This is a genomic window from Streptomyces sp. SLBN-31, assembly GCF_006715395.1.
Classification (GTDB): domain Bacteria; phylum Actinomycetota; class Actinomycetes; order Streptomycetales; family Streptomycetaceae; genus Streptomyces.
The window spans coordinates 678,854-734,399 of sequence record NZ_VFNC01000001.1; the positions used below are offsets into that span (position 1 = coordinate 678,854).

At 70.9% G+C, this 55,546-nt stretch carries 55 protein-coding genes (2 of these 55 cut by a window edge); 29 read left to right on the top strand and 26 right to left on the bottom strand.

Features of this window, described 5'->3' with window-relative positions; translation table 11 throughout:
• Both FBY22_RS03260 and FBY22_RS03265 read right to left on the bottom strand, forming a co-directional pair.
• Positions 1-1,606, bottom strand: the 5' portion of a protein-coding gene (locus FBY22_RS03260; protein WP_142142386.1) for a carbon starvation CstA family protein. It extends 539 nt beyond the left edge of the window; 1,606 of the gene's 2,145 nt are visible here — the first part of the coding sequence; the start codon lies at positions 1,604-1,606; its stop codon lies beyond the left edge, outside the window.
• A 74-nt stretch (positions 1,607-1,680) separates the two neighbouring features.
• Entirely contained in the window at positions 1,681-2,445 is a 765-nt protein-coding gene (locus tag FBY22_RS03265) for a GntR family transcriptional regulator (RefSeq protein WP_142142387.1), read from the bottom strand.
• A 308-nt stretch (positions 2,446-2,753) separates the two neighbouring features.
• Here FBY22_RS03265 and FBY22_RS03270 point away from each other — a divergent pair, with 308 nt between their 5' ends.
• The 4 genes from FBY22_RS03270 (at position 2,754) to FBY22_RS03285 (ending at position 7,438) form a co-directional block, all read left to right on the top strand.
• Positions 2,754-4,034, top strand: coding sequence for an extracellular solute-binding protein (locus FBY22_RS03270; protein WP_142142388.1), 1,281 nt, complete (start codon positions 2,754-2,756; stop codon positions 4,032-4,034).
• Positions 4,035-4,106: 72 nt separating this feature from the next.
• Positions 4,107-5,096, top strand: coding sequence for a carbohydrate ABC transporter permease (locus FBY22_RS03275; protein ID WP_142142389.1), 990 nt, complete (start codon positions 4,107-4,109; stop codon positions 5,094-5,096).
• The gene (locus FBY22_RS03280) at positions 5,093-5,941 is read left to right on the top strand and encodes a carbohydrate ABC transporter permease (RefSeq protein WP_142142390.1); all 849 of its coding nucleotides are present in this window, start codon (positions 5,093-5,095) and stop codon (positions 5,939-5,941) included. Before FBY22_RS03275 ends, FBY22_RS03280 begins: the two co-directional genes overlap by 4 nt.
• A gap of 9 nt (positions 5,942-5,950) precedes the next feature.
• The gene (locus FBY22_RS03285) at positions 5,951-7,438 is read left to right on the top strand and encodes a glycoside hydrolase family 3 protein (protein WP_142142391.1); all 1,488 of its coding nucleotides are present in this window, start codon (positions 5,951-5,953) and stop codon (positions 7,436-7,438) included.
• Positions 7,439-7,580: 142 nt separating this feature from the next.
• Here FBY22_RS03285 and nagB read toward each other — a convergent pair whose 3' ends face one another.
• Positions 7,581-8,366 (bottom strand): glucosamine-6-phosphate deaminase, encoded by a 786-nt coding sequence (gene nagB, locus FBY22_RS03290; protein ID WP_142142392.1) that lies wholly within the window; start codon positions 8,364-8,366, stop codon positions 7,581-7,583.
• Between the two features lie 196 nt (positions 8,367-8,562).
• Between nagB and FBY22_RS03295 the strand changes: the two genes are divergently transcribed.
• Both FBY22_RS03295 and FBY22_RS03300 read left to right on the top strand, forming a co-directional pair.
• Positions 8,563-9,633, top strand: coding sequence for an SIS domain-containing protein (locus FBY22_RS03295; RefSeq protein WP_142142393.1), 1,071 nt, complete (start codon positions 8,563-8,565; stop codon positions 9,631-9,633).
• A gap of 406 nt (positions 9,634-10,039) precedes the next feature.
• A complete protein-coding gene (locus tag FBY22_RS03300; RefSeq protein ID WP_142147320.1) occupies positions 10,040-11,506 on the top strand; it encodes a sensor histidine kinase in 1,467 nt (488 codons plus the stop codon).
• A gap of 188 nt (positions 11,507-11,694) precedes the next feature.
• On the opposite strand, the gene FBY22_RS03305 is transcribed toward FBY22_RS03300, so the two are convergent.
• Positions 11,695-11,952 carry a WhiB family transcriptional regulator gene (locus tag FBY22_RS03305; RefSeq protein WP_006142322.1) on the bottom strand — a complete coding sequence of 86 codons (258 nt, stop codon included), beginning with the start codon at positions 11,950-11,952 and terminating at the stop codon, positions 11,695-11,697.
• A 319-nt stretch (positions 11,953-12,271) separates the two neighbouring features.
• Entirely contained in the window at positions 12,272-13,240 is a 969-nt protein-coding gene (locus FBY22_RS03310) for a diacylglycerol kinase family protein (RefSeq protein ID WP_142142394.1), read from the bottom strand.
• A gap of 140 nt (positions 13,241-13,380) precedes the next feature.
• Here FBY22_RS03310 and FBY22_RS03315 point away from each other — a divergent pair, with 140 nt between their 5' ends.
• A complete protein-coding gene (locus tag FBY22_RS03315) occupies positions 13,381-13,830 on the top strand; it encodes a hypothetical protein (protein ID WP_142142395.1) in 450 nt (149 codons plus the stop codon).
• Between the two features lie 27 nt (positions 13,831-13,857).
• Here the strand turns inward: FBY22_RS03315 and FBY22_RS03320 are convergent, their stop codons facing one another.
• From FBY22_RS03320 to FBY22_RS03330, 3 genes are all read right to left on the bottom strand, one after another.
• Positions 13,858-15,006 carry an RNA polymerase sigma factor SigF gene (locus FBY22_RS03320; RefSeq protein ID WP_142142396.1) on the bottom strand — a complete coding sequence of 383 codons (1,149 nt, stop codon included), beginning with the start codon at positions 15,004-15,006 and terminating at the stop codon, positions 13,858-13,860.
• Positions 15,003-15,416, bottom strand: a complete 414-nt coding sequence (locus FBY22_RS03325) for an anti-sigma regulatory factor (RefSeq protein ID WP_004925829.1) — start codon at positions 15,414-15,416, stop codon at positions 15,003-15,005. The genes FBY22_RS03320 and FBY22_RS03325 overlap by 4 nt, the downstream gene beginning before the upstream one ends.
• Positions 15,417-15,685: 269 nt before the next feature.
• On the bottom strand, positions 15,686-15,946 hold the full coding sequence (locus FBY22_RS03330; protein ID WP_142142397.1) for a UBP-type zinc finger domain-containing protein: 261 nt from the start codon (positions 15,944-15,946) through the stop codon (positions 15,686-15,688).
• Positions 15,947-16,032: 86 nt separating this feature from the next.
• Here FBY22_RS03330 and FBY22_RS03335 point away from each other — a divergent pair, with 86 nt between their 5' ends.
• A complete protein-coding gene (locus FBY22_RS03335; protein ID WP_142142398.1) occupies positions 16,033-17,637 on the top strand; it encodes a Na+/H+ antiporter in 1,605 nt (534 codons plus the stop codon).
• 161 nt (positions 17,638-17,798) lie between these two features.
• Here the strand turns inward: FBY22_RS03335 and FBY22_RS03340 are convergent, their stop codons facing one another.
• Together FBY22_RS03340 and FBY22_RS03345 are read right to left on the bottom strand one after the other, a co-directional pair.
• Positions 17,799-18,692, bottom strand: coding sequence for a 1-aminocyclopropane-1-carboxylate deaminase/D-cysteine desulfhydrase (locus tag FBY22_RS03340; protein WP_142142399.1), 894 nt, complete (start codon positions 18,690-18,692; stop codon positions 17,799-17,801).
• A 22-nt stretch (positions 18,693-18,714) separates the two neighbouring features.
• Positions 18,715-19,305, bottom strand: a complete 591-nt coding sequence (locus tag FBY22_RS03345; protein WP_142142400.1) for an N-acetylmuramoyl-L-alanine amidase — start codon at positions 19,303-19,305, stop codon at positions 18,715-18,717.
• A gap of 296 nt (positions 19,306-19,601) precedes the next feature.
• On the opposite strand from FBY22_RS03345, the gene FBY22_RS03350 reads away from it, so the two are divergent.
• From FBY22_RS03350 to FBY22_RS03390, 9 genes are all read left to right on the top strand, one after another.
• Positions 19,602-21,008 carry a family 2B encapsulin nanocompartment shell protein gene (locus FBY22_RS03350; RefSeq protein WP_142142401.1) on the top strand — a complete coding sequence of 469 codons (1,407 nt, stop codon included), beginning with the start codon at positions 19,602-19,604 and terminating at the stop codon, positions 21,006-21,008.
• 113 nt (positions 21,009-21,121) lie between these two features.
• Positions 21,122-22,243, top strand: a complete 1,122-nt coding sequence (locus tag FBY22_RS03355) for a family 2 encapsulin nanocompartment cargo protein polyprenyl transferase (protein ID WP_142142402.1) — start codon at positions 21,122-21,124, stop codon at positions 22,241-22,243.
• A 215-nt stretch (positions 22,244-22,458) separates the two neighbouring features.
• Complete coding sequence (locus tag FBY22_RS03360) at positions 22,459-23,055, top strand: GNAT family N-acetyltransferase (RefSeq protein WP_142142403.1); 597 nt, start codon at positions 22,459-22,461, stop codon at positions 23,053-23,055.
• A gap of 24 nt (positions 23,056-23,079) precedes the next feature.
• A complete protein-coding gene (locus tag FBY22_RS03365) occupies positions 23,080-23,664 on the top strand; it encodes a dihydrofolate reductase family protein (protein ID WP_142142404.1) in 585 nt (194 codons plus the stop codon).
• Between the two features lie 18 nt (positions 23,665-23,682).
• Positions 23,683-23,877, top strand: a complete 195-nt coding sequence (locus FBY22_RS03370; RefSeq protein WP_142142405.1) for a hypothetical protein — start codon at positions 23,683-23,685, stop codon at positions 23,875-23,877.
• 87 nt (positions 23,878-23,964) lie between these two features.
• Positions 23,965-24,378 carry a YciI family protein gene (locus tag FBY22_RS03375; RefSeq protein WP_142142406.1) on the top strand — a complete coding sequence of 138 codons (414 nt, stop codon included), beginning with the start codon at positions 23,965-23,967 and terminating at the stop codon, positions 24,376-24,378.
• Between the two features lie 5 nt (positions 24,379-24,383).
• Entirely contained in the window at positions 24,384-25,586 is a 1,203-nt protein-coding gene (locus tag FBY22_RS03380; RefSeq protein WP_142142407.1) for an RNA polymerase sigma factor, read from the top strand.
• A gap of 9 nt (positions 25,587-25,595) precedes the next feature.
• Positions 25,596-25,913 carry a DUF952 domain-containing protein gene (locus FBY22_RS03385; RefSeq protein WP_142142408.1) on the top strand — a complete coding sequence of 106 codons (318 nt, stop codon included), beginning with the start codon at positions 25,596-25,598 and terminating at the stop codon, positions 25,911-25,913.
• Positions 25,910-26,137 (top strand): hypothetical protein, encoded by a 228-nt coding sequence (locus FBY22_RS03390; RefSeq protein ID WP_142142409.1) that lies wholly within the window; start codon positions 25,910-25,912, stop codon positions 26,135-26,137. The genes FBY22_RS03385 and FBY22_RS03390 overlap by 4 nt, the downstream gene beginning before the upstream one ends.
• On the opposite strand, the gene FBY22_RS03395 is transcribed toward FBY22_RS03390, so the two are convergent.
• The 3 genes from FBY22_RS03395 to sodN all read right to left on the bottom strand — a co-directional run bounded on the left by FBY22_RS03395 (position 26,134) and on the right by sodN (position 27,502).
• Positions 26,134-26,547 (bottom strand): VOC family protein, encoded by a 414-nt coding sequence (locus FBY22_RS03395; RefSeq protein WP_142142410.1) that lies wholly within the window; start codon positions 26,545-26,547, stop codon positions 26,134-26,136. The genes FBY22_RS03390 and FBY22_RS03395 overlap by 4 nt on opposite strands.
• Before the next feature lie 27 nt (positions 26,548-26,574).
• A complete protein-coding gene (locus FBY22_RS03400) occupies positions 26,575-26,967 on the bottom strand; it encodes a helix-turn-helix transcriptional regulator (protein WP_142142411.1) in 393 nt (130 codons plus the stop codon).
• A 139-nt stretch (positions 26,968-27,106) separates the two neighbouring features.
• A complete protein-coding gene (sodN, locus tag FBY22_RS03405; protein ID WP_004983535.1) occupies positions 27,107-27,502 on the bottom strand; it encodes a superoxide dismutase, Ni in 396 nt (131 codons plus the stop codon).
• Between the two features lie 145 nt (positions 27,503-27,647).
• Between sodN and sodX the strand changes: the two genes are divergently transcribed.
• The gene (sodX, locus tag FBY22_RS03410; protein ID WP_142147322.1) at positions 27,648-28,082 is read left to right on the top strand and encodes a nickel-type superoxide dismutase maturation protease; all 435 of its coding nucleotides are present in this window, start codon (positions 27,648-27,650) and stop codon (positions 28,080-28,082) included.
• On the opposite strand, the gene FBY22_RS03415 is transcribed toward sodX, so the two are convergent.
• A complete protein-coding gene (locus FBY22_RS03415; protein ID WP_142142412.1) occupies positions 27,986-28,615 on the bottom strand; it encodes a CGNR zinc finger domain-containing protein in 630 nt (209 codons plus the stop codon). The two genes, sodX and FBY22_RS03415, sit on opposite strands and share 97 nt — an antisense overlap.
• 122 nt (positions 28,616-28,737) lie before the next feature.
• Between FBY22_RS03415 and FBY22_RS03420 the strand changes: the two genes are divergently transcribed.
• A complete protein-coding gene (locus FBY22_RS03420) occupies positions 28,738-29,505 on the top strand; it encodes a trans-aconitate 2-methyltransferase (protein WP_174267183.1) in 768 nt (255 codons plus the stop codon).
• 34 nt (positions 29,506-29,539) lie between these two features.
• On the opposite strand, the gene murJ is transcribed toward FBY22_RS03420, so the two are convergent.
• Positions 29,540-31,294, bottom strand: coding sequence for a murein biosynthesis integral membrane protein MurJ (gene murJ, locus FBY22_RS03425; protein WP_399211427.1), 1,755 nt, complete (start codon positions 31,292-31,294; stop codon positions 29,540-29,542).
• Positions 31,295-31,539: 245 nt separating this feature from the next.
• On the opposite strand from murJ, the gene FBY22_RS03430 reads away from it, so the two are divergent.
• Positions 31,540-31,866, top strand: coding sequence for a hypothetical protein (locus FBY22_RS03430; protein ID WP_142142415.1), 327 nt, complete (start codon positions 31,540-31,542; stop codon positions 31,864-31,866).
• Positions 31,867-31,930: 64 nt separating this feature from the next.
• Here FBY22_RS03430 and FBY22_RS03435 read toward each other — a convergent pair whose 3' ends face one another.
• From FBY22_RS03435 to FBY22_RS03445, 3 genes are read right to left on the bottom strand one after another with little or no spacing between them, the layout of a single operon-like run.
• Positions 31,931-32,683 carry an amino acid ABC transporter ATP-binding protein gene (locus FBY22_RS03435; protein WP_142147324.1) on the bottom strand — a complete coding sequence of 251 codons (753 nt, stop codon included), beginning with the start codon at positions 32,681-32,683 and terminating at the stop codon, positions 31,931-31,933.
• Positions 32,684-32,727: 44 nt separating this feature from the next.
• Entirely contained in the window at positions 32,728-33,657 is a 930-nt protein-coding gene (locus FBY22_RS03440; RefSeq protein WP_399210427.1) for an amino acid ABC transporter permease, read from the bottom strand.
• 32 nt (positions 33,658-33,689) lie between these two features.
• Complete coding sequence (locus FBY22_RS03445; protein ID WP_142142416.1) at positions 33,690-34,652, bottom strand: ABC transporter substrate-binding protein; 963 nt, start codon at positions 34,650-34,652, stop codon at positions 33,690-33,692.
• A 572-nt stretch (positions 34,653-35,224) separates the two neighbouring features.
• On the opposite strand from FBY22_RS03445, the gene FBY22_RS03455 reads away from it, so the two are divergent.
• From FBY22_RS03455 to FBY22_RS03470, 4 genes are all read left to right on the top strand, one after another.
• A complete protein-coding gene (locus FBY22_RS03455; protein WP_142142417.1) occupies positions 35,225-36,448 on the top strand; it encodes an NADP-dependent malic enzyme in 1,224 nt (407 codons plus the stop codon).
• A 196-nt stretch (positions 36,449-36,644) separates the two neighbouring features.
• Complete coding sequence (locus FBY22_RS03460) at positions 36,645-37,610, top strand: zinc-binding dehydrogenase (RefSeq protein WP_142142418.1); 966 nt, start codon at positions 36,645-36,647, stop codon at positions 37,608-37,610.
• A gap of 110 nt (positions 37,611-37,720) precedes the next feature.
• Complete coding sequence (locus tag FBY22_RS03465; RefSeq protein WP_016437953.1) at positions 37,721-37,930, top strand: helix-turn-helix domain-containing protein; 210 nt, start codon at positions 37,721-37,723, stop codon at positions 37,928-37,930.
• The gene (locus tag FBY22_RS03470; RefSeq protein ID WP_142142419.1) at positions 37,930-38,502 is read left to right on the top strand and encodes a Clp protease N-terminal domain-containing protein; all 573 of its coding nucleotides are present in this window, start codon (positions 37,930-37,932) and stop codon (positions 38,500-38,502) included. Before FBY22_RS03465 ends, FBY22_RS03470 begins: the two co-directional genes overlap by 1 nt.
• Positions 38,503-38,712: 210 nt before the next feature.
• On the opposite strand, the gene FBY22_RS03475 is transcribed toward FBY22_RS03470, so the two are convergent.
• Positions 38,713-39,771, bottom strand: coding sequence for a PadR family transcriptional regulator (locus FBY22_RS03475; protein WP_142142420.1), 1,059 nt, complete (start codon positions 39,769-39,771; stop codon positions 38,713-38,715).
• Between the two features lies 1 nt (position 39,772).
• The gene (locus tag FBY22_RS03480) at positions 39,773-40,840 is read right to left on the bottom strand and encodes a DUF4097 family beta strand repeat-containing protein (protein ID WP_160159854.1); all 1,068 of its coding nucleotides are present in this window, start codon (positions 40,838-40,840) and stop codon (positions 39,773-39,775) included.
• Positions 40,841-40,986: 146 nt separating this feature from the next.
• Between FBY22_RS03480 and FBY22_RS03485 the strand changes: the two genes are divergently transcribed.
• Positions 40,987-41,823 (top strand): hypothetical protein, encoded by an 837-nt coding sequence (locus FBY22_RS03485; RefSeq protein WP_142142422.1) that lies wholly within the window; start codon positions 40,987-40,989, stop codon positions 41,821-41,823.
• Positions 41,824-42,457: 634 nt separating this feature from the next.
• Here FBY22_RS03485 and FBY22_RS03490 read toward each other — a convergent pair.
• The 5 genes from FBY22_RS03490 to FBY22_RS03510 form a co-directional block, all read right to left on the bottom strand.
• A complete protein-coding gene (locus FBY22_RS03490) occupies positions 42,458-42,637 on the bottom strand; it encodes a DUF6104 family protein (RefSeq protein WP_003992906.1) in 180 nt (59 codons plus the stop codon).
• Positions 42,638-42,842: 205 nt separating this feature from the next.
• A complete protein-coding gene (locus tag FBY22_RS03495) occupies positions 42,843-46,643 on the bottom strand; it encodes a multifunctional oxoglutarate decarboxylase/oxoglutarate dehydrogenase thiamine pyrophosphate-binding subunit/dihydrolipoyllysine-residue succinyltransferase subunit (protein WP_142142423.1) in 3,801 nt (1,266 codons plus the stop codon).
• A 302-nt stretch (positions 46,644-46,945) separates the two neighbouring features.
• Entirely contained in the window at positions 46,946-48,061 is a 1,116-nt protein-coding gene (locus FBY22_RS03500) for an ATP-binding protein (protein ID WP_142142424.1), read from the bottom strand.
• Positions 48,058-48,795 carry a response regulator transcription factor gene (locus FBY22_RS03505; RefSeq protein WP_058923261.1) on the bottom strand — a complete coding sequence of 246 codons (738 nt, stop codon included), beginning with the start codon at positions 48,793-48,795 and terminating at the stop codon, positions 48,058-48,060. The genes FBY22_RS03500 and FBY22_RS03505 overlap by 4 nt, the downstream gene beginning before the upstream one ends.
• Before the next feature lie 134 nt (positions 48,796-48,929).
• Complete coding sequence (locus FBY22_RS03510) at positions 48,930-49,607, bottom strand: spermidine synthase (protein ID WP_142142425.1); 678 nt, start codon at positions 49,605-49,607, stop codon at positions 48,930-48,932.
• Between the two features lie 174 nt (positions 49,608-49,781).
• Between FBY22_RS03510 and FBY22_RS44400 the strand changes: the two genes are divergently transcribed.
• The 4 genes from FBY22_RS44400 (at position 49,782) to FBY22_RS03530 (ending at position 55,545) form a co-directional block, all read left to right on the top strand.
• Positions 49,782-53,792 carry an AAA family ATPase gene (locus tag FBY22_RS44400; protein WP_142142426.1) on the top strand — a complete coding sequence of 1,337 codons (4,011 nt, stop codon included), beginning with the start codon at positions 49,782-49,784 and terminating at the stop codon, positions 53,790-53,792.
• Between the two features lie 76 nt (positions 53,793-53,868).
• Positions 53,869-54,243, top strand: coding sequence for a cupin domain-containing protein (locus FBY22_RS03520; protein ID WP_142142427.1), 375 nt, complete (start codon positions 53,869-53,871; stop codon positions 54,241-54,243).
• Positions 54,240-54,671 carry a hypothetical protein gene (locus tag FBY22_RS03525; RefSeq protein ID WP_142142428.1) on the top strand — a complete coding sequence of 144 codons (432 nt, stop codon included), beginning with the start codon at positions 54,240-54,242 and terminating at the stop codon, positions 54,669-54,671. Before FBY22_RS03520 ends, FBY22_RS03525 begins: the two co-directional genes overlap by 4 nt.
• Positions 54,672-54,777: 106 nt before the next feature.
• Positions 54,778-55,545 (top strand): rhomboid-like protein, encoded by a 768-nt coding sequence (locus tag FBY22_RS03530; RefSeq protein ID WP_142142429.1) that lies wholly within the window; start codon positions 54,778-54,780, stop codon positions 55,543-55,545.
• On the opposite strand, the gene FBY22_RS03535 is transcribed toward FBY22_RS03530, so the two are convergent.
• On the bottom strand, positions 55,542-55,546 hold the 3' end of the coding sequence (locus tag FBY22_RS03535) for an SMP-30/gluconolactonase/LRE family protein (protein WP_142142430.1). The gene runs 913 nt beyond the window's last position; only the last 5 of its 918 coding nucleotides appear in the window; its start codon lies beyond the right edge, outside the window; the stop codon is at positions 55,542-55,544. The genes FBY22_RS03530 and FBY22_RS03535 overlap by 4 nt on opposite strands.

Consider the following 55,546-nt stretch of genomic DNA (forward strand, 5'->3'; position numbering starts at 1 on the left):
GCTCGTGGACGCCTACCCAGAGGAAGTAGCCCCACAGCGCGCACACGACGCCGCTGGTGAGGACCAGTCCGGGCTTCCAGCCGATGTTCCTGAACGGCCGCACGACATTGCCCAGCATGTCCTGCAGCATGAACCGGCCCACCCGGGTGCCGGCGTCCAGCGCGGTCAGGATGAACAGTGCCTCGAACATGATCGCGAAGTGGTACCAGAAGGCCCGCAGGCTTCCGCCGGTGACCTTGGAGAAGATCTCCGAGACGCCGACGGCGAGGGTGGGCGCACCCCCGGTGCGGGAGAGCAGGGACGACTCCTGGACGCTCTTCGCGGCCTGCGCGAGGTCGGCGGGGGTGATGTGGTAGCCCCAGCCGCTCACCACCTGCGAGGCGTTCTGCACCGTCGTGCCGATGGCGCCGGCCGGCGCGTTCATCGCGAAGTACAGCCCCGGGTCGATGATGCTCGCCGCGACCAGCGCCATGACCGCCACCGACGACTCCATCAGCATGGAGCCGTAGCCGATCATGCGGACCTGCGTCTCCTTCTGGATCATCTTCGGCGTCGTGCCGGACGAGATGAGCGAGTGGAACCCCGACAAGGCGCCGCAGGCGATCGTGATGAACACGAACGGGAAGAGGGAGCCGGCGAAGACCGGGCCGTCGCCGCGGGTGGCGAAGCCGGTCACCGCGTCCATCTTCAGCGTCGGCAGGGCGATCACCACGCCCAGAGCGAGCAGCGCGATCGTGCCGATCTTCATGAAGGTGGAGAGGTAGTCGCGGGGCGCCAGCAGCATCCAGACCGGCAGGATCGAGGCGATGAAGCCGTACGCCACCAGCCAGATCACCAGCGTCGAGGGCGCGAGCGTGAAGGTGTCCGCCCACGACGACTCCGCGACCCAGCGGCCGGCGACGAGCGCGAGCAGCAGCAGCGCGACGCCGATGAGCGAGACCTCGGCGACCCGGCCGGGCCGCAGGACGCGCAGATAGAAGCCCATCAGCAGGGCGATGGGGATGGTCATCGCGATGGAGAAGGTGCCCCACGGCGAGGCGGCGAGGGCGTTGACGACGACCAGGGCCAGCACGCCCAGCAGGATGATCATGATGGCGAAGGCGGCGATCAGGGCCGCCGCGCCGCCGAAGGGGCCGATCTCCTCGCGGGCCATCTGGCCCAGCGAACGGCCGTCCCGGCGGGTGGAGAAGAACAGCACCACCATGTCCTGCACCGCCCCGGCGAAGATCACCCCCGTGATGATCCAGACGGTGCCGGGCAGATATCCCATCTGCGCGGCCAGAACGGGCCCGACCAGCGGACCGGCGCCCGCGATCGCGGCGAAGTGGTGGCCGAGCAGGACCCGGCGGTCGGTGGGGTGGAAGTCGATGCCGTTGTCGAGGCGTTCGGCCGGGGTCGCCCGGGTGCCGTCGACCTTCAGGACCCGGTGCGCGATGAACTTCGCGTAGAAGCGGTAGCCGATCGCGTAACTGCCCAGGGCGGCCGCGACCATCCAGGCGGCGGAGACGTTCTCGCCCCGGGCGAGCGCGAGGACGGACCAGCCCGCAGCGCCGACCAGCGCAACGAGGGTCCAGACGACGATGGTTCGGACGTTCGCGGTACGCACGAGGCGGTCCTCCCGTCCATACGGAGTCGGGAGGACCGTAGAACAGCGGCCGCGGTTGCGCTACACCACGTGCACTACTCCATCGGCCTCTTCAGCCTCGCCACGAACTTGTACCGGTCGCCCCGGTACACCGAGCGCACCCACTCCACCGGTTCACCGTCCTTGTCGTAGGAGTGCCGGGAGAGCATCAGCATCGGCAGGCCGACGTCGGTGCCGAGCAGGCCCGCCTCGCGCGGGGTGGCCAGCGAGGTCTCGATGGTCTCCTCGGCCTCGGCGAGATGGACGTCGTAGACCTCGGCCAACGCCGTGTACAGGGACGTGTACTTGACGAGCGACCTGCGCAGGGCGGGGAAGCGCTTGGCGCTGAGGTGGGTGGTCTCGATGGCCATCGGCTCGCCGTTGGCCATGCGCAGCCGCTCGATGCGCAGCACCCGGCCGCCGGCGGTGATGTCGAGCAGCTCGGCGAGGCGGTCGTCGGCGGTGATGTACCCGAGGTCCAGCAGCTGCGAGGTCGGCTCCAGGCCCTGGGCCCGCATGTCCTCGGTGTACGAGGTGAGCTGGAGGGCCTGGGAGACCTTCGGCTTGGCGACGAACGTGCCCTTGCCCTGGATGCGCTCCAGGCGGCCCTCGACCACCAGCTCCTGCAGCGCCTGGCGCACGGTCGTGCGGGAGGTGTCGAACTCGGCGGCGAGGGTGCGCTCGGGCGGTACCGGGGTGCCGGGCGACTGCGTCTCCGTCATGTCGAGCAGGTGCTTCTTGAGGCGGTAGTACTTGGGCACGCGCGCGGTGCGGACGCCTGCCCCGCCGTCGGTCTCCGCACTGCTGACGTCGCTGCTCATGCTCTGCCTTCCCGGCTGACGGATGCGGGTCACTTCGTGATCCCTTCTGTATACCGTCGCCGTCCTTGTTGGTCTAGTCCACAGGGCCAAGTGGTCTAGCGGACGAGATTACTCCGCCGACGCTGTTTTCGCTGGCTTCTTACTTAAAGGTTCCTGCATATGTAGGTCGCATAACGGCTGGTCAGGGCGGTTTCGAGCACCCTTGACAGGCTTCCTGGTCTGGTCCAAGCTCCCGGTACTGGTCTACACCATTGGTTCAGGTCCCGGCGCATGGGCGGGGAGGTGTGGGCATCCCTGAGGAGGGTGGCGTGAAGCGCAAGCTGGCAGCCGCGATCGGTATCGCGGGCATGATGGTCTCGGTCGCTGCGTGTGGGGGCGGCGACGACAAGAGCTCGACGTCCGGCACCGACGCCAAGGAGCTGACGGTCTGGCTCACCGTCGATGCCCAGAACAACTGGCCGAACCTGGTGAAGGCGGCCGACGCGGCCGTGCAGAAGAAGCACCCCGGCATCAAGATCAAGCACGAGTACTACGGCTGGCCGGACAAGAACACCAAGCTCGACGCGGTCCTCGCCACCGACAAGGCGCCGGACGTGGTCGAGATGGGCAACACCGAGATGCTCGGCTACATGGTCAAGGGCGCCTTCGCCCCTGTGGACGCGTCGAAGTTCGCGGGCTCCTCCGCCTGGCTCGACGGCCTCAAGGCCTCGGTGACGTACGAGGGCAAGACCTACGGTGTGCCGTACTACGCCGGCGGCCGCGTCGCCAACTGGCGCAAGGACCTCTTCGCCTCGGTCGGCGTGAAGTCCGCGCCGAAGACGTACGCCGAACTGACCGCCGCCCTCGACAAGGTGCAGAAGAAGGAGGGGAACAAGTTCTCCGCCTGGTACCAGCCCACCCGTGACTGGTACGCGGCCATGTCCTTCGTCTACGACGCCGGCGGCTCCATAGCCAAGGAGGAGGGCGGCCAGTGGAAGGCCAACCTCTCCTCGCCCGAGTCGATCAAGGGCCTGACCGAGTTCAAGAACGTCGTCGACAAGTACATGCACGGCGACAAGACCAAGGACGAGTCCGACCGTTACATCGTCTACGGCCAGGGCAAGTCGGGCATGATCTTCGGCGCGGCGTGGGAGGGCGCGACCTCCGCCGACCCGAAGAACGACAAGACCGGCAAGCTCAAGGACAACCTCGAGAACTTCGTGATGCCCGGTCCGTCCGGCAAGAACATGCCCGTCTTCCTGGGCGGTTCGGACCTCGCCATCCCGGTCAAGTCCAAGGCGCAGGGCGTCGCCGCCGAGTGGATCAACGCCTTCACCGGCCCCTCCGGCCAGAAGGGCCTGATGGCCAAGGGCAACCTGCCCAACAACAAGACCGACCTCGCGACACTCAAGAACGACCCCGCGACGGCGGTCCCGGCCACCGCGGCCGAGTCCAACTGGTTCGTCCCGATGGCGCCCGGCTGGGGTCAGGTCGAGAAGGCCCAGGTCCTGCAGACGATGCTGCAGAGCATCGGCACCGGCAAGAAGTCGGTCGAGGCCGCCGCGAAGGATGCGGACACCGCGATCGACAAGGTCATCAACACCAAGTGACCTGCAAGCGGGGTTCCGTCTCGGCGGAACCCCGCTGTCCGTACGACCTGAGGGACCGCTGAGGAGCGCGCGATGAGTGCCGCAGACACCACCACCCCTGCCAAGGTGCCGCCGCCGCGGCAGGCGCCGCCACCACCGCCGGTCGCCAAAACCCCCCGCAGAGGCGGGACTTCGGGCGGCACGACCACGCCCTGGCTGCTGCTCGCGCCCTGTCTGCTGATCCTGGCGCTGGTCCTCGGCTATCCGCTGGTCCGCCTGGTCACCCTGTCCTTCCAGAAGTTCGGCCAGTCCCAGCTGTGGGGCTTCCAGCCGGCCGACTGGGTCGGGTTCCACAACTTCAGCGGGGTGCTGAGCGACGGCGAGTTCTGGCAGGTCGTGCTGCGCACGATCGTCTTCGCGGCCGGCTCGGTCGTGTTCACGATGGTGCTGGGCATGTTGATCGCCCTGCTCCTGCAGCGGGTTTCCGGCTGGGTGAAGACGCTGGTCAACATCGCGCTGGTGGCCAGCTGGGGCATGCCGATCATCGTCGCCACCACGGTCTTCAAGTGGCTGTTCGACGCCGACTACGGCATCCTCAACGCGCTGCTGAGCAAGCTCCCCGGCATGGACCTGATCGGGCACAACTGGTTCGCCAGCGGCCCGCAGGGGCTCGCCGTGATCATGCTGCTGGTGGTGTGGGGAGCGGTCCCGTTCGTCGTCATCACCCTCAGCGCCGGCCTCACCCAGGTCCCGGCCGAACTGGAGGAGGCCGCCCGCCTCGACGGCGCGGGTTCCTGGGGCGTCTTCCGGTACGTCACCCTGCCCATCCTCAAGCCGATCATCGTGATGCTCACGACCCTGTCGGTCATCTGGGACATGGGCGTCTTCCCCCAGGTCTTCGTGATGCGCAACGGCCATCCCGAGCAGGAGTTCCAGCTGCTGACCACCTACTCCTACGACCGGGCCTTCGTGGTCAACGACTACGCGCAGGGCTCGGCGATCGCCCTGATCACCGTGGTGCTGCTGCTCGGCGTGGTCGCGGTGTACATGCGCCAGATGCTGAAGATCGGAGAGGTCGAATGAGTGGCACGATCGCTACGGGGCGGCGGCCCCGCAGGTCCAGGGCCGGCTGGAACCTCCTCGGTCTGCTGGTCTTCGTCACCGCCGGCTTCCCCGTCTACTGGATGCTCAACACGGCGATCAAGCCGGCCAAGGACACCATCGACCCCGATCCGAGCCTGTTCCCCACCGGCTTCACGCTCTCCAACTTCAGCCGGGCACTGGACATCGCGGACTTCTGGGGCCCGGTCGGCCGCAGCCTGCTCGTCTCCCTGTCCGTGGTGGCGATCGGCATCGTCGTCGGCATGCTGGCCGCGCTCGCCATCTCCCGGTTCGCCTTCCGCGGCCGCAAGATCGTCATCGTCGGCATCCTCGCCGTCCAGATGGTCCCGCTGGTCGCCATGATCATCCCGGTCTTCCTGCTCCTGAACGACCTGCATCAGTACGACAAGCTCACCGGACTGATCATCACTTACCTGACCTTCATCCTCCCCTTCACGGTGTGGACGCTGCGCGGCTTCATCGTCAACATCCCCCGGGAACTGGAGGAGGCGGCCATGGTCGACGGCTGCTCCCGCACCGCCGCCTTCGTCCGCGTGGTCTTCCCGCTCCTCGCCCCCGGCATGGTCGCCACCTCGGTCTACGGCTTCATCCAGGCCTGGAACGAGTACCTCTACGCCCTGATGCTGCTCAGCCAGGAGCACCAGACGGCGACCGTGTGGCTCGGCAACTTCACCACCAAGCACGGCACCGAATACGCCCCGATGATGGCCGGAGCCACGATGATGGCCGTGCCGATCGTCGTGCTGTTCCTCCTCGTCCAGCGCAAGATGGCCGCGGGCCTGACCGCGGGCGCAGTGAAGGGATAACGCCCCCCGATGACGACATTCGCCAGCGGCACAGACACCCTGACGCGCGACGCCCTGACGGTCCTTCAACCCGGTTTCACCGGCACCACGGCCCCCGACTGGCTGCTGCGGCGCCTCGGGGAGGGCCTCGCCTCCGTCGGTCTGTTCGGCCGCAACATCGCCTCCGCCGAGCAACTGTCGGTGCTGACCGCCCAGTTGCGGGCCGAGCGGGACGACGTCCTCGTCGCCATCGACGAGGAGGGCGGCGACGTGACCCGGCTGGAGGTGCGGACCGGGTCGTCCTTCCCCGGCAACCACGCCCTGGGTGCGGTGGACGACGTCGACCTCACGCGCGACGTGGCCGCCGAACTGGGCCGCCGCCTCGCCGCCTGCGGCGTCAACCTCAACTGGGCCCCGTCCGCCGACGTCAACTCCAACGCCGCCAACCCGGTGATCGGCGTCCGCTCCTTCGGTGCCGAGCCGAGCCTGGTCGCCCGCCACACCGCCGCCTACGTCGCCGGCCTGCAGTCGGCCGGAGTGGCGGCCTGCACCAAGCACTTCCCGGGCCACGGCGACACGGCCGTCGACTCCCACCACGCGCTCCCGCGCATCGACGTGCCCGCCGAGGTCCTGTCCGAACGCGAACTGGCCCCCTTCCGCGCGGCGATCGCCGCCGGCACCCGCGCCGTCATGAGCGCCCACATCCTGGTCCCCGCCCTGGACCCGGGCCGCCCGGCGACCCTCTCCCACCGCATCCTCACGGATCTCCTGCGCCGCGAACTCGGCTACGACGGCCTGATCGTCACCGACGGCATGGAGATGCGGGCGATCGCAGACACCTACGGCATCGAACGCGGCAGCGTCCTCGCGATCGCCGCCGGCGCCGACGCGATCTGCGTGGGCGGCGGCCTCGCCGACGACGAGACGGTACGGCGCCTGCGGGACGCCCTGGTCTCGGCGGTCCGCTCCGGCGAACTCCCCGAGGCCCGCCTGGCGGAGGCGGCCGACCGGGTCAGGTCCCTGGCGCGCTGGACGGCCACCACGAAGGAGGCCCGGCCGCAGCCCGGCCCCGACACCGAGGTGGGCCTGCGCGCGGCCCGCCGGGCGCTGCGCCTGACCGGCGCGGACACCTTCACCCCGCTCACCGACCCGCCCTACGTCGCCGCCCTCACCCCGGTGGCCAACATCGCGGTCGGCGACGAGACCCCCTGGGGGGTGGCGGCGGAGCTGTTCCACCTCCTGCCGGGCACGGAGACGGGCACGTTCTCCGGCGAGGACGCGGGCCTGGCCACACTGGCCGCCGCGGGCCCCCGCCGTATCGTCGCCGTGGTCCGCGACGAACACCGCCACCCCTGGATGGCCGCGGCCCTGGACTCGATCCTGAGGTCCCGCCCCGACACGGTCGTGATCGAGATGGGCCTGCCCCAGGCACCCCCGCGCGGCGCCCTGCACATCGCCACCCACGGCGCGGCCAGAGTCTGCGGCCGAGCGGCAGCGGAGATCATCGCAGGCGCCTAGCCGTTACGACGCCGAAGGCGCCGGTCCCTCGAAAGAGAACCGGCGCCTTTGCCGCGCCCCAAGGGGCGCGGGAAACTGCGCGAGCAACCCCCGCCTCCCGCAGCCCGAAAACCACGGCCACCCGGCAGACGAAACCGCTGAATCAAATCCCCTGCCAGTCAGGCTTGTTGACGTACGTGTGCCGGAAATAGTGCGCCAGCTTCAACTTGGACGCGGCGTCCTCGTCGACCACGACCGTCGCATGCGGGTGCAGCTGCAGTGCCGACGCCGGGCACACCGATGCCAGCGGCCCCTCCACACTCGCGGCGACCGCGTCGGCCTTGCCCTCGCCCGTGGCGAGGAGCACGACGTGCCGGGCGTCGAGGATCGTCCCGATGCCCTGGGTGATGACGTGGTGCGGCACCTGCTCGATGTCACCCTCGAAGAACCGCGCGTTGTCGATCCGCGTCTGCTCGGTCAGCGTCTTGATGCGCGTCCGGGAGGCGAGCGAGGAACACGGTTCGTTGAAGCCGATGTGCCCGTCCGTACCGATCCCGAGCAGCTGCAGATCCACGCCGCCCGCCTCGGCCAGCGCCGTGTCGTACGCCTCGCAGGCGCCCAGAACGTCCTCGGCCGTCCCGTCGGGTCCCATGAACGCGTCCACCGCGATGCCCAGCGGCTCCAGCACCTCGCGCCGCAGCACGGACCGGTACGACTCGGGATGGTCGGCCGGCAGCCCCACGTACTCGTCGAGCTGCGCCACCCGGGCCCGCGAGGTGTCCACGGCCCCGGCGGCCACCTTGGCGGCCAGCGCCTGATAGACGGGCAGCGGGGTCGAGCCGGTGGCCACGCCGAGCAGCGCGTCCGGCTTGCGCCGCAGAAGCCGCGCCATGGCCTCGGCGACGATCTCGCCGCCCGCCTTGGCGTCCGGGACGATGACAACTTCCACGCTGGGCCTGCCGATCTGAAAGAGGGGGACTCAACCGGTACCTGGAAGGGTCAGGTGGTTTAGACCAATCTAACAGAGGTGACCCCTGGGGCCCAGGGGAACCGACGCCTCCCGGTTCCACCCCGCGGGCGGGCATCATTCGCCCCGGGGGAGTGGAATGGGTGCTGCCCCGCGGACCGAGCCAGGAGGAACGACCATGACCGCCACGACACCGGAGCCCCGGACCGACGTCCCGGGCCGGACCATGGCCCGGGAGATGGCCGAGCAGCCGGCCGTGCTGCGCCGCCTCCTGGACGAGGGAGCCCCCGCCATCACGCAGGTGGCCCGGGCGATCGCCGCCCGCCGGCCCCGCTTCGTCCTGCTGACCGCCCGTGGCACCTCCGACAACGCCGCGCTCTACGCCAAGTACCTCCTCGAGATCCGCCTCGGCCTGCCCTGCGGCCTCACCTCGATGTCCACCACCACGGCCTACGGCGCCCGGCCGGACCTCACCGACGTCCTCGTCGTCACCGTCAGCCAGTCCGGCGGCTCCCCGGACCTGGTCGCCTCGACCAGGGCCGCCCGTGAGGCCGGCGCGATCACCCTCGCCGTCACCAACAACCCCGACTCCCCGCTGGCCGGCGTCTCCGAGTACCACGTCGACGTCATGGCGGGACCGGAGAAGGCCCTCCCCGCGACCAAGACCTACACGGCCTCCCTCCTCGCCCTCTACCTCTTCGTCGAAGGCCTGCGCGGCGGCGACGGCGCCGCCGCCAAGCCGCTGCCCGACCTCGCCGAGCAGCTGCTCGCCCGCCAGGACGAGGTCCGTGCCCTCGCCGCCCGCTACCGCTTCGCCGAACGCATGGTCATCACCTCGCGCGGCTACGGCTATCCCACGGCCAAGGAAGCCGCCCTGAAGCTGATGGAGACCAGCTACATCCCGGCGCTCTCCTACTCCGGCGCCGACCTCCTGCACGGTCCGCTCGCCATGGTCGACAACGTCTCCCCGGTGATCGCGGTCGTGACGGACGGCAAGGGCGGGGAGGCCCTCCAGCCCGTGCTCGACCGGCTGCGCGGCCGGGGCGCCGACCTCTTCGTCGTCGGTCCCGCCCATCAGGTCGAGCAGGCCTCCGCCGGCTTCGTGCTGCCCACCGAGGGCGTGGCCGAGGAGGTCCAGCCGATCCTGGAGATCATCCCCCTGCAACTGCTGGCCTACGAGGTCACCATCGCCCGCGGCCAGGACCCGGACGCACCCCGCGCCCTGGCCAAGGTCACCGAGACCCACTGAGGAAATTGCATGGCCGTCTGGCCCCGCACATGAACCCACACAGGCTAGGCTGCGTGGTGGATGTCAGGGCGTCCGGCCAGTTGGAGCCGTTCGGGAAAATACCAACAACGAACAGCCTCCAACGCATGGACACCCCGAGTGGTCTAGTCCACAATTGAAACAGTGCGCAGCAGCACGAACAGGCTTCCGTCTTCCCCGCACAGGAAGACGGACCGAGGAACCGGAGCTCTCTGCCCTGACTGCCCCGGCTCCTCAACCTTCGGCCGATACCGGGACCGCACACCCCGCGGCCGATACTGCTCCGGGCTGCGGTGCCGGGAGGGTTGAGGGTCCCTCTCAGGCGCCGCGGCCCGCGGGTGTTTCTGGGCCACACATACCCCCAGGTACGCTCGCACACGTGCCCTCCATGAACGAACTGGTCCGCCAGCACACCGCCCTCGACGACTCCGACCTCGAGTGGCTCCATCTGCTGGTCTCGGAGTGGCAGCTGCTCTCCGACCTCTCCTTCGCCGACCTCGTCCTGTGGGTCCCCACCAGCGACGGCACCCGGTACGTGTCCGTGGCGCAGATGCGGCCCAACACCGGCCCCACCTCCTACCAGGACGACATGGTCGGCCACCTCGTCCCGCGCGGCCGCCGCCCGATGCTGGACGCGGCCCTGGACGAGGGCCGGATCGTGCGCGAGGGCGATCCGGAGTGGCGCGAGGAGGTCCCGGTCCGGGTCGAGTCGATTCCGGTCCGCCGCGACGGGCGCGTCCTCGGTGTCATCGCCCGCAACACCAACCTGCTGACCGTGCGCACCCCGAGCCGCCTTGAGCTGACCTACCTCCAGAGCGCCTCGGACCTCGCGCAGATGATCGCGGCCGGCTCCTTCCCCTTCGCCAACCAGCAGATGGACATGGACGCCGCCCCGCGCGTCGGTGACGGCCTGATCCGGCTCGACGCGGACGGCATCGTCCAGTACGCCTCGCCGAACGCGCTGTCCGCGTACCACCGCATGGGCCTCGCCTCCGACCTCGTCGGCCAGCACCTCGGCCGGACCACCGCCGAACTCGCCCCGACCCGCGGCCCGGTGGACGAGGCGCTGTCCAAGGTGGCCAGCGGCTGGGCGCCGCGCGAGTTCGAGATCGAGGCCCACGACGGGGTCATCCAGTTCCGCGCGATCCCGCTCAAACCCAAGGGCACCCGCATCGGTTCACTCGTGCTGCTCCGGGACGTCACCGAACTGCGCCGCCGCGAGCGTGAGTTGATCACCAAGGACGCGACCATCCGGGAGATCCACCACCGGGTGAAGAACAACCTCCAGACGGTCGCCGCCCTCCTTCGGCTCCAGGCCCGCCGCATCGACTCCGAGCGCGGCCGCGAGGCGCTGGAGGAGGCGGTGCGGCGGGTCGGCTCCATCGCGATCGTGCACGAGACGCTGTCTCAGAACCTGGACGAGCGCGTGGAGTTCGACGAGATCGCCGACCGGGTGCTGGCCATGGTCGCGGAGATCTCGCCGGGCAAGGTCACCGGCCGGCGTACCGGCCGGTTCGGCATCCTCGACGCGGAGGTCGCCACCCCGCTGTCCATGGTGCTCACCGAGATCCTGCAGAACGCCCTCGAACACGGTTTCCGCGAGGGCGACACCGGCACCGTCGAGGTCTCGGCCGTCCGCGGGGGCACCACGAAGGAGGCCCGCCTGCTGGTCACCGTCCAGGACGACGGCGTCGGCCTGCCCGAGGGATTCGACCCGCACACCGCGGGCAACCTCGGCCTGCAGATCGTACGGACGCTGGTGGAAGGCGAGTTGGGCGGTACGTTCGACATGGTCCCGGCTCCCGACCGGGGCACCCGGGTCATCCTCGACGTGCCGGTGCGGGCCAACAAGTAGACCTGCCCCGCGGAGGTCGCTTCCGTGAACCACAGCAAGAAGCCCCGGACCCATTCCCGGGTCCGGGGCTCGAATGCTCGTTGCCAGCTTGTGCTGCGCATCGGGGGTACTGCGCGCTGCGGCTCGGGGGCGGGAGATGCGTACTCGCTGTACGCGCCGCCAAGCTCAGGCTTTGTGGGGCGGGTGGGTCAGGCGGAGGCCTGACGGGCCCGGTTGCGGGCGGCACGGCGCTTCATCGCGCGACGCTCGTCCTCGCTGAGACCACCCCAGACGCCGGAGTCCTGACCGGACTCGAGCGCCCACTGCAGACACTGATCCATGACGGGGCAGCGACGGCAGACGGCCTTGGCTTCCTCGATCTGCAGCAGCGCAGGACCGGTGTTGCCGATGGGGAAGAAGAGCTCGGGGTCTTCCTCGCGGCAAACGGCGTTGTGACGCCAGTCCATGGCTGCTACCTCTCCTTGGTATTACGTGCAAGTTGCTTGTGAATGTGAACGCTTTCACGAATCCCTCAACAAGTGAAGGGCCTACCGCCAGTTCCCCGGCGCGGGTCCTGTGAATTGAAGAGGGGTTCCGGTGATCTGTGGATGCCGGTGTTGCGGGCTGTCCCGATCGCCACGTAGAGACTCGCAAACCTCAGCGGCGGATACAACCCCTTCTGGAAAGTTTTTTTTGATTCCTCGGTGTCGACTAGGTCACAGCCGTACTTCCATGGGGTGGATCCTGGCCTAAACGTTCGAGTGAAAGGACTTTAGCCCCTTCTGCTCACACAATCACACGCAGTGCACGGCGTACGCCTGTGAACGTCACGCTGGTACGCAGTCCGAGGTGGTCGCCGTCCATCTGAAGGGGTAGGGGCACCTTCGAATGCAAGGTGAACCGGTCCAGGTCGTGCAGGGATGCCACGTGCCGGCCATGAGGTCCGCGGTCCGCGGACGAAGTGAGCAACTGTGTGGCATACCGGGCAACCGCGACCGTGGACATACGGCTGAGACCGAGTACGTCGAGCCCGGTATCGAACGAGGCCTTAGGTGCCGCGTACACCGGACGATTACCCAGATACGTCCAGGGCGAGGTGTTGCAGATTATGGAGAGCACCAGATCGGCCACCGGTTCTTCACCGGGCCGCTCCAGGGTGATCGTGCCGTGCCGCTTGTTCGGCTCCTGCAGGTACTGCCGTAGCACCTGGCGCAGGTAAAGGGCGTGCGTGGACTTCTTGCCCTGCTCGCGCTGCTGTTCCACCCGGCCCACCACGCCCGCGTCGAAGCCGAGCCCCGCGCAGAAGGTGAACCAGCGGGCGGGCACCGCCTCGTCCTCGGTGCCCGGCGTGCCGGCGGCGAGGCCCATGCCGACCGTGCGCTCGCTGCCCTCGTGCAGTGCGTCCAGCAGCGCGCCCGTCGCGTCCACGGCGTCGTTGGGCAGCCCCAGCGCGCGGGCGAAGACATTGGTGGAGCCGCCGGGGACCACGGCCAGCCGGGGGAGCCCGTCCGGATTGGGTCCGGCGTGCAGCAGGCCGTTGACCACCTCGTTGACCGTGCCGTCGCCGCCGAGGGAGACCACGAGGTCGATGTCCTCGCTCTCCGCGGCCTGCCGGCCGAGGTCGCGCGCGTGGCCGCGGTACTCGGTGGTGACGACTTCGAGCTTCATCTCGCTGGCGAGGGCGTGGATGAGTACATCGCGCCTACGTGCGCTTGTGGTGGTGGCTGCCGGGTTGACCACGAGAAGTGCACGCATGGGTTGCAGCGTACCTACTGGGTGGTACCGGGCACAGGGCGAGGTGTGGATCAGGTAAGAGGCCGGGGCGTGAGGCTCACCACGGGCGGCGGCCTCAACCTCGCCGCGGGGGCCCGCGTCCCCGGAGCTACCCTTCAGGGGTGACCACTGAGCAGACCCCCGCCACCGAGGAAGACAGCGGCCCCCGCCCGCGCCGCCTGGCCTACGCGGCCGCGCTCGCCGCCCTGGAGGGGCTGGCGCTGGTCGTCGGCGGCGTCTGGATGCTCGTTGAGGGTCTGGCGGGCGCCCCGGACGACCGCGGCTCCGCCGTCACCGGCGGCATCACCCTGATCGTCCTCGCCCTGCTGCCGCTGCTGGCCGCCCGCGGGCTGCTGAAGCGCAGGAGCTGGAGCCGGGGCCCGGCGGTCATCACGCAGATCATGGCGCTGCCGGTGGCGTACAACCTGCTGCAGGCCGACAGCGTGGCCATTCCGGCGGGGATCGCGCTGGCGGTCGTCGCCGTCGCCGCCCTGGTGCTGCTGGTCAACCCGGCGACGACCCAGGCCCTCGGGATCAAGGGTCCGGGCCGCGCGCAGGACGGCGAGCGGTAGTCCCACGACGCCGTAGCCGCCGTCGGGCTACTCCTCCACCAGGAGCTTCTCCCGCAGCTGGGCCAGCGTGCGGGCCAGCAGGCGCGAGACGTGCATCTGCGAGATGCCGACCTCCTGCGCGATCTGCGACTGGGTCATGTTGCCGAAGAAGCGCAGCAGAAGGATCCGCTTCTCCCGGGGCGGCAGGTCCTCCAGCAGCGGCTTGAGGGACTCGCGGTACTCGACGCCCTCCAGCGCCTCGTCCTCCGCGCCGAGGGTGTCCGCGACCGCCGGGGACTCGTCGTCGGTGTCGGGGACGTCCAGGGACAGCGTGGAGTACGCGTTGGCGGACTCCAGGCCCTCCAGGACCTCCTCCTCCGAGATGGCGAGCTTCTCGGCGAGCTCGTGGACCGTGGGGGAGCGGCCGTGCTGCTGGGAGAGCTCCGCGGTCGCCGTGGTCAGCGCCAGGCGCAGCTCCTGCAGGCGGCGCGGCACGCGGACCGCCCAGCCCTTGTCGCGGAAGTGCCGCTTGATCTCGCCGACGACCGTGGGCGTCGCGTACGTGGAGAACTCCACGCCGCGGTCCGGGTCGAAACGGTCGACGGACTTGATCAGACCGATGGTGGCGACCTGGGTGAGGTCGTCCAGCGGCTCGCCGCGGTTGCGGAAGCGGCGCGCGAGGTGCTCGACGAGCGGCAGGTGCATCCGGACCAGCCGGTTGCGCAGTTCCGCGTATTCCGGGCTGCCGTCCTGCAGTCCCCGCAGTTCGACGAACATGGCGCGCGCCCCGCTGCGGTCCTGTGCGTCGTGCTGCGTGGCCCGCGGCACGCTCTGCGCGTCGTGCTGCGTGGCCCGCGGCACGCTCTGCGCGTCCTGCTGGTCGTCTCGCTCGTGCTCGCTCATCGTCCCGCCCGTTGTCCTTCGCCGAGCCCTCGCCGCCGGTCGGGCCGGGGTGACCCCCGTCGGCCCGTCCGCGGGCGTACCCGGCGCGACACCTTCCCCTTCCCGATCCCACTGCCCGTCGTCCAGGAGACCGGCCGCGAGGGAGGTGTCCTCCGGGTGCGGCCGGGCCTGCTCGGGAATGCCCGCCATGCCCTCGACCGCGTCGCCCGTGCCGCGGGAGCCGCCCGTGCCCTCGGCCGGCAGCTCCCTTGTGCCGCGCTCTTCGTCACGCACCGGCCCGTCCCCTGTCCTCACGCCGGCCCGGGTCCCGCGCCGCGCTGTTTGTAGAGGCTGATCGAAACGGTTTTGTCCTCGTCCACGGCGGAGGAGACCTTGCCCGCGAGAGCGGACAGGACGGTCCAGGCGAAGGTGTCCCGCGAGGGGGCGTGACCGTCCGTGGTCGGAGCCGAGACGGTGACCTCGAGAGAGTCGTCGACGAGCCGGAAGACGCAGCTGAGCACCGAGCCGGGCACGGCCTGCTGGAGCAGGATCGCGCAGGCCTCGTCCACCGCGATGCGCAGGTCCTCGATCTCGTCGAGGGTGAAGTCCAAACGGGCCGCGAGACCGGCCGTGGCCGTACGCAGCACCGACAGGTAGGCACCCGCGGCCGGCAGCCGGACTTCCACGAAGTCCTGGGTCGCGGGCTCGCCTGCGATCTGGGACACCCTCACCTCCATGGTGGTACAAGCTTTACAGGGCCGAGGGTCGCCCCCCGGGGTAACGCGACGTGTGCTTCAGCGGTGACGCTATCGCGCTCTCAACTTTCCTGTCCCCAGGACCCCAACCCCTTGCCGTCACTCACAGTAAAACTGTGGACACGCTCCGTGTCTAGGGGTGTGCGGCTCCAATTGGGAAGAACGCGCGCCGGGTTGACGTACCCAGACGTCAGACGGTCGAACCGTCCGGAACGTTGCCCGTCCCCGGCCCTCCAGGGTCACACGAGAACATGGTCCACGAAGCACCAACGCCAGTTCTCCCCGGGCTCGAACGTCCGCATGATCGGGTGGTCGGAGTCCTTGTGGTGTTCCGTGGCGTGCCGGCCGGGCGAGGAGTCGCAGCAGCCGACGTGGCCGCAGGTGAGGCACAGCCGAAGCTGCACCGGGTGCGTGCCGTCCCGCAGACACTCCGGACACGTCTCGCTCAGCGGCTCGGGTTCCGGGTGCGGCAGCGCGTCGGCGTGCGTGCACTGTTTCATGATTGCCAGGTTACGACGGCCGCGGGGACGGCCGCGCGGAAAATCGAGGGCGGGCGGACGACGATGAACGAGGGCGGGCGAGGGCCATGGACGTGATGCCACTGCTGTTGCTGGTGGCGGGCAGTACCGCGGTCGCGGCGGCGGCCCGGCGGACCCCGGTGCCGGCGCCGCTGGTGCTCGTCGCCGTGGGGCTGGTGGTCTCGGGCATCCCGGGCATGCCGGACTACACCCTCGACCCCGAGATCGTGCTGCCCCTGGTGCTGCCCCCGCTGCTGCACAAGGAGGGCGTCGAGAGCTCGTACCTCGATCTGCGTGCCTCGATGCGGCCGGTGGCCCTGCTGTCGGTCGGGTACGTGCTCTTCGCGACCTTCGTCGTCGGCTGGGCCGCCTACCAGATCGTGCCCGGCCTGCCCCTGCCCGCGGCGCTGGCGCTCGGCGCGGTCGTGGCGCCGACGGACGCGGTCGCCGCGGCCGCGGTCGCCCGCCGGGTCGGACTGCCCTCCCGGATCACCACGATCCTGCAGGGCGAGTCCCTGCTGAACGACGCCACCGCGATCACCGCCTACCGGGTCGCCGTCGCGGCCGCCGTCGGCGAGGGCGCGTCATGGATCGGCGGGATCGGCGAGTTCCTGCTGGCGGCGGTCGGCGGCGTCGTGGTCGGCCTGGTGCTGATGCTGCCGATCCACTGGCTGCGCACGCACGTGAAGGAGGCGCTGCTGCAGAACACCATGTCCCTGCTGATCCCGTTCGTCGCCTACGCCGTCGCCGAGCAGGTGCACGCCTCCGGTGTCCTCGCGGTCGTGGTCGTCGCCCTCTACATCGGGCACCGCGCGTGGGAGGTCGACTTCGCCACCCGTCTCCAGGAGGAGGCGGTGTGGAAGATGGTCGCGTTCGTCCTGGAGTCGGCCGTCTTCGCGCTCATCGGACTGCAGCTGCCGGTGGTGCTCAGGGGCCTCGGGGAGTACGAGGGCGTGGACGCCGCCTGGTACGCGATCGCCCTCTTCCTGGTGGTCGTCGCGGCCCGGTTCGTCTGGGTCTACCCGGGGACCTTCGTGCCCCGCATGCTGTCGGCCCGGATCAGGGAACGCGAGGACAACCCCACCTGGAGAGGTCCGATCGTCACCTCCTGGGCCGCCATGCGGGGCGTGGTCTCGCTGGCCATCGCCTTCTCCATCCCGCTCACCGTGCACGGCGGCGAACCGTTCCCGCAGCGCAACCTCATCCTCTTCCTGACGTTCACCACCGTCATCGGCACCCTGGTCGTGCAGGGCCTGACCCTGGCCCCGGTGATCCGCCTGCTGAACTTCCCCGGCCGCGACGCCCAGGCCGAGACCCTCGCGGAGGCCAACGCCCAGGCGCAGGCCTCCCGGGTCGCCGAGCAGCGCCTCGACGAACTCCTCACCGACGAGCGCAACAGCCTCCCGCCGCCCCTCGCCGACCGCCTCCGCCAGGTCCTGGAGCGCCGCCGCAACGCCGTCTGGGAACGCCTCGGCCAGACCAACCCGATCACCGGCGAGTCCGTCGACGACACCTACCGCCGCCTGTCGAGGGAGATGATCGGCGCCGAGCGCGCGATGTTCGTCCGCCTCCGCGACGGCCGCTACATCGACGACGAGATGCTGCGAACCCTGCTGCGCCGACTGGACCTGGAGGAGGCGGCGGCCTACCGGGAGGCGGTGGACGGCGCCTAGTCGGCGGACGGCGCCCGGGAAAGGGGGCCGCCGGTGATCAGGGGGCCAAAAACGGACCCGGGAAAGGGCCGCATGGTCACCGCGGCCCCGGAGGGCACTGAGAAAGGCGCGGCCCTGTCGCCACGACCGGGGTGGCAGCTACGGGACGACCGGGGTGGCACCTACGGGAAAGGCCGACCCGTCACCACGGCCGCCACGGTCGTCCCGCGGGCGAACGCCCCCTCCTCCGCCAGGGCGACAAGTCCATACAGCAACTTGGCGACATACAGCCGCTCCACCGGCACTGCGTGACGCTGCTCGAAGTCCTCGGCGAAGGCGTCGAGTGCGGCGGGCACGCGCGCGTAGCCGCCGAAGTGGAAACGGTCGTCCAGGTGCCAGCCGCCGCGCGGGCCGCCGAACGCCTCCTCCTGGAGCCGTTGTATGTCGTCGGTCAGGAAGCCGCCCTTGAGGACCGGTATGCCGAGGGCCCGCCGGCCGGGCGCCAGTCCGGCGGCGAGCCCGGCCAGCGTGCCACCGGTACCGCAGGCGACGCCGACGACGTCGGCGTGACCGCCCAGTTCCTCGCCCAGTGCCCGGCAGGCGCGTACGGCCGCCGCGTTGCTGCCGCCCTCCGGGACGACGTACGCCTCCCGTACGCCGACCGCGCCCAGCACGCGCGCGAGGGTGTCCGGCTCGGTCTTGCGGCGGTACGTCGACCGGTCGACGAAGTGCAACCGCATGCCGTCGGCCGCGCACCGGGCCAGGGACGGGTTGAGGGGCCGGCCGGCGAGCTCCTGGCCGCGGACCACGCCGACGGTCGGCAGCCCGAGGAGGCGCCCGGCCGCGGCCGTGGCCCGCAGATGGTTGGAGTAGGCCCCGCCGAAGGTGACCAGCGTCCGGCCGGCCGCGGCCTCCAGGTTCGGCGCGAGCTTGCGCCACTTGTTGCCGACCAGGTCCGGGTGGATGAGGTCGTCGCGCTTGAGGAGGAGGCGCACGCCGTGGCGGGCGAAGCGCGGGTCCGACAACTCCTGCACGGGGGAGGGGAGGCGGGGGCGCAGGGTGTCGAGGCCGGTCACCCGACCATTGTGACCTGGGGCGTCACTTCAGGCGCTCCCGGATCCGCTCCCTCAGCCAGGTCATCGTGAACCCCTTCGGATCCACCTTCCCCGGCTGCCACTCCCGGTGCCCGATGACCGACCGCTCGGTCCACCCGTGATGCCGGCACACCGCGGCCGCCGCCTTCTCGATGGCCTCCAACTGCGCCTGCGGCCAGGGGTCCTCGCCGTCGCCCAGGTTCTCGCACTCGAAGCCGTAGAAGTACCGGTTGCCGTCCGTGTCGGCCTCGTTGTCCGGCGGCAGTGCCTTCTCGGCGATCACCGCGCGCAGCACGTCGTCGTCGCCGAGGCCCGCGTGGTTGGCGCGGCCGTAGCCGACCAGGTGGACCGTGCCGTCCTTGGTGATCACGCCGTGGCACAGCGGGCCGGGCAGGCCCGCGTAGCCGTCCCGGCACATCTCCACCGTCCGCTCGCTGCCGCTGGACGCCGTGTGGTGGATCATCACGCCGTGGACCGGGCCCCACGGACCCTTGTGATTGCGGTTGTGATGGGCCCAGTCGCCGACCTCGACGACGGTGACGCCCTCCGCCCGGAGAGCGTGCAGAAAACTGCTCGCGGACATGGGTGAGGCCATGACCGCCTCCTTCGTGCCGTGCTGACGGCCGCCGGTTGCGGCCTCCTCGTGCCGCTTCTTTACCGACAGTGCACGGTCAGTTACACATCGTGCTCGCACCGAGGGGGTGCTTTTCGGACACCCGGCACTCCCGGCCGGCTGTACACCGGCCGCGTGTCTGCCCAAGCGTCCGGTGATCCATTCCCGCTCTTTCGGGTAATAGCACCGACACGCTCCGTGATGGAAGCCTGGTCCACGCAGATCGCGATGGGCGGTGCGGTTCGACCGCCGCCCATGACCGGGAGGGCAATTCTCATATGTCGGTAGGCGAAGAGGTCCGTACGGAACAGGGCAGGCCGCAGCAGAGTCTCGGCACCGCCGCCGCGCGGAACCTGGCCACCACGACCAAGTCCGCGCCGCAGATGCAGGAGATCAGCTCCCGCTGGCTGCTGCGCATGCTGCCATGGGTGAACGTGCAGGGCGGCACGTACCGCGTGAACCGGCGACTGACCTATGCCGTGGGGGACGGCCGCATCACGTTCGTGAAGACTGGCGACCGGGTCGAGGTCATCCCCGCCGAACTGGGCGAGCTGCCCGCGCTGCGCTCGTACGAGGACGAGGAGGTGCTGTCCGAGCTCGCCCAGCGCTGCCGGCAGCAGGAGTACACGCCCGGATCGGTGATCGCCTCCTTCGGCAGCCAGACCGACGAGGTCTACCTGCTGGCACACGGCAGGGTCGAGAAGGTCGGCACGGGCCCCTACGGCGACGACGCGGTCCTCGGCGTCCTCGGCGACGGCTCCTACCTCGGCGAGGCCGCCCTGCTGGACCCCGACGCCATCTGGGAGTACACGGCCCGCGCGGCCACCGCCTGCACCGTGCTGATCCTGTCCCGCCGGGACGTCGAGCAGGTCGCGGAGCGCGCCGAGTCCCTGCGCGAGCACCTGCAGCGGCTGCGCTCGATTCCCGAGCAGAGCACCAACAGGTACGGCGAGAAGGAGATCGAGGTCGCGGCCGGCCACTCCGGCGAGCCGGACATCCCGCACACTTTCGTCGACTACGAGGCCCGGCCCCGCGAGTACGAACTGAGCGTCGCCCAGACCGTGCTGCGCATCCACACGCGCGTGGCCGACCTCTACAACCAGCCGATGAACCAGACCGAGCAGCAACTGAGGCTGACCGTGGAGGCGTTGAAGGAGCGCCAGGAGCACGAGCTGGTCAACAACCGGGAGTTCGGGCTGCTGCACGCCTGCGAGTACGACCAGCGGCTGCAGCCGCACGACGGGGTGCCCAGCCCCGACGACCTGGACGAGCTGCTCAGCCGGCGGCGCGGCACCAAGTTCATGCTGGCGCACCCGCGCGCGATCTCCGCGATCGGCCGCGAGTTCAACAAGCGCGGACTGGTCCCGGAGACCATCGAGGTGGCCGGCAACCGCATCCCCACCTGGCGGGGTGTGCCGATCTACCCGTGCAACAAGATCCCCGTCACCGAGGCCCGTACCAGCTCGATCATCGCCATGCGTACCGGCGAGGCCGAGCAGGGCGTCGTCGGCCTGCAACAGGCCGGCATCCCGGACGAGATCGAGCCGAGCCTGTCCGTGCGCTTCATGGGCATCAACGAACAGGCCGTCATCAAGTACCTGGTGACGGCCTACTACTCGGCCGCGGTCCTCGTCCCGGACGCGCTCGGCGTCCTGGAGAACGTCGAGATCGGCCGGTGGAGGTGACGTTTGGCCATCTGGAGGCGGTGTCCCCGCCCGGCCGGACGGGTAGACCTCGGTCGTATGCGCCCGGCCGGAGCCCAGAAGCCGCCGTCCGCGGACCGACCGAGGGGGAGCCCATGACCGCCGAGTCCCTGGCGGAGACCAAGCACCGCCGCGACGACGCGGGAGAGAGCGACCCGGCGGTGCGCCGCTGCCCCGTGGGACCGGTGGCGCCCGACGGTCACGAGGCGACGGTGATCCTGGAGCGCACCAGGGCCTCGGTCGACCCCGAACTGCGCGCCGCCATCGACTCGTTGCCCGGCTCCATGCGGCGGATCGCGCTCTACCACTTCGGCTGGGAGCGCGCCGACGGGACACCGGCGGCCGGCAACGCCGGCAAGGCGATACGCCCCGCGCTCGTCCTCACCGCGGCCACCGCGCTCGGCGGACCGGCGGCGGCCGGCGCGGCCCTACGGGCGGCCGCCGCGGTGGAACTGGTGCACAACTTCACGCTGCTGCACGACGACGTGATGGACCGCGACACCACCCGCCGCCACCGGCCCACCGCGTGGACCGTGTTCGGCGACGCCGACGCCATCCTCGCCGGCGACGCCCTGCAGGCACTGGCCCTCGGGCTGCTCGCCCAGGACCCGCACCCGGCGGCCCCCGCGGCCGCGGCCCGGCTCGCGGCCTGCGTGGTCGAGCTGTGCGCCGGACAGCACACGGACACGGCACTGGAGCGGCGCCGGCCCGGCGAGGTCCGCCTCGACGAGGTGCTGACCATGGCCGAGGCCAAGACCGGCGCGCTGCTGGGGTGCGCCTGTGCGCTCGGCGCGCTGTACGCGGGCGCCGGGGACGAGGACGTCGAGGCGCTGGACGCGTTCGGCCGCCAGGCCGGGCTCGCCTTCCAGCTCATCGACGACGTCATCGGCATATGGGGCGACCCGCACCGCACCGGCAAACCGGCCGGCGCCGACCTGGCGGCCCGCAAGAAGTCCCTGCCGGTGGTCGCCGCCCTGACCTCGGGCACACCGGCGGCCGCCGAACTCGCCGAGCTGTACGCGGCGCCGTACGAGAAGGAGGACGTCGCGCGCACCGCCCTGGCCGTCGAACGGGCCGGCGGGCGGGACTGGGCGCAGGACGAGGCCGCCGACCGGATGGCCCGCGCGATGGACGAACTGTCCCGCGCGGTCCCCGACCCGGAGGCGGCGGGCGGGCTGCTGGCGCTCGCGGAGTTCGTGACGCGGCGCACCGGCTGACCGGACCGCCCGATGACCCCGGGGCCCACCGGCCCGGCCGTACGGCTCCTGACCCCGTACGGCCGCCGAGGGCTCCGGCCGGCGGGTCCCGCACATCCCCACGGTGTGCGGGACCCGTCATCCCCTCCGTGGCTTCTTTCCACCGTGCTTCTCCCGCCTTCCGGATAGGCTCAACCCCCGTGCGATCAAGGTCGGTTGAGACGGAGGGGCGGCGCATGGGTGTGGCGATCCGGACGGCGGACGAGGGCGACCGAGACATGGTCGTCCGGCTGCTGGACGAGGCCTTCCAGGACGATCCGGTCAGCGCCTGGGTGTTCCCGGGCGACGGATACCGCCGTACGACGCACCACCGGCTGATGGCCGCCTTCACCGGGATCGTGCTCGCGGAGGGGCGCATCGACGTCTCCGAGGACGGCAGCGCGTGCGCGCTGTGGCTGCCGGTGCCCGCCGAAGCGCACGAACCCGACGCCGACGGCGCGAAAAAGCTGCGGAACGCCGTCGACCCCGACAACGAGCGCGTCGAACTGATCGGCCGGCTGACGGCGGACATCCACCCCGCGGGCCGCGCCCACGAGTACCTGTGGATGATCGGCGTGGAGCCCGGCCGGCAGGGCGAGGGCCTGGGCACCGCGCTGCTCCGGCACGTCCTCGACCGCTGCGACCGCGAGAACCTCCCCGCCTACCTGGAGGCCAGCAGCGCCCGCAGCCGCGCCCTGTACGAGCGCCTCGGCTTCACGCCCGCCGGCGCCCCCCTCGATCTTCCCGACGGCCCCAGCATGTGGCCGATGTGGCGCGAACCCCGTACCCCCTGAGAACCCCGACGGAAGAAGATCGGCTTGCGCAAGCTCACCTACTTCATAGCCTGCTCCATCGACGGTTTCATCGGCGACCCGGCCGGCGACGCCTCGTCGATGTTCGCGTTCCTCGACGAGGAGTTCCTCGCCCACCTCACCTCCACGTACCCGGAGACCATCGCGGCCCACGCCCGTGAGCCGCTGGGCATCGAGAAGGCCGAGAACCTCCGCTTCGACACCGTGATCCAGGGCCGGGCCAGCTACCAGCTCGCCCTGGACGCCGGGATCACCAGCCCCTACGGGCACATGCGCGAGTACGTCGCCTCCCGCAGCCTCACCCAGTCGCCCGACCCGCACGTGGAGATCATCGCGGAGGACCTGGTCGGCAGGGTCCGCGAGCTCAAGGCGGAGGAGGGCGGGCTCGGCATCTGGCTGTGCGGCGGCTCCCGGCTCGCCGGAGAACTCGTCGACGAGATCGACGAGTTGGTCGTCAAGACCTACCCGCAGATCTATGGCTCGGGCATGCCGATGTTCGGCAGCGGCTTCGCCGTCGCCGACTTCACGCTCGAGTCGGTGCGCTCCTTCGGCAACGGCGTCCTGGTGCGTACCTACGCGCGCAAGCGGTGACCGGCCTACCCTGAGGACATGGACAGCTCGGACCAGGTCTGTCCCGTCTGCGGACAGCCCGTGGAGACCGTCGTCAAGCGACACAAGACGCTCGGCGCCTGGGTCCCGGTGTGGGCGCCGGGCCCCTGCCGCAACCCCGAGTGCGAGGCGTACGTCCCCGGGGGCCCCGCGCCCCGCGGGGAACCCGGCAGAACGGTCTCCGAAGAATCCTGAGAACCCGTGTCGAGAATCGCGGGCCGGCTCCGACGTCCCCTGTGCAGGCCGCCCACCGCGGGCGGCACCGGCCGAAGGAGCGAAGTCATGAAGTACCTGGTCATGGTCCAGTGCACACAGGCGGACTATGAGGCCATGCGCGGCAACGGCAACGCGACCTCTCCGGCCTGGAGCCAGGAGGAGATCCAGGCGATGTACGCGTTCATGGGCTCCCTCACCGACGACCTCGCCGAGACCGGCGAACTGGTCGACGCGCAGGGCCTCGTCGAGCCGGCCAGGACCCGGCTGGTCGGCCTGGACGACGACGGCAAGCCGGTGATCACCGACGGCCCGTACGGGGAGACCAAGGAACTGCTGGCCGGCTACTGGGTCCTGGACTGCGCGAGTCTGGAGCGCGTCACCGAGATCGCCGAACGCGTCCTGCAGTGCCCCCAGCCGGCCGGCGCGCCCGGCTACCCGGTCGTGATCCGGCCCATCGACAGCCCCTCCGCGGACGTCTGAACACGGTGCGGGCCGCCACCGACGTCGAGGACCTGCTGCGCACCCACGCCCCGCAGGTCCTCGGCGCGCTGGTCAGACGGTACGGCCACTTCGACGCCGCCGAGGACGCCGTACAGGAGGCGCTGCTCGCGGCGGCCGGACAGTGGCCCTCGGCGGGCGTGCCGGACAACCCGCGCGGCTGGCTGATCAAGGTGGCCTCGCGGCGGCTGACGGACGCCCTGCGCGCCGACGAGGCGCGGCGGGCGCGGGAGGAGCGGGCGGCCGCGCTGAGCCTGCGGGTGTCCGGCGCGGACCGGGCGCCCCGCGAGGACGACACCCTCAGCCTGCTGTTCCTGTGCTGCCATCCGGACCTGACCCCGCCCGCCCGGATCGCGCTCACCCTGCGCGCGGTCGGCGGCCTGACGACCGCGGAGATCGCCCGCGCACACCTCGTGCCCGAGGCGACCATGGCCCAGCGGATCAGCCGGGCCAAGCAGAAGGTGCGGGGCGTGCGCTTCGGCCGGCCGGAGAACTGGGAGAGCCGCCTTCCGGCCGTGCTGCACACCCTCTACCTGATCTTCAACGAGGGCTACACGGCCACCTCCGGCGCCGCTCTTCAGCGCCGTGACCTGGCCGGCGAGGCGATCCGCCTGACCCGTGCCGTCCACCGGCTGCTGCCCGAGGACGGCGAGGTGGCCGGCCTGCTCGCCCTGGTGCTGCTCACCGACGCCCGCCGCGACGCCCGCACAGGACCGCACGGCGAACTCGTCCCCCTCGACGAGCAGGACCGGTCCCGCTGGGACCGGGCGGCCGTCGCGGAAGGCGTCGCGCTGGTCACGCGGGCCCTGTCCCGGGGCCGCGCCGGCCCCTACGCGCTGAGGGCCGCCATAGCCGCCGTGCACGATGAGGCGCCCACCGCCGAGGCGACCGACTGGCAGGAGATCCTGGGCCTGTACGAGGTGCTGGTCCGCCAGGTTCCGGGCCCCGTCGAACGCCTCAACCGGGCCGTGGCGCTCGCCATGGTCGACGGACCCTGCGCCGGGCTCGCCGAGCTGGCCCTGCTGGGGCCCGCCCCCGGTCACCGCCTGGACGCCGTCCGCGGCCACCTGCTGGAGCGGGCGGGCGCCCACGAGGAGGCCCGGGCGGCCTACGAGGCGGCGGCCGCGAAGACCCTCAGCCTGCCCGAGCAGCGCTACCTGCGGCAGCGGGCGGCGCGTCGGGCGCCGTAACGTGTCCCCATGAGCGACCGCATCCTCCACCTCACCGAACGCTCCTTGTGGGAGGCCGCCCGCGCGACCGGCGCCTACGAGATGTCCACCCGCGGCCGCACCCTCGGCCAGGAGGGCTTCGTCCACTGCTCCACCCGCGCCCAACTCCCGGTGACCGCCCGCCGCTTCTTCGCCGGCCTCGACGACCTGGTGGTCCTGGTCATCGACCCCGACCGCCTCGACGTACCCGTGAAGTACGAGGCGAACAAGCCCGGCGGCGAGGAGTTCCCGCACGTCTACGGGCCGATACCGGTGACCGCCGTCGTGGCCGTGGAGCCCTGGGCATGACCGGCTTATCGCGCCGCCGTATCTGGCGACGGCTGGTGATCGCGTGGGCCGTCACGGTGGTCGTCGCAGGGCTGCTCACCCTGTGGCTGCAGGATTCCGCCGCGCCGCCGCCCCCCACCCGCTGGGAGAACGCGCCGCCCTCGGACCAGCCCGCGCCCCGCGACTGCCCGGACGGAGAGGGCCACACGGTCGTGGTGTGCGCCTGGGCGACGCTGGGGCCCTAGCCCTTGCGTTGCATGAACCGCAGCATGTTTCCCGCCGGGTCGCGGAACGCGCAGTCGCGGACCCCGTACGGCATGTCCGTCGGTTCCTGGATCACCTCGGCGCCGGAGGCCTCGACGCGGGCGAAGAGGGCGTCGCAGTCCTCGGTGGTGAAGTTGACCCCGCGCAGCACGCCCTTGGCCAGCAGCTGCTCCATCACCTCCCGGTCGGCGGGCGAGAGGTCGGGGTTGGCCGCGGGCGGCTCCAGGACGATCGACACGTCGGGCTGCAGCGGCGGGCCGACGGTCGTCCAGCGCATGCCCTCGTACTTCACGTCGTTGCGGATCTCCAGGCCCAGGACGTCGCAGTAGAAGGCGATCGCCTTGTCGTGGTCGTCGACGGCGATGAAACAATTGTGCAGTTTCAGGTCCATGGCTCCAACCTAAGTCGACAACCGGCGTCACGTCCGTCGCGGACGCGTGTACGCGCGCACCACGCAAGGCGGGATCTCCGCGCTCTCCTCGTGCGAACGGGCCCGGTAGGAACTGGGCGTCTCGCCCACCAACTCGGTGAAGCGGGCGCTGAAGGAGCCCAGCGAGGTGCAGCCGACCGCCATGCAGACCTCGGTGACGGTGAGGCCGCCGCCGCGCAGCAGGAGCTTGGCGCGCTCGACGCGACGGGTCATCAGATAGCCGTACGGCGTCTCGCCGTAGGCCTCGCGGAAGCTGCGCTGGAAGTGGCCCGGCGACATCAGGGCGGTGCGCGCGAGGGCGGCCACGTCGAGGGGCTCGGCGTACTCGCGGTCCATGCGGTCACGCGCCCGGCGCAGCCGTACCAGATCCTCACGGTTCACCACGTCAGCATCGCACGATCCTCACCGGCCGGGCGGGGAACGCCGAAGGGGTCCGGCCGGAGAACCGGCCGGACCCCTTCGGGAAGCCCGTGGACCCGCGATGGTGCACCGATCGCCGGTCCCACGAACGGGAAGCTCGTCAGGCCTTCTTGGTCTCCCAGAAGATCTTGTCGATCTGGGCGATGTAGTCCAGAGCCTTCTGGCCGGTGGCCGGGTCGGTGGACGCCTTGGCGGCCGAGAGGGCCTTCAGGGTGTCGTTGACCAGCTGGTGCAGCTCCGGGTACTTCTCGAAGTGCGGGGGCTTGAAGTAGTCGCTCCAGAGCACGGAGACGTGGTGCTTCGCGAGCTCGGCACGCTGCTCCTTGATGACGGTGGCACGCGCCTGGAAGTGCGGGTCGTCGTTGCCGGCCATCTTCTCCTGGACGGCCTTCACGGACTCCGCCTCGATGCGGGCCTGGGCCGGGTCGTACACGCCGCAGGGCAGGTCACAGTGCGCGCTGACCTTGACCTTGGGGGCAAACAGGCGGGAAAGCATGAAGCGTTCCTTCCTCGTGATCGTCTTCTCAGGTGCGACATTACTCCCTGGGAGAGGCTAATCCGCGAGTGCCCCCATGGGCTTAGGACAAAAGTCCAGGGTGAGACTGAGACTGGTGGAGGATCGGACCGGGGAGGTGCCGGGGATGCCGGAGCTGTCGCAGGACGTCGAGCGCGGACGGGCGCTGCTGCCCTTCGGGGTGGCGGAGGTGACCGGACCGTCCATGGTGCCCACGCTGCACCACGGGGACCGCCTCGTGGTGCAGTACGGCGCCCGGATCCGGCCCGGTGACGTCGTCGTACTGAGGCACCCCTTCCAGCAGGACCTGTTGGTCGTCAAGCGGGCCGCCGAGCGCCGCGAGGGCGGCTGGTGGGTGCTCGGCGACAACCCCTACGCGGGTGGCGACAGCACGGACTACGGGACCGTCCCGGAGGACCTGGTACTGGGCAGGGTCCGCTTCCGGTACCGGCCGCTGAAGGCCGGTCAGCGCTCGCCGTTCGCGCTGGCGCGCTGGGCGCTGTCGGCTGCGTGGCCCGTCGTCTCCGACCGGTCGGCCTCCAGGCGCTTGCGGGCCCGGTAGGCGGCCACGTTCGCCCGGGTGGCGCAGCGGTCGGAGCAGTAGCGGCGGGAGCGGTTCGTCGAGGTGTCGAGGTAGGCGTTGCGGCACGGCGCCGCCTCGCACAGCCCCAGGCGGTCGACGCCGTACTCGGTCAGATGGAACGCCAGGCCCATCGCCGCGATGGCCGCGAAGCCCGCGGTCGCGTTCGACGGATGGTCGGCCAGGTGCATGTGCCACAGGGGCCGGCCGTCGTCGTCGCGGAAGTTGTGCCCCGAGATCTGGGGGCTGACGGGGAACTCCAGGAGCAGCGAGTTCAGCAGGTTCACCGCCAGCGTCTCGTCACCGCTGTCGGCCGCCTCGAAGACCGCCCGCAGCCGCGCCCGGACCGAGCGGAAACGCGTCACGTCCGCGTCCGTCGCGCGCCGGGCCGCCTCCTTGTTCGTGCCGAAGAGGTCACGGACCGCCTCCACCGAGGTGAGCACGTCCTTGCCCCGCTTGGGCTCCTCGCTGTTGACGAGCCGTACGGCGTAGTCCGAGTAATAGGCCAGTTCCACTTGTGGTCCTTACGCAGGCGCTCTATGGTCGTGGATGCGGTCGGTAACAGACGATCGTGCTTCCAGGGTATTACGACGTAGACGGTGGAGGGGCAGCGATGACGTCCGGGGCGACGAACGCGATGGACGGGACGGACACCGGCGGGCGTGCCTGGGCGCTGGGGTACCAGCAGTCGTGGGACCGCCAGCAGGAGTGGTACATGCCGGACCGCGAGGAGCGGTTCCGCGTCATGCTCGACATGGTCGAAGCCTTCGTCGGCACCGAGCCGCGCGTCCTCGACCTCGCCTGCGGCACCGGCAGCATCACCGCCCGCCTGCTCGACCGCTTCCCCGACGCCACCAGCACCGGAATCGACCTCGACCCCACCCTGCTCACCATCGCGCGCGGCACCTTCGAGGGCGACGAGCCGGTGGGCTTCGTCGAGGCCGACCTCAAGGACCCCGACTGGCCCGCGCTCCTGCCGTACGACACCTACGACGCGGTCCTCACCGCCACCGCCCTGCACTGGCTGCGCACCGACGCCCTCGACGACCTCTACGGCCGGCTCGCCGGACTGGTCCGGCACGGCGGCGTGTTCATGAACGCCGACCACATGCCCGACGACACCACACCCCGCATCAACGCGGCCGAACGCATCCAGCGCCACGCCCGCATGGGCCGCGCCCAGACCGACGGCGCCCTCGACTGGGCCGAGTGGTGGACCCGGGCCGCCAAGGACCCGGTCCTGGTCACCCCGACAGCCCGCCGCTTCGAGATCTACGGCGCCCACGCCGACGGCGACATGCCGCCCGCGTCCTGGCACGCCCGCACCCTCCTCACCCACGGCTTCGACGAGGCCCGGGCGGTGTGGTGCTCACCTTCGGACACGTTGCTGCTGGCGCTGAAGTAGCCCCAGGTGCCTCGCGGTTCGCCAGTGGCCCGTGTCATCGGCGGAGGAGCCCGGACAGCAGTGCATCCACCTCCCCGACACGCATCCTGCGGGCGAGGACGAGGAAGACACCGAACAGCACCGGTCCGCCGGCGATCAGCGCCGTCAGTGAGCCGGTGGCGCCGTTCCCCATCACCCAGGTGATCCCTGCCGCCACGGCACCGCCGGCGCAGGCCGCCGGGACGGAGGCGCCGACGAGCCGTGCGTATGTCTTCGCCACCCGCGCGTCGTCCAGCTCTCCGCCGAGCCGGGTGCGCAGCCGACGCCAGGCGATGACCGTGCCGACGGCACAGGCGAGACCGTACGCGGCGGCCATGCCCGCCACAGCCCAGCGTGCGGGCAGGATCAGGAAGGCGAGCAGCGCCCCGGTGCTGTTGGCCACGGCCACGACGACCGTGTTGAAGAACGGGGTTCTGGTGTCGTCGTAGGCGTAGAAGCCACGCAGGACCACGTACTGCGCCGAGTAGGGGATCAGTCCCAGGCCGAAAGCCATGAGGACGATTCCGATGCCCCGCGCCTGGGCTTCACCCGTTCCCGCGTACAGCAGCGTGGCCATCGGCATGCCGAGCGCGAGAAACGCGAAGGCACAGGGGACCACCGCCACGGCCGAGGTCCGTAGGCCGTAGGAGACGTCCTCGCGGACGGCCGCGGTGTTCCCCTCCTGCGCGGAGCGGGCGAGCCGAGGCAGTACGGCGGTCATCACCGAGACCGTAATGACCGCCTGAGGCATCTGCCACAACAGCATCGCGTAGTTGTACGCGGTGATGCCGGTCGCCGAGTGGCCCTGCCTCTCGGCGATCGAGCCCGCCCATGTGGCGAGCTGGGTGACGGCGATGAGACCGAGCTGGTTGGCGAGGACGAAGAAGAACGTCCACTTCGCCAACCGCATGGCCCTACCGATGCCGTGGCCCTTCCAGTCGAAGCGGGGACGGATCGTGAGGCCCGCGGCGCGCACGTACGGGATCATCGCCAGGGCCTGAACGGTGAGGCCGAGCAGGGTGCCCACGCCGAGCAGCCGCACTCCACCCGGAGTGATGTCGGAAGGAGTCACGCCCGACGCCGTGTACCTGCCGAATACGTGGATGAAGGCGCCGAAGGTCGCGATGGTGACGATGTTGTTGAGGACTGGAGTCCACATCATCGCACCGAAGCGGCCCCGTGCGTTGAGGATCTGGCCGAGCACCACATGGACCCCCATGAAGAACATGGTGGGCAGGCAGTAGCGGGCGAAGGCCACGGCGACGTGCAGCTGTCGGGGGTCGGACGCGATCTGGGGTGACATCATCCGGACGAGCGCGGGAGCCGCGAGGACGCACACCGTGCTCACGCCCGCGAGCAGAACCACGACCAGGGTGATCAACCGGTTCGCGTAGGCGTCTCCGCCGTCCTCGTCGTTCTTCATGGACCGTACGAGTTGAGGAACGAAGACCGCGTTCAATGCGCCTCCGCCGACCAGAACGTAGACCATCGTCGGCAGGACATTGGCCACCTGATAAGTGTCGTTCAGGGAACCGGCCCCGATCGCCGCGCCCGTCACAATCGTTCTCAAGAAACCGGTGACACGGGACACAATGGTGCCGGCCGCCATGACCGCGCCGGATTTGAGCAGGCCCTCTGTGCGGCCCTGAAGCATAGCGAATAACTCCCGGACGTTTCGTGCGGAGGTAGCGGTGAAAGGCTTCGCCTCTGTTTCTGCGAGACGCTCGACCTCTAGGAAGATGCAGGTGAGATGGGGTTGGTTGCCTGCCAGGGCGGCCTTTTTCCGTGATGTTTAATGCCTCTAAGCATTGGATTGTCCGGATTTGACGCACCAAGATCGATCGAGTCGTGGCGAAGAAATATTTCCCTTGCCTTCGGCGGGATCACGTTCATAAGATCCCCGTCGGCGGCCCCGCCTCCGGGTCCGTGAAGAACAGTTGCCCATTCGCTTACTCGGTCCGACCAGCCGGGTTATTGGGTCATTACTCGAGGGGAATAGTTTTGAGGAAGAAAATTATGGGCGCCCTGGCGCCTGTTGTTCTCGCGGCCGGCGCCGTCATTCCGCTGTCGGCCACTCCGGCCGCCGCTGATCCGCCGTGTGCCGAGGACGTCTATCCGAAGAAGACGGGGGAGTTCACCTTCGAGGTCACCGTCACACTCAACCGGTGCGACCGACCGACGCGAGCCATGATCAAGTGCGCCGTCCCCTTCGGCGGGGGAGTCTCCAAGGGCAACACCGTCACCAGGGGCACGAGCAAGACACTCTGCTCGCGCAACACGGTGCCCGGTGACACCGGCTGGGAGGTCTACTACGGCGGTGCGTGGCACCCGCGCTGGATGTAGCCCGGCATGACGATGGGGGGTGTTCCCGGTCGCCGCGACCGGGAACACCCCCCATTGCGTACGGCTAGAGCACCTTGGACAGGAACGACTTGGTGCGCTCGTGCTGAGGGTTCGCCAGAACCTCGCGAGGGTGGCCCGATTCGACCACCACACCGTCGTCCATGAAGACCAGGCTGTCGCCGACCTCGCGGGCGAAGCCCATCTCGTGCGTGACCACGATCATCGTCATACCCGACTCCGCCAGGTCCCGCATGACGTCCAGGACCTCGCCCACCAGTTCCGGGTCGAGGGCCGACGTCGGCTCGTCGAAGAGCATCAGCTTCGGCTCCATCGCCAGCGCGCGGGCGATGGCGACGCGCTGCTGCTGGCCACCGGAGAGCTGGGCGGGGTAGTGGCTCTTGCGGTCGCCGAGGCCGACCCGGTCCAGCAGCCGCTCGGCGCGTTCCCGGGCGGCGGACTTGGACTCGCGCTTGACCTGCACGGGCGCTTCCATGACGTTTTCCACGGCTGTCATGTGCGGAAAGAGGTTGAAGCGCTGGAACACCATGCCGATGTCCCGCCGCTGCGCCGCGACTTCCTTCTCCTTCAGCTCGTAGAGCTTGTCGCCCTTCTGCCGGTAGCCGACCAGGTCGCCGTCGACGTACAGCCGGCCCGCGCTGATCTTCTCCAGGTGGTTGATGCAGCGCAGGAAGGTGGACTTGCCGGAGCCGGACGGGCCGATCAGGCAAGACACCTCGCGCGGGTTCACCTCCAGGTCGATGCCCTTGAGGATGTGCGCGAGCCCGAAGGACTTGTGCACGCCCTCGGCCTTGACCATGGGACGACCGCTCGACGACACGGCCATGTCCTTGACGAGATCGGTCACCGGGCCACCTCCGGTCGACGGAACGAGCCGAACATGCGCAGATACCGGCGAAGCCGCTGCAGAGGAGTCGGCGGGAGGTTGCGCGACGAGCCGCGGGCGTAGCGGCGCTCCAGGTAGTACTGGCCCACGCTGAAGACACTGGTGAGGATGAGGTACCAGATGGACGCCACGAAGTACATCTCGACGACCGCGAGCGAGGTGCTGGAGATGTCCTGTGCCCTCTTGATGAGTTCGTTGAACTGCACCGCGTAGGCGAGCGACGACGTCTTCAGCATGTTGATGAACTCGTTGCCCGTCGGCGGAACGATCACGCGCATCGCCTGCGGCAGGACGATACGGCGCAGCGTCCGGGACTGTGTCATGCCCAGCGCGTGCGACGCCTCGGTCTGCCCCAGGTCCACCGACTGGATGCCGGCGCGCACGATCTCGGCCATGTACGCGGCCTCGTTGAGGCCCAGGCCGAGCAGTGCCGCCAGGAACGGCGTCATCACCTGGTTCATCTCGTTCTTGTAGAACCCCAGATTGAGGATGGGGAACACGAGCGAGATGTTGTACCAGAGCAGGAGCTGCACCAGGACCGGGGTGCCGCGGAAGAACCAGACGTAGAACCAGGACACGGTGCTGGTGACCGGGTTCGACGACATCCGCATGACGGCGAGGATCACGCCCAGGACGAGACCGAGGAACATGGCGAGCACGGAGATGTACAGCGTGTGCCAGGCGCCGGAGAGGATCGTTCCGTCGGTGAGGTAGTCCGGGATGATCTGGTAGTTGATCTTTGCGTTCGAGAAGGCGATCCCGATCAGAACCAGGACGGCTATCACGATCGCGGCGGCGACGTAGCGGCCGTAGTGGCGCACCGGGATCGCCTTGATCTGCTCCGGCGGCACCATCGGCGCCGGAGCCTTGTCGAGAGTGTCAGTCACAGTGACTGCCTTTCAGTGTTGCATCAGGCAGGTCAGGAGCCGCCGTTGATCTTGGCCTCGGTCACCGCGCCGTCCACGACGTTCCACTTCTCCATGATCTTCTGGTACTCGCCGTTCTTGATGATCGCGTTCACGGCGGCCTGGAGAGCGTCGCGCAGCTGGGTGCTCTCCTTGCTGACGCCGATGCCGTAGGGGCCGGCCTCGATCTGGTCGCCGACGACCTCGAAGTCCTTGCCGCCGCCCGAGGTCTTCGCGTTGTAGGCCGCGACCGGGAAGTCGTTCAGGTCGGCGACGGACGCGCCCTGCTTCAGGCGGAGCAGCGCCTCGGGGTCGGTGTCGAAGGTCTGCAGGTTGATGGCCTTCTTGCCGTCCTTGGTGCACTTCTTGCTCTGCGCCTTGGCGATGCCCTCGGAGGTCGTGCCCTGCTGCAGCGCCACGACCTTGCCGCACAGGTCGTCCAGGGTCTTGATGCCCTTGGGGTTGCCCTTCTGGACCAGGATCGAGGTGCCGGCGGTGAAGTAGTCGACGAAGTCGATACCGTTGCCGATCTTCTTGCCGGTGTCCGAGTCGATGCCGTTCTGGCGGTCCTTCGTGTCGTTCATCGCCGACATGATCACGTTGAACCGCTTGGCCTGCAGGCCCACGATGAGCTGAGCGAACTTGCCGTTCTGGAAGTCGAAGCGGACACCCAGCTGCTTGCCGAGGGCGTCCGCGATGTCCGGGTCGATGCCGACGGCCTTGCCGTTCTCCATGTACTCGACCGGCGGGTAGGCGATGTCGGAGCCCACCTTGATGACGCCCGCCTTGCGGATGTCGGCGGGGAGCTTGCTCGCGAGCGGCGCGGACGACGAGGACGCCGACTCCGAGCTGCTGCTGCCCTTGTCGGTCTGGTCACCGCAGCCGGTGAGGATCAGGGTGCCTGCGACCGCGATCGCACCGACCGCGGCCAGACGGTGGTGCGCGGCGGTCGCACGACGGGTGGAGCTTGCGGTCATTTTGGGTTCCTCCGGCTGATGGGTGGAGTTGCCGATGGGTCGACGAGAACACACACCATCGGGTGTCGCGACCTCGTGGGGTTTACGGCATCTTGCCATTCGGACGGAGCCGTTCAGGGGGCTGGAGATGTCAAAATCGGATAACGGGTGACCCCCGAACCCGGCCAGGTCCGGACAAGATGACGGGACCATCTCCGGAAATCCGTCATTCCGGCCGGAAGATCTCCGGTGGATCTCAGGATGCGGACCCGCGCGACGAGGTGTTGATCACTGTTCGACCGGTCGTCGAGCGCCGGTCGATGGCCTGTTCCCTACATTTGGGGACGATTCTCGTCACCTAGATGTGACCTTCCGGCGCTGTGGTGTGACCTTGCACTTAATGGACTCGTCCTCGGCGGGTCCGTCCGGTAAGAAGGTTCTTTACACCCCTCATCCGGGGCTCGTGGCGCGTGTGCGGCGCGCCCGTCGCGTATGACCCGTACGCATCAACAGATCGGGGCATGCGCGGTCCCGCCCACTTCTCACCAGGAGTGGCCACCCTCAACCATTGAAGACTTAAGGGGTAAAACAAAGTGGCAGCGGAGATCGTCAATCCTCGCAGCGACAGCAATACGGACCAGGACGGAGGGGCGGAGCCCCTCGATTCCTTCGATCCGGCGTTCGCGCTGCACCGCGGCGGCAAGATGGCCGTGCAGGCCACCGTGCCCGTCCGTGACAAGGACGACCTGTCCCTCGCATACACACCCGGCGTGGCGCGCGTGTGCACCGCGATCGCCGAACAGCCGGAGCTGGTCCACGACTACACGTGGAAGTCGTCCGTGGTGGCCGTCGTCACCGACGGCACGGCCGTGCTCGGGCTCGGGGACATCGGCCCCGAGGCCTCCCTCCCGGTCATGGAGGGCAAGGCCATCCTGTTCAAGCAGTTCGGCGGCGTGGACGCCGTGCCGATCGCTCTGAACTGCACCGACGTGGACGAGATCGTCGAGACCGTGGTCCGGCTCGCGCCCTCCTTCGGTGGCGTCAACCTGGAGGACATCTCGGCACCCCGGTGCTTCGAGATCGAGCGCAAGCTCCAGGAGCGGGTCGACATCCCGGTCTTCCACGACGACCAGCACGGCACCGCGGTCGTGACGCTGGCGGCCCTCAGGAACGCCGCGCGGCTGACCGGCAAGGGCCTCGGCGATCTGCGGGCCGTCATCTCCGGCGCCGGCGCGGCCGGTGTCGCCATCGCCAGGATGCTGGTCGAGGCCGGCATCGGTGACGTCGCCGTGGCCGACCGCAAGGGCGTCGTGTCCGCCGACCGCGAGGACCTCACGCCGGTCAAGCGGGAGCTCGCGGGCTTCACCAACAAGGCCGGCATCACCGGTTCGCTGGAGGATGCCCTGGCGGGCGCGGACGTCTTCATCGGCGTCTCCGGCGGTACGGTCGCCGAGGAGGCCGTCGCCTCGATGGCCGAGGGCGCGTTCGTGTTCGCCATGGCCAACCCGAACCCGGAGATCCACCCCGACGTCGCGCACAAGTACGCCGCCGTCGTGGCCACCGGGCGGTCCGACTTCCCGAACCAGATCAACAACGTGCTGGCGTTCCCGGGCATCTTCGCGGGCGCGCTGCAGGTGCGGGCCTCCCGGATCACCGAGGGCATGAAGATCGCCGCCGCCGAGGCGCTGGCGGGCGTGGTCGGGGACGACCTCGCCGCGGACTACGTCATCCCGTCGCCGTTCGACGAGCGCGTCGCCCCGGCCGTCACGGCCGCGGTCGCGGCCGCGGCTCGCGCGGAGGGTGTCGCGCGGCGCTGACGTCCGTGCCACCGGCCGTCGCATCGGCCGAATGACCCCGTCCGGCAGGGCGGGGTCATTTCTTTACCCGGCTTTACCCGGCCGCTCGCCCGTGCGGGTGAAGGTGCCCGGGGTGCCCGCCCGGTGGGTGCAAGAGGGCATGTGTCACAGGGCCGCACGGTTCCGTCGGTTCGGGTCGCCGCCTATCGTCAAGGTCATGTTCGCCGTCTATGCCGCCCGAATCGACCGCGACCAGCCGCTGAGCGGCCTCGAACTCGGGGACCGCCCCGCCCCCGAGGCCCGGCCCGGCTGGAGCACCGTCAACGTCAGGGCCGCCTCCCTCAACCACCACGACCTCTGGTCGCTCCGGGGCGTGGGTCTGCCCGAGGAGCGACTGCCGATGATCCTCGGCTGTGACGCCGCCGGCGTCGACGAGGACGGCAACGAGGTCGTACTGCACTCGGTGATCGGTCAGAGCGGACACGGGGTCGGCCCCAGGGAGCCCCGTTCCATCCTCACCGAGCGTTACCAGGGGACCTTCGCCGAGCAGGTCGCCGTGCCGACCTGGAACGTGCTGCCCAAGCCCAAGGAGCTCTCCTTCGCGGAGGCCGCCTGTCTGCCGACCGCCTGGCTCACGGCGTACCGGATGCTCTTCACCAACGCGGGTGTCCGGCCCGGGGACTCCGTGCTGGTGCAGGGCGCCGGCGGTGGTGTCGCCACGGCCGCGATCGTGCTCGGCAAGGCCGCGGGGCTGCGGGTCTTCGCCACCAGCCGGGACGAGGCCAAGCGGAAGCGGGCCCTGGAGCTGGGGGCCGTGGAGGCGGTGGAGTCGGGGGCCCGGCTGCCGCAGCGGGTCGACGCCGTCATCGAGACCGTCGGCGCCGCCACCTGGTCGCACTCCATCAAGTCCCTGCGCCCCGGCGGCACGCTCGTCATCTCCGGTGCCACCAGCGGTGACCGTCCCTCGCACGCCGAACTCACCCGCGTCTTCTTCCTCGAACTCAAGGTCGTCGGCTCCACCATGGGCACCAAGGACGAACTGGAGGACCTGCTCTCCTTCTGCGCCGCCACCGGCGTCCGTCCCGTCATCGACGAGGTTCTGCCGATGGACCGCGCGCGTGAGGGCTTCGAGCGGATGGAGTCCGGCGAGCTGTTCGGGAAGGTCGTCCTCACCAACGACTGACGCCTCTGCCGTACTTCGTCCGTGCCTGCGGCCGACCCGTTCTCCGGGTCGGCCGTCCGCGTTTGTCAACCATGGTTGACGCGGGCGGATTGTCAACGTAGGTTGACGTCATGACCGAAGCAACGGATCTCGCCGAGCGGGCCGGTGACCGTGATCCACGGGTCGGACTGCGCGCCGTCGCCGCACTTCGCCGTCTGCTGGAGCAGTTGGAGGCGGTGCAGGTGCGCAGTGCGCGCAATCAGGGCTGGTCGTGGCAGGAGATCGCCGCGGAACTCGGCGTCAGCAGGCAGGCCGTGCACAAGAAGTACGGGAGGCATTGATGTTCGAACGGTTCACGAAGGACGCCCGTGCGGTGGTGCGGGGCGCGGTGGAACACGCGGAGCGGGCGGGGGCGGGCACGGTCGACGCCGAGCACCTCCTGCTCGCGCTGCTCGAACGGGAAGGCAGCCGGGCCTCTTTCTCGCTGGCCGCGCTGGGAGTGGCCGGTGAGGGCAGGCAGTCCGTACGGGACGCCGTGGCCGAGGGGCGGCGGCGCGCCGGACTCTCCCGGGCCGATGCCGACGCCCTCGCCGGGCTGGGCATCGACGTGTCGGAGATCGTCGCCCGCGTCGAGGAAGTGCACGGCGTGGGCGCCATGTCCGGTGACCGGGGAGACAAGGGCTGGTGGTCGGGCCGCCGTGGCTTCGGCCGCGAGGCCAAGAGCGTCCTCGAAAGGTCGCTGCGCACCGCGATCGCCCACGGCGACCGGCACATCGGTGACGAACACCTGCTGCTGGCCCTGACCACCGGCGGCGGTGTGGCGGCCGAGGCCCTCGCCGACCACGGGGTGACACATGAGTCGCTGACGCGGGTTCTGTACGGCGGGGGTGAGGGGCGGGCGAAGGCCGGCTGAGGGCGCCGAAGGTCGGCTGAGGGCGGCGAAGGTCGGCTGAGGGTGGCGAAGGTCGGCTGGCGGGAGGGTGGAGGCCGGCTGGCGGGAGGCCGGTGGTGGGGCCTTTCTCGTGTCCCGTCGTGAGGAGGGCCGCTTCCGCCGGCGGTGGCGCCGACGCCGGTGGCAGTGGCTGTGGCGGTGGCGTTCGCGGGGGAAGCAGCCCTCCGGTGCTCAGACCCTGGGCCCGCGCAGCATCGCCCCGATGTGGGCCGCCGCCGTCGACAAGTGGCGGCGGGCTTCGCGGAGTTGGTCCTCCGTGACCCCGTGGTCCCTGGCCGCGTCGCGGATGTCGTCGCGGAAGCGGTCCAGGAGGCGGTCGAGGTCACGGGACGGATCGCCGGTGGCGTCCTCGTGCGCCCAGGCGGGCTCGTAGTCGGCGGGGAAGTCCTCGGGCGTCTGCGAGTACTCCGGGCGGGGTGCCGAGGCGCCGGTGCCGTTCCGTCCGAACCCGAAGTCCTTCCCGAACTCCTTGCCGAAGTCCTTCCCGAAGTCCCCGAACTCCTTGGCCAGTTCGGTCAGGCCCTCGCGCACCCCCGTCGGCCAGTCGCCGCGCGCGAAGTGGTCCTGGACCTGCTCCTGCACGCGTCGGCCGATGCGCTGCAGCTCCTCCTGGGCCTGGGCCCGGGCCCGCTCCTGCGCCTCCTTGGCCTGACGCCTGGCCCGCTGGGCCTCCTCGCGGGCCCGCCGGCTCTCGTCCTTGGCCCGCCGGGCCTGCTCCTTCCACTCCTGCTTGACCCGCCGCATCTCCTCCTTGGCGGCGCGCCAGGCCTCCTTCTCGTCGTAGTCCCCGAAGTCCTGGGAGGACCCGTCACGCTCGCCGGGGCTCTTGGCGCCCCCACCCCGCCGGGCCTCCGTGGCCGCCGCCCGCATCTCGCGCCGCAGGTCGCCCGCGGCGCCGCGCACGTCGGCCCGGATCTCGGCGGCGAGTTCGGCGACCGACTCGCGGATCTCCAGTTCCAGGTCGGCCAGTTCGCCGGAGCGGTCGGCCAGTTCGGCGCGGCCCGCGTCCGTGATGGCGTACACCTTGCGGCCGCCCTCGGTGGTGTGGGTGACCAGGCCCTCGGCCTCCAGCTTGGCGAGGCGGGGGTAGACGGTGCCCGCCGACGGTGCGTACAGCCCCTGGAACCGCTCCTCCAGGAGCCGGATCACCTCGTAGCCGTGGCGCGGAGCCTCGTCCAGCAGCTTCAGCAGGTAGAGACGGAGGCGGCCGTGGGCGAAGACGGGGGGCATGTCAGAGCACCTTCTTGTCGGTCGTGCCGTCGGCCGGGGCGTCGCTGGCGCCGCCGCCCTGGCCGGAAACGGAATTGTCCCCCGAGCCGCCGTGCGGTCCGTCCGTCGGGTCGGTCCGCGGGGCGGTGTCCGACGGTGCGGAGCCGGTCCCCGTGTCACCGGGGGGCGCGTCCGACGGTGTCGCCTCGGTCCCCGCACCGCCCGGGGCCGGGTCCTCGACGACCGGGCCGATGTCCTCCGGATCGACGTCCCAGGGCTCGTCCTCGATCTGGGGCCGGCGAAGCAGGGCGATGGAGCCGGAGACCGTCGTCGCCTTGAGGCTGCCGCTGCCCGAGCCGAGCCGGCCGGTGATGCGCTTGGCGCCCCACTGGCCACTGACCCGCAGGTCCTCGAAGGCGTTGGAGACCGTCCCGCTCGCCGTGTTCGCCTCCACCCTCGCGTCCGCCGGGTGGGGCAGCCGGATGGCGATCTCGCCGGAGACGCTCGTGAGACTGATGTCGGTCGGCCGGCTCGCCGGGTCGAGGTCGACGATCATCGAGCCGCTCACCGAGTCCGCCTTGACCGACGAGCCCGCCTCGACGACCGTCAGGTCCCCGGAGACGGAGTTGAAGCGGAGGTCACCGCGCAGGGCTTGCGCCTCCACGTTTCCCGAGACGGTGTCGGCGCGCACCGGGCCGGTGAGCCCCACCAGGGTCGTGTCGCCGGTGACCCCCTTGACCTCTGTGCGCCCTTCCAGGCCGGAGACCACGGCCGCGGCGCCGACCACGCCGACCTCGAGGCGGGTGTCGGCCGGCACGGCCAGCGAGACCACGGCACTGCGCCGCCATCCCTTGCGGTCGAGCCACTTGAGGAACCCCTTCCAGGGCAGGTCCTCGTAGGCCACGGTGAGTGTGCCGTGCCGCTGGGTGACCACCAGGGGCGGGCCCTCGATGTCGGACAGCTCGAGGCGGGCGGAACCTTCGTCCGTGCCCACCACGTTCACCGTTCCGTTGACGATGCGTACGTGGAGCTCTCGCACGGGCTCGTCGAACGTGAGCTTCCGCGGCTCTGAGACGGACCACTCGGGCATGGTGCTGACCTCCCCGTCGCAACGCGCCATATCGCGTCTTCTTGATTTCACGATATATCGCGGGCACGGAAAGTCAAGACACTCTTTCCGGCGACGTCGCCCGTCCCGAAATCGACCCGGCGACGGAATCGTCCTAGTTTGTGACCATGTCGACGGACACTCCTCGCCGTGGTGCGGCCGCCGGAGCCCTGCTGCTCTGCCGGGCCGACCCTGATCCCGTCGCCTTCGCCGCCCGGCTGTTGCGCGAACCCATGCTGCTCGCCGGGGCCGGTGAGACCTGGAGCGTCCTCGTGCCCGAGGGCCGGCCCTGGCGGGACGGCGACGAACCCGTGGACCGGGTCCTGACCGGCTGGGCCACCGCCCTCGCCGTCGGCGCCCCGTGGCCCGTACTGGCTCTGTGGTGGGACGCCGACCGTTCCGGTTACACCCTCGCGTCCGGCTTCCGCCGCCCCGTCGGCTACGTCTGGCTCGCCAACGGCACGCCGGCCGGCGAGGGCGAGGCGATGCGCACCTTCGCGGCCCGCCTGGGCCTCGACCCGGTCCTGGACGTACAGGCCCTCGACGAACTCACCGAGCCCGACCCCGCCGTCGACGCCGCGGCCCGTCTGCGTGCCCTGCTCGCCGTCCTCACGCGCGCGGGGATCGCCCTGCCGGCCGGACTCGTCCCCGGCGAGTCCGCCGACCGCCTGCGCGAGGCCGCTCGGGAGCAGCGGGACACCCGTCCGGTGGAGTGGCCGGGATGGCGCGAGGCCGTACGGGCGGAGCTGGACGTCGCCGACAGCGGCGGCCGTCTGAGCCGGTGGCGCCCCTGGGCCGGCACACCCCAGTCCCGCGCCCTGGCCCTCGCCCAGGTGGCGGCCGGTGTCCCACTCGCCCTCCTCGGCGCCCGACGGCGCAGCGGCGGCTGGGCCGCGGCGGGGGCGCTCCTGCTGGCGCACGGGGTGCTGGGACTGGCGTACGAGGTGGTGCGACCGCGCGACTGACAGCGGCGGGACCGTGATCGCCGAGGGCCGCGTTCACGCCGAGCGCTGCGACACGGCGAGACGTCCGCCCGGACGCCTCCCGCCGGTGGACGCGGGCGCAGATCGCGGCCGTGGCGATGCCGACGGCGTTGATCGCGCAATGCGGCCGCATCGCCGAGGGCGCGGGCGCGCGGGCGAGGTCTGGACTCGCGGTCACCGGCCGGAACCCGGGTGCGAGCGGGCGTGAGAGTGGTGCCCCCGACATGTGGCTCACGGGCCGGGACGCGGGCGTGAGGGTGCCGCCCCGACATGCGGCTCACCGGCCGGTACCCGGGTGTGAGCGGGCGTGAGAGTGGTGCCCCCGACATGTGGCTCACGGGCCGGGACGCGGGCGTGAGGGTGCCGCCCCGACATGCGGCTCACCGGCCGGTACCCGGGTGTGAGCGGGCGTGAGGGTGCCGCCCCGACAGGCGCTCACCGGCCGGAACCCGAGCGCGAGCGGCATGAGGGCGCCGCCTCGGTACGCGGCTCACCGGCCGGGATACGGATGCGAGCGGGAATGAAGGCGCTGCCTCGGATCGCGGCCCGGCCGACGGACGTCCCGTAAGGCGGGCGGGCCGTAAAAGCCCCGTCCCGGCGTCGTAGCGCCGCAGGCCTACTCGTCGTCCTCGTCGTCCAGGCGGGCCAGCCACGTCGCCAGGCGTTCCACCGGGACCTCGAAGTCCGGGTTGAGGTCGACGAACGTCCGCAGCTGCTCGGCGAGCCACTCGAAGGTGACCTCCTCCTCGCCGCGCCGCTTCTCGAGCTCTTCGATGCCTCGGTCGGTGAAGTACACGGAACGCTCTCCTGGGACTGGGCCTGGGGCCTGGGTCGTACCCCTCCAGGTTATGCGCCCCCGGCGCGCTGCCCGTACCCATGCCCGTACCCATCGGTCCGCGCTGCCCGCACGCGCGTGTGCGGGCACGAAATCGGCCCCACCACCTCACACGAGGCGATGGGGCCGTTCCGTCGATCCGGTCGGTCGAGCCATGCTCAGAGGCTCACGCCTCGAAGACCTCCCGCACCAGCTGCTCCTGCTCGGCCTGGTGGCGCTTGGCGGAGCCGACCGCCGGGGACGAGGAGTGCGGGCGCGAGATGCGCCGCAGCCGCTCGCCGTGCGGGACGTCCGCGCCGACCGCCAGGTCCAGGTGGTCGATCAGGTTGAGGGCGATGAACGGCCAGGCACCCTGGTTCGCCGGCTCCTCCTGGGCCCACAGGTACTTCTCGGCGTTCGGGTACTTGGCGATCTCCGCCTGGAGCTCGGCACCCGGCAGCGGGTACAGGCGCTCGATGCGGATGATCGCGGTGTCCGTGATGCCGCGCTTCTGCCGCTCGGCCTCCAGGTCGTAGTACAGCTTTCCCGCGACGAAGACGACCTTGCGGACCGCGGCCGCGTCGACCGTGGAGTCGCCGATGACGGGTCGGAACTGACCCGAGGTGAACTCCTCCGTCTTCGACGCGGCGGCCTTCAGGCGCAGCATCGACTTCGGGGTGAAGACCACCAGCGGCTTGTGGTGCGGGTTGTGCACCTGCCAGCGGAGAAGGTGGAAGTAGTTCGACGGGAGCGTGGGCATGGCCACCGTCATGTTGTTCTGGGCGCACAGCTGGAGGAAGCGCTCGACGCGGGCCGAGGAGTGGTCCGGGCCCTGGCCCTCGTAGCCGTGGGGGAGCAGCAGCGTGACGCCGGAGGTCTGGCCCCACTTCTGCTCCGCCGCCGAGATGTACTCGTCGACCACCGTCTGCGCGCCGTTGACGAAGTCGCCGAACTGCGCCTCCCACATCACGAGCGCGTCGGGACGGGCGAGCGAGTAGCCGTACTCGAAGCCCATGACCGCGTACTCGGAGAGCAGGGAGTTGTAGACGTTGTAGCGGGCCTGCTCCTCGGCGAGGTACTGGAGCGGGGTGTGCTCCTCGCCCGTCTCGCGGTCGATGAGGACCGCGTGCCGCTGGCCGAAGGTGCCGCGCTGGGAGTCCTGGCCGGACAGGCGCACCGGGGTGCCCTCCAGCAGCAGGGAGCCGACGGCGAGGGTCTCGCCCATGCCCCAGTCGATCGTGCCGTCCTCGACCATCGACGCCCGGCGCTGCAGCTGCGGCAGCAGACGCGGGTGCACATGGAAGTAGTCCGGGATGTTGACCTGGGACTCGGCGATCCGCTTCACGGTCTCCGTGGAGATCGCGGTGTTCACGGCGACCGGGAACTCCGCCTGCGGGTCCGACACCGGGCCCGAAGTGGGCTGGGCGGTGATGGCCTCGCGGACCTCCGTGAAGACCTTCTCCAGCTGGCCCTGGTAGTCCTGCAGGGCCTGCTCGGCCTCTTCCAGGGTGATGTCGCCGCGACCGATCAGGGACTCGGTGTAGAGCTTGCGCACCGAGCGCTTCTTGTCGATCAGGTCGTACATCAGCGGCTGGGTGAAGGCCGGGTTGTCCGACTCGTTGTGACCGCGGCGGCGGTAGCAGATGAGGTCGATCACCACGTCCTTGTTGAACGCCTGGCGGAACTCGAAGGCCAGCCGCGCGACGCGGACCACGGCCTCCGGGTCGTCGCCGTTCACGTGGAAGATCGGGGCCTCGATCATGCGGGCCACGTCCGTCGCGTACATGGAGGAGCGCGAGGACTCGGGGGCCGCGGTGAAGCCGACCTGGTTGTTGATGACGATGTGGACCGTGCCGCCGGTGCGGTAGCCGCGCAGCTGCGACATGTTCAGGGTCTCGGCCACCACGCCCTGGCCCGCGAAGGCCGCGTCGCCGTGCAGCGCGATCGGCAGGACCGTGAAGTCCGTGCCGCCCTTGTTGATGATGTCCTGCTTGGCGCGGACGATGCCCTCGATGACCGGGTCGACCGTCTCCAGGTGGGAGGGGTTCGCGGCCAGCGAGACCTTGATCTGCTCGCCGTCCAGGCCGGTGAAGGTGCCCTGGGCGCCCAGGTGGTACTTCACGTCGCCGGAGCCGTGCATGGACTTCGGGTCGAGGTTGCCCTCGAACTCGCGGAAGATCTGCGCGTACGACTTGCCGACGATGTTGGCCAGGACGTTCAGGCGGCCGCGGTGGGCCATGCCGATGACGACCTCGTCCAGCCGGGACTCGGCCGCCGAGTCGAGGACCGCGTCCAGCAGCGGGATGACCGACTCGCCGCCCTCGAGGGAGAAGCGCTTCTGGCCGACGTACTTCGTCTGCAGGAAGGTCTCGAAGGCCTCCGCCGCGTTCAGCCGGCGCAGGATGCGCAGCTGCTCCTCGCGCTCCGGCTTGGCGTGCGGGCGCTCCACGCGGTCCTGGATCCACTTGCGCTGCTTGGGGTCCTGGATGTGCATGAACTCGATGCCCGTGGTGCGGCAGTACGAGTCGCGCAGCACGCCGAGGATGTCGCGCAGCTTCATCATCGACTTGCCGGCGAAGCCGCCGACGGCGAACTCGCGCTCCAGGTCCCACAGGGTGAGGCCGTGCTCGGTGATGTCCAGGTCGGGATGCTTGCGCTGGCGGTACTCCAGCGGGTCGGTGTCGGCCATGACGTGGCCGCGGACCCGGTAGGAGTGGATCAGCTCGAAGACGCGGGCGGCCTTGGTGACGTCGTCGTCGTGGCTGGCGTCGATGTCCTTGAGCCAGCGGACCGGCTCGTAGGGGATGCGCAGGGCCTCGAAGATCTCGTCGTAGAAGTTGTTCTCGCCGAGCAGGAGGTTGGCGACCTGGCGCAGGAACTCGCCGGACGCGGCGCCCTGGATCACCCGGTGGTCGTAGGTCGACGTGAGCGTCATGACCTTCGAGATGCCGAGCTTGTTCAGGGTGTCCTGGCTGGTGCCCTGGAACTCCGCCGGGTAGTCCATGGAGCCGACGCCCATGATCACCGACTGGCCGGGCATCAGCCGCGGCACGGAGTGGACGGTGCCGAGGCCGCCGGGGTTGGTCAGGGAGACCGTCACGCCGGTGAAGTCGTCCATCGTCAGCTTGCCGTCGCGGGCGCGGCGGACAATGTCCTCGTAGGCCTGCCAGAACTCGAAGAAGTTCAGCGTCTCGGCCCTCTTGATGGCCGCGACGACGAGCTGCCGGTCGCCGTTGGGCTTCACCAGGTCGATGGCCAGGCCGAGGTTGACGTGCGCCGGCTTGATCAGGGTCGGCTTGCCGTCCTTCTCGCCGAACGCGTAGTTCATCGACGGCATGGCCTTGATGGCCTGCACCATCGCGTAGCCGATCAGGTGCGTGAAGGAGATCTTCCCGCCCCGGGCGCGCTTGAGGTGGTTGTTGATGACGATGCGGTTGTCGAACAGCAGCTTCACCGGGACCGCGCGCACGGACGTGGCCGTGGGCAGCTCCAGCGAGGCGTTCATGTTCTTCGCGACGGCGGCGGCGGGGCCGCGCAGCGTCACCAGCTCCGGGCCGTCGGGGGCCTGGGCGGCGGGCTCGGCCTTCGCGGCGGGCCTGGCGGCGGCGGGCTTGGCCGCGGCGGGCGCCGGGGCGGCAGCGGCCGGCTTTGCGGGGGCCGGGGCGGCGGCAGCGGGCCTGGGCTGCGCGGGGGCGGCCTGGGCCGGCGCGGGAACGGAGGCGGCGGCCGGAGCCGCGGCGGGCGCCGCAGGGGCTGCCGGCGCTGGAGTCTGCGGGGCAGCCGTCGCCGGAGCCGAGGCGGCCGCGCCCGGCTTGTAGTCGGCGAAGAAGTCCCACCAGGCTCGGTCTACCGAGTTCGGGTCCTGGAGGTACTGCTGATAGATCTCGTCGACGAGCCACTCATTGGGACCGAACGCGGCCGCGGGGTTCTTCCCGGCTTGGTCGGTGTCGGTCGAGATGCTCGAGTTACTGGGGGACTGTGGCGACACGGCGGCAACCGCCCTCTTCCGCTTCACAAGGTGATGGACAGCGGGAATAAAGGCTACGCCCCCTCGGGCGGGTAGGTCAGGCCGAGCAAGGTCATCGTCGTGTAAGTCACATCGGAAACCGTGTTTCGGGCGTGGAAATGGCGGGAAACAAGCGTGGTTCCGCTTCTGGTGCGACTTCCCGCGGGTGCGCCGATCAAGCCCTGCAGACGCCGTCTGTGGGCGTGTTCCTGATCACACGTGTCAGTCAGCGGGTCCGGCCCGGCGACACAGATGGATCTTGAGGCTCCGGTTCGGACTTTACGTCAACTTTGAACGGATGTCTCTCCCGGAAGGGTGACGAGAATCCGGCAGCCACGCTCGGATTCAGCCACTCCGATCCGGCCTCCGTGGAGATCGACGGCCCAGCGGGCGATCGCGAGCCCCAGGCCCGTACCGCCGTCTCCGCCCTGGCCGTTGGACGAGCCCGCGCCACCGCGGTTGAAGCGCTCGAAGACGCGGTGCCACTCCGAGCGCGGGATGCCGGGGCCCTCGTCGAGCACCTCCAGCTCCAGCGACTCCGGCAGCGCGCCGCGTCGGGCCTTCACCGTCACCCGGCCGTGCGCGGGGCTGTGCTTGACCGCGTTGTCGATGAGGTTCGCCACGACCTGGTGGATGCGCTCGGGGTCCGCGTGCGCGGTCAGCTCCGGCGGGGAGACGTCGAGGTGCAGATGGACGTCCGTGCGCGTGCTGCTGCCGGAGCCGGAGGCGATGCCCGCGCGCGCCGGCACGGCCATGTTGGCCTCCTTCAGTACGCCCGACAGATACGGCCACACCTCGAAGCGCCGCTGCCGGAGCGGTACGACGCCGTTGTCCAGCCGGGACAGGTCCAGCAGCGTCTCCACGAGCCGGCCCAGCCGCTCGGTCTGCTTCAGTGCCGTGCGCATGGTCTCGGGGTCGGCGGTGGTGACGCCGTCCACGATGTTCTCCAGCACGGCGCGCAGCCCCGCGATCGGCGTGCGCAGCTCGTGCGAGACGTTCGCCACCAGCTCCTTGCGCTGACGGTCCTGGGCCTCCAGGTCGTCGGCCATGCGGTTGATCGTCTGCGCGAGGTTGCCCAGCTCGTCGCGCCGGTTCTCCCGCACCCGGCGCGTGTAGTCGCCGTGCGAGATGCTGCCGGCCACCGCGTTCATGTCGTCCAGCGGCGCGGTGAGCGAATGCGCCACGAACTGCGTTATCAGCAGTGTGGCGATCATCGAGAAGACCGTGATGAAGCGCAGCTCCGTCGCCGTGCGCATCGCGATCATCATCAGGCCGGTGGTGATGAGCACCGCGATGACGACGAGCGCGCCCAGCTTCGTCTTGATCGAGAACGGGCGCAGGCCGCCCCAGGGCTCCGGCTGCTCCCCGGGGCCTCTCCGCGCGGACGGACCGCCGCTCATGGCGTCGGGGTCTCCAGCGCGTAGCCCACACCGTGCACGGTGCGGATCCGCTCGGCGCCGATCTTCCGGCGCAGCGCCTTGATGTGGCTGTCGACGGTGCGCGTGCCGGAGGCGTCCGCCCAGTCCCACACCTCGGCCAGCAGCTGCTCACGGGAGAGCACCGCGCGCGGGGTGTTGGCCAGGCACACCAGCAGGTCGAACTCGGTGGGCGTGAGGTGGACGTCCTCACTCCTGACCCGCACCCGGCGCTGCGCGTGGTCGATCTCCAGCTCGCCCAGGCGCAGGATGCCGCTTCTCGGCGTCGCGGCGGCCAGCGCGGCCCGCTCCACGCGCCGCAGCAGGACGTGCACGCGCGCGGCCAGCTCCCGCATCGAGAACGGCTTGGTCATGTAGTCGTCGGCGCCGACGCCGAGCCCGACCAGCATGTCGGTCTCGTCGTCGCGCGCGGTGAGCATCAGCACCGGCACCGGACGGGCGGCCTGCACACGGCGGCAGACCTCCAGGCCGTCGAAGCCGGGCAGCATGATGTCGAGGATCAGCAGATCGGGCTGCCAGGCCTCGGCGGTGTCGACGGCGGCCGGGCCGTCACCCGCGGTCTGCACGAGGAATCCCTCGGCGCGCAGGCGGGCCGCGATGGCGTCGACGATGGTCGGGTCGTCCTCGACCACCAGCACCCGGCGCTGTGCGCCAGGAGTCGCCGTCGTGCCGTTGTGGGATGTGTGGGTCTGCTCCATCGCCCGCCCCTGAGTTGCTTTCCGGAATGCGTGGGGTCATTCCTTCTGACTGGCTCATGCCTGCGCATGCTTGCGATTGACGCTTGAATGATCCGCGTCAGGGAAGCAGGGTACGGGGAGTAACCGCGCTTCGGCTATCCAGGTCGGACGGCGAGGTGCACCGCGTCCGGAACGCCCCGGGCAACCGGGATCTCTTCGGTACGCACCCGTTGGAACCCGGCATTCCGCAGTGTTCCTTCAAATTCCGGAGAGGGCCGCGCGGACCACACCGCGAGTACGCCGCCGGGTTTCAACACCCTTGCGCAGCTTGCGAGTCCGGCCGGCGAGTACAGCCCGTCGTTGCCGTCGGTGACAGTCCAGTCCGGACCGTTGTCGATGTCCAGGCAGAGGGCGTCGTAAGTGGCGGATGTCTCACGGAGGTATTCGACGAGATCCGCCTCCACGACGGTGGTGCGGGGATCGGCCATGGCCCGGCCGGAGATTTCCGAAAGGGGCCCGTGAAGGTGCCAGTCGACGACGGCGGGTTCCCGTTCCACGACGGTGACGGCGCCCCAGCGCGGGTTCGCCGCTGCGTGTGCGAGCGAGAAGCCGACGCCCAGGCCTCCGATCAGCACGGCGGGGTCCGGTCGGTCGTCCAGTTCGGCGAGCGCCACGTCGACGAGCAGGCGCTCCGAGCGCCCGTCCGAGGTGTCCATCAGGAAGCACCCGTTGGCGATGATCTGCAGCAACTCCCCGTGCCGGCGCAGCGCGACCTCCCCGTAGGGGCCCTCGCGACGGTCGAGCACAACTGGCGTGTCGTAGGCGGCGGTCATGGTCCCATCCTGCACGAACCCGGAACGGGGGTGCGGGGAATCGCAGGGGTGACGGGCGCGGGGACCGCCGCACTCCCTGCCCGCCGGCCGCCCGTGCACGGTCCGCCCTCGCGCGCCCCGCGGTGGGTGCCTACGCTCGAGACAGCGACGGATCGGCGAGATCGGCGGGGCTGTATGGCCGCGGAATACCCGTTCGTGGGACGCGAGGGCGTGCTGGGTGAGCTGCGCGCGGCCCTGCGGGCCGCCGCGGCCGGCCGGGGCGGGCTGGTGACGCTGGCCGGGCCGGCGGGCGCCGGCAAGACCCGTACGGCCGAGGAGGCCGCCGCGCACGCCGAGGGCTTCCGCACGCTGTGGACGTGGTGCCCGCCGCAGACCGTCGGGCGCGCCTTCCGGCCCTGGACGCGGCTGCTGCGCGAGCTGGTCGCCGACGACGTGGCCTGCGGCCGGCTGGTCACCGGGTCCCCGCCGTTGCGGGCACTGGTGTCCGGGGCCGGCCCCGGCGCCCTGCGCGGCGCGGACCCGGAGGCGGCCCGCCTGCGCCTGACCGCCGACGTGGCCGAGCTCCTCTCCACTGCCGCCCGGCGCCGGCCTCTCCTCCTCGTCCTGGACGACGCCCACGCCGCCGACGCGTCCTCCCTGCGCCTGCTCCTGGAGACGGCCGACACCGCCCGTACGATGCCGCTCCTGCTGTTGGCGACGGCTCGCGACGAGGAGGCGGCCTGGCAGGAGGGCGGTGGCGGGTCGGGCCGGGCTCGGGTGCGGGCGCAACTGGTGCGCCGGGGGCGCGTGTTGGCGCTCGGGCCGTTGCCCGAGAAGGACGTGGCGAGGCTCGTCGAGGCGGCGACCGGGGCGGTGCCGGAGTCGGAGGCGGTGCGGTCCCTGGTACGGCGTACCGGCGGGGAGGCGTTCTTCGTCACCGAGCTGCTGCGGAACGGGAGTTGGAGCGGCGGGGCGGTGGACGGGGAGGGCACCGGGAACTTCCCGGGTGCCGTGCGGGCCGCCGTACGGGAGCGGTTGGCCGACCTCACCCCACGGGCCGCGCGCCTGCTGGACGTGGCCGCCGTGCTCGGCACCCGGTTCCGGCTGGACGTGCTGGCCGAGGCCGCGGAGATGCCGTTGCCGGAAGCGCGGTCGCTGCTGGGCGAGGCCGCCGGGGCCGGCCTGCTGGCGGAGGTGGGCCCCCACCGGGCCGGGTTCCGCCACGACCTCCTCCGGGACGCCGTGTACGACGCCCTCGCCCCCGCCGATCGCGCCGTCCTCCACCACACCGCCGCGGAGGTCCTGGCCGGTTACGCCCGCCGCGGCCGCGACACCGGCCCCGCGGAGGTCGCCCACCACCTGTTCCTCGCCGGCCCCGAACACGCGACGCAAGCGGCGCGGTACGCCTGCGAGGCGGCCGCCCGAGCCGAGGCCCTGTCCGCCTTCGAGGACGCGGCCCACTGGTACGAACGCGCGGTGGCCGCCTGGACGGCCTGCGCCGAGCCGACCGCCACCGACTCCGGGGGGCAGGATGAGCGGGCCGCCCGCGCGTCCAGGGGGCGGGATGAGTGGGCCGCCCGCGCGTCCGGTGGCCGTGGCGATTCGGCCGGTCCCGTGTCGGGTGGCCGTGGCGATTCGGCAGCCCCGGTTTCGGGTGGTCGTGCGGAGCCGGGTGGTCCTGTGTCGGGTGGTCGTGGCGATTCGGCAGCGCCGGTTTCGGGTGGTCGTGCGGAGGCGGCCGGCCCTGCGTCCGGGGGCCGGGCCGAGCGGGCCGCCGCAGTGTCGGGTGGTCGTGCGGAGCCGGGTGGTCCTGTGTCGGGTGGTCGTGGCGATTCGGCAGCGCCGGTTTCGGGTGGTCGTGCGGAGGCGGCCGGCCCTGCGTCCGGGGGCCGGGCCGAGCGGGCCGCCGCAGTGTCGGGTGGTCGTGCGGAGCCGGGTGGTCCTGTGTCGGGTGGCCGTGGCGATTCGGCAGCCCCGGTGTCGGGTGGTCGTGCGGAGCGGGCCGCCTCTGTGTCGAGTGGCCGTGGGGGGCGGTCCGCCCCTGCGTCCGGTGGCCCTGCCGAGTCGGCCGTCCCTGTGTCTGGTGGCCGAGCTGAGTCGGCGGCCACTGTGTCCGGTGGTCGTGCGGAGTCGGCCACCCGTGTGTCCGGGGACGGTGCGGAGCGGTCCGCCTCCGTGCCCGGGAGGCGAGCGGAGCGGTCCGCCCCTGGGTCCGGTGGCCCTGCCGAGTCGGCCGCGCCGGTGTCCGGTGGCCGGGGCGAGTCGGCCGCCACCGCGTCGGATGGCCGGGCCGAGCGGGCCGCTCCGCTGTCCGGTGGCCGGGCCGAGCGCGCAGACGCAGGGCCTCCCGGTCGTGCCGAGCTTGTCGAGATGTTGCTCGGGCTCGGGGCCGCGTGGCTCGGGGCGGGGGAGCGGGAGGCTGCTCGGGGGGCGCTGCTCAGGGCCGCCGGGATGGCGCGGGAAGTCGGGCGTCCGGATCTGCTGGCGCGGGCGGCGCTGGGGCTCGGTACCGGTCCCGTCGGGTTCGAGGTCGACCTGGACGACCGCCCGCAGGTGGACCTGCTGACGGAGGCGAGGGACGCCCTCGGCACCGGAAGCTCTCCGTCAGCCGGCACCTTCACCGCCCTCCACGCCGCCGTCACCGCTCGGCTCTCGCTCGCCGCCGGGCTCGTCGAGTCGCCGGGGCGACGCCTTGCCCTCGCCGAAGAAGCAGTCCGCACCGCCCGCGCGGCCGGTGACCCGGCCACCCTCGCCGCGGCCCTGGCCGCCCTGTGCGACGCCCGGCCCGGCCCCGACCACTGCCGGGACCGGCTCGACTGGTCCGCGCGGATCGTGGCCACCGCCCGCGACCTGCGCGACCCGGCCCTCGAACTCCTCGGCCGACGGCTGCGGTCGGTCGCCCTGATGGAGACCGGCGCGTTCGCCGAGGCCGATGAGGAGGCGGCGGCGTACGAGGCGGTCGTACGACCGTTGCGGCGCCCCCTGTACGCCTGGTACGTGCCACTGTGGCGCGGCGCGCGGGCGCTGATGGAAGGCCGGTACGAGGACTGCGCGAGCGAACTCGACGAGGTCGAGCGGCTGGGCCGCAGGGCCGGCAGCGCGAACGCCGGACTGCTCGCCGTCACCCAGCGCTGGTGCCTGTATGCCGAGACGGGCGACCGCGCCGGGCTGGAACGCGTCCGGGCCGAGGCGACCGTGCTCGACCGCTCCCCGATGCTGTGGCCGCGCGTCACGCTCGCGCTCCTGGCCGCCCAGTCCGGGCGCCCGGAAGAGGCCGCGCGCCGCCTGTCGGCCGTGGCGCCCCGGCTCGGCGGCGCGCCCCGGGACAGCGAGTGGCTGCCGATGGTGGCGCAGGCCGCGGAGACGGTGGCCGCCGTGGGCCCCCACCCCGCCGCTCCCGGCCTGTACGACCTCCTCGCCCCGTATGCCGGCCTGTTCGTGGTGGAGGGCATCGGCGCGGCGATAAGAGGTCCCGTCGAGAGGCATCTGGCGCTGCTGGCAGCGGCCGTGGGCGACCAGGACCGGGCCCGCACGCACCGGACGGCGGCCCTGCGGGCGGCCGAGGCGGTCGGCGCGGTCGCACTCGTCGACCGGATCTCGCGCGAGACGGCACAACCGCCCACGGCCGCCCCGCCCGCCCCGGGCACCGCCCTCTTCCACCACGAAGGTCCCCTCTGGCACCTCCGCTACGCCGGCCGTGAGGTGCGTGTCCCCGACAGCAAGGGCCTGCACGACCTGGCCGTCCTCCTCTCCCGCCCCGGCACCCCCGTGCCCGCCGTCGAGCTGGCGTCACCCGGGCCCGCAGGCACCCTCGGCGGGGACGCCACCGGCCTTCACCCCCAGGGCGACACCGGTGAGGCCGTCGACGCCGTCGCCCGGGCCGCGTACCGCCGTCGGCTGCGGGAGCTGGAGGAGGACGCGCGGGACGCCGATGCCGCGGGGGACGCGGTGCGTTCGGAGCGGATCGCCGTCGAGCGGGACGCCCTCGTCGGGCAGCTCGCCTCCGCGTACGGGATCGGGGGCCGCGTCCGACGTACCGGTTCCCCGGCCGAACGCGCCCGCACGGCCGTCACCGCCCGCATCCGGGCCGCGGTGGAGCGGATCGCCACCGTCCATCCCGAGCTCGGCCGCCATCTGCGCACGGCCGTGCGCACCGGCACCCTCTGCGTCTACCGGCCGGAACAGCCGCCGGCCTGGCGGCTGTGAGCCCCCGCCTCACATCGTGCCGCCCGATCTGACGCCTCCTTCCCGACGGAGAGACTCCGAGGGAAGGCAGGACACCATGCCCCGCACATCCAAGGCCGAGGCCGGACTCCAGGTGGACGAGCCGGTCATGGAAGGCCGCTACGCGCAGGTCGGTCCGTACACGGTCGGTTACGAGACCATGAAGGCGGACATGGATCCCGCCGCGCTGTTCCGGGGCCTGCCCGACGACCGCTGCCAGTGCCCGCACTGGGGCCAGGTCATCAGCGGCAGGCTGGTCCTGCGCTACGCCGACCACGACGAGGTCTTCCACGCAGGCGACGCCTACTACGGCGCCCCGGGCCACCTCCCCCTCGTCTTCGCCGGCACCGAGATCGTCGAGTTCAGCCCCACCGCCGAGCTGACCGCCACCATGGACGTCATCGGCCGCAACCTCGCCGAGGGCCGGTCATGACCACCGCGACCGAAACCCGCGTCAGGGAACTCGCCGACCTCTTCGTGCGGTTCCTGGAGACCAACACGGCCCCCGACGGGCTGTTCACGGACGACGTGTTCCTCGACCTGACCGTGCCGCAGTGGCGGCTTCAGGCCCAAGGGCGCGAGGAACTCGTGGCGCTGCGCCGCCGCAGCCACCCCTTCCTCGGCACGGTCCCCCGCCACCGCGTCGACGCCACGCCCACCGGGTTCGTCCTCGAGTTCGAGGAGAGCTGGGAGGACGGCCAAGGCACCTGGTACTGCCGGGAGTTGATGCGTGCCGAGATCAGGGACGGCCGCGTCGCGGAGGCCTGCGTCTACTGCACCGGCGACTGGGACCCGGCGACCCGGGCCGCACACGCCAGGGAGGTGGTCCTCCTGCGGCCCTGGCCGGACGGGCAGACGTAGGAAACTCCTTAGAGGTTCTTGAGAATCGGCTCACGCGTGGCGTCGGTCATAGACAGTGGCTCGTGGGGCCCCGAAGGGTGGGGGGAAACGGAAGGAGCACCTCACCGTGGAACCCGCCGCGACGGCCGACGCCCACTCCTTGGCCGCGCCCCTCCCCGAGGTCTCCGACCTGCTCGACGGGCTGCCACGGCAGCGGGTGCCGGCCGCGGCACCGGCACCGGCCGGCGCGCGTCGCACGGCCGGCCCCCGGCGGCTTCGCCCCTGGCGTCTCCTGCCCACCCCCACGGGCACCCCGGTCACTTTCGGCTACGCCGCCGTCCTCGCCGTCACCTCGCTCGTCGCCGCCCACGCCTCCCCGGCCCTCGTCAACGCCCTGCAGCAGGCTTCCAGCACGGACGTGGCCCACCTCGTCCGCACCCCGGTGCTGGTCCTGTTGGCCAGCGCGCTGTGGGTGGCCGGCGGGCTCGTGTCGCCGTACGTCGTGTGCTTCCTGCTCGTCCTGACCGCCCTGGAGCGGCGGATAGGCGGCGCCCGCGCCGTCCTCGTATTCCTGCTCGGCCACGTCCTGGCCACCCTCGCGACGGAGGGGGCCGTGGGGCTGGCGGTCCTGGCCGGGCACCTCCCGCACAGTTCCCTGCACCGCCTCGACTACGGCATCAGCTTCGGGGTGGCCGCCGCCGTCGGCTCCCTCGCGGGCCTGCTCGGGCCGTGGCTGCGCCGGCCCCTGCTGGTCCTGTTCGGCGGCATGCTGGTGGAGGAGCTGATCGAGTTCACGGACCCGATGACCAACTGGGGTCACCTGATCGCCCTCTCGATAGGCGTCGCGACCTGGCCGCTGGTGCGCCGCTGGCGTCGGGAGGCTGAGGCGGCCTAGA

Coding starts and splice junctions, on each gene's coding strand:
- FBY22_RS03470 (WP_142142419.1), top strand. CDS start 37,930: ATGTTCGAACGGTTCACGAAGGACGCCCGTGCGGTGGTGCGGGGCGCG.
- FBY22_RS03370 (WP_142142405.1), top strand. CDS start 23,683: ATGGACAGCTCGGACCAGGTCTGTCCCGTCTGCGGACAGCCCGTGGAG.
- FBY22_RS03345 (WP_142142400.1), bottom strand. CDS start 19,305: ATGGCCTCACCCATGTCCGCGAGCAGTTTTCTGCACGCTCTCCGGGCG.
- FBY22_RS03350 (WP_142142401.1), top strand. CDS start 19,602: ATGTCGGTAGGCGAAGAGGTCCGTACGGAACAGGGCAGGCCGCAGCAG.
- FBY22_RS03275 (WP_142142389.1), top strand. CDS start 4,107: ATGAGTGCCGCAGACACCACCACCCCTGCCAAGGTGCCGCCGCCGCGG.
- sodX (WP_142147322.1), top strand. CDS start 27,648: ATGCCGGAGCTGTCGCAGGACGTCGAGCGCGGACGGGCGCTGCTGCCC.
- FBY22_RS03435 (WP_142147324.1), bottom strand. CDS start 32,683: ATGGTCAAGGCCGAGGGCGTGCACAAGTCCTTCGGGCTCGCGCACATC.
- FBY22_RS03265 (WP_142142387.1), bottom strand. CDS start 2,445: ATGAGCAGCGACGTCAGCAGTGCGGAGACCGACGGCGGGGCAGGCGTC.
- FBY22_RS03505 (WP_058923261.1), bottom strand. CDS start 48,795: ATGGAGCAGACCCACACATCCCACAACGGCACGACGGCGACTCCTGGC.
- FBY22_RS03300 (WP_142147320.1), top strand. CDS start 10,040: ATGAACGAACTGGTCCGCCAGCACACCGCCCTCGACGACTCCGACCTC.
- FBY22_RS03335 (WP_142142398.1), top strand. CDS start 16,033: ATGGACGTGATGCCACTGCTGTTGCTGGTGGCGGGCAGTACCGCGGTC.
- FBY22_RS03305 (WP_006142322.1), bottom strand. CDS start 11,952: ATGGACTGGCGTCACAACGCCGTTTGCCGCGAGGAAGACCCCGAGCTC.
- FBY22_RS03385 (WP_142142408.1), top strand. CDS start 25,596: ATGAGCGACCGCATCCTCCACCTCACCGAACGCTCCTTGTGGGAGGCC.
- FBY22_RS03485 (WP_142142422.1), top strand. CDS start 40,987: ATGTCGACGGACACTCCTCGCCGTGGTGCGGCCGCCGGAGCCCTGCTG.
- FBY22_RS03375 (WP_142142406.1), top strand. CDS start 23,965: ATGAAGTACCTGGTCATGGTCCAGTGCACACAGGCGGACTATGAGGCC.
- FBY22_RS03520 (WP_142142427.1), top strand. CDS start 53,869: ATGCCCCGCACATCCAAGGCCGAGGCCGGACTCCAGGTGGACGAGCCG.
- FBY22_RS03395 (WP_142142410.1), bottom strand. CDS start 26,547: ATGGACCTGAAACTGCACAATTGTTTCATCGCCGTCGACGACCACGAC.
- FBY22_RS03475 (WP_142142420.1), bottom strand. CDS start 39,771: ATGCCCCCCGTCTTCGCCCACGGCCGCCTCCGTCTCTACCTGCTGAAG.
- FBY22_RS03465 (WP_016437953.1), top strand. CDS start 37,721: ATGACCGAAGCAACGGATCTCGCCGAGCGGGCCGGTGACCGTGATCCA.
- FBY22_RS44400 (WP_142142426.1), top strand. CDS start 49,782: ATGGCCGCGGAATACCCGTTCGTGGGACGCGAGGGCGTGCTGGGTGAG.
- FBY22_RS03360 (WP_142142403.1), top strand. CDS start 22,459: ATGGGTGTGGCGATCCGGACGGCGGACGAGGGCGACCGAGACATGGTC.
- FBY22_RS03280 (WP_142142390.1), top strand. CDS start 5,093: ATGAGTGGCACGATCGCTACGGGGCGGCGGCCCCGCAGGTCCAGGGCC.
- FBY22_RS03460 (WP_142142418.1), top strand. CDS start 36,645: ATGTTCGCCGTCTATGCCGCCCGAATCGACCGCGACCAGCCGCTGAGC.
- FBY22_RS03500 (WP_142142424.1), bottom strand. CDS start 48,061: ATGAGCGGCGGTCCGTCCGCGCGGAGAGGCCCCGGGGAGCAGCCGGAG.
- FBY22_RS03525 (WP_142142428.1), top strand. CDS start 54,240: ATGACCACCGCGACCGAAACCCGCGTCAGGGAACTCGCCGACCTCTTC.
- FBY22_RS03390 (WP_142142409.1), top strand. CDS start 25,910: ATGACCGGCTTATCGCGCCGCCGTATCTGGCGACGGCTGGTGATCGCG.
- FBY22_RS03285 (WP_142142391.1), top strand. CDS start 5,951: ATGACGACATTCGCCAGCGGCACAGACACCCTGACGCGCGACGCCCTG.
- FBY22_RS03480 (WP_160159854.1), bottom strand. CDS start 40,840: ATGCCCGAGTGGTCCGTCTCAGAGCCGCGGAAGCTCACGTTCGACGAG.
- FBY22_RS03445 (WP_142142416.1), bottom strand. CDS start 34,652: ATGACCGCAAGCTCCACCCGTCGTGCGACCGCCGCGCACCACCGTCTG.
- FBY22_RS03430 (WP_142142415.1), top strand. CDS start 31,540: ATGGGCGCCCTGGCGCCTGTTGTTCTCGCGGCCGGCGCCGTCATTCCG.
- FBY22_RS03295 (WP_142142393.1), top strand. CDS start 8,563: ATGACCGCCACGACACCGGAGCCCCGGACCGACGTCCCGGGCCGGACC.
- FBY22_RS03355 (WP_142142402.1), top strand. CDS start 21,122: ATGACCGCCGAGTCCCTGGCGGAGACCAAGCACCGCCGCGACGACGCG.
- FBY22_RS03510 (WP_142142425.1), bottom strand. CDS start 49,607: ATGACCGCCGCCTACGACACGCCAGTTGTGCTCGACCGTCGCGAGGGC.
- FBY22_RS03310 (WP_142142394.1), bottom strand. CDS start 13,240: ATGCGTGCACTTCTCGTGGTCAACCCGGCAGCCACCACCACAAGCGCA.
- sodN (WP_004983535.1), bottom strand. CDS start 27,502: ATGCTTTCCCGCCTGTTTGCCCCCAAGGTCAAGGTCAGCGCGCACTGT.
- FBY22_RS03420 (WP_174267183.1), top strand. CDS start 28,738: ATGGACGGGACGGACACCGGCGGGCGTGCCTGGGCGCTGGGGTACCAG.
- FBY22_RS03330 (WP_142142397.1), bottom strand. CDS start 15,946: ATGAAACAGTGCACGCACGCCGACGCGCTGCCGCACCCGGAACCCGAG.